The organism is Streptomyces sp. SID9727 (assembly GCF_010550605.1).
Taxonomy (GTDB): Bacteria; Actinomycetota; Actinomycetes; order Streptomycetales; family Streptomycetaceae; genus Streptomyces.
Genome location: NZ_JAAGNI010000073.1, coordinates 1 through 40,829, shown reverse-complemented (window position 1 = coordinate 40,829; position 40,829 = coordinate 1). Strand labels below are relative to the sequence as shown.

At 73.1% G+C, this 40,829-nt stretch carries 48 protein-coding genes and 1 pseudogene; 25 read left to right on the top strand and 24 right to left on the bottom strand.

All coding sequences use genetic code 11. The features are described from left to right. Together G3I41_RS04830 and G3I41_RS04825 are read right to left on the bottom strand one after the other, a co-directional pair. Positions 1-1,179, bottom strand: a 1,179-nt coding sequence (locus G3I41_RS04830) for an ABC transporter permease (protein WP_164399063.1), incomplete at its 3' end; no start/stop codon positions are given. Next, a complete protein-coding gene (locus G3I41_RS04825) occupies positions 1,176-1,970 on the bottom strand; it encodes an ABC transporter ATP-binding protein (protein WP_164399062.1) in 795 nt (264 codons plus the stop codon). The genes G3I41_RS04825 and G3I41_RS04830, both read right to left, overlap by 4 nt. A gap of 172 nt (positions 1,971-2,142) precedes the next feature. On the opposite strand from G3I41_RS04825, the gene G3I41_RS04820 reads away from it, so the two are divergent. Continuing rightward, positions 2,143-3,303 carry a sensor histidine kinase gene (locus G3I41_RS04820; protein WP_164399061.1) on the top strand — a complete coding sequence of 387 codons (1,161 nt, stop codon included), beginning with the start codon at positions 2,143-2,145 and terminating at the stop codon, positions 3,301-3,303. Then, a complete protein-coding gene (locus G3I41_RS04815) occupies positions 3,291-3,962 on the top strand; it encodes a response regulator transcription factor (protein ID WP_164399060.1) in 672 nt (223 codons plus the stop codon). The genes G3I41_RS04820 and G3I41_RS04815 overlap by 13 nt, the downstream gene beginning before the upstream one ends. Before the next feature lie 24 nt (positions 3,963-3,986). Here the strand turns inward: G3I41_RS04815 and G3I41_RS04810 are convergent, their stop codons facing one another. The 4 genes from G3I41_RS04810 to G3I41_RS04795 all read right to left on the bottom strand — a co-directional run bounded on the left by G3I41_RS04810 (position 3,987) and on the right by G3I41_RS04795 (position 6,505). Next, entirely contained in the window at positions 3,987-4,331 is a 345-nt protein-coding gene (locus G3I41_RS04810) for a hypothetical protein (RefSeq protein ID WP_343242060.1), read from the bottom strand. Positions 4,332-4,441: 110 nt separating this feature from the next. After that, the gene (locus tag G3I41_RS04805) at positions 4,442-4,666 is read right to left on the bottom strand and encodes a hypothetical protein (protein ID WP_164399058.1); all 225 of its coding nucleotides are present in this window, start codon (positions 4,664-4,666) and stop codon (positions 4,442-4,444) included. Between the two features lie 210 nt (positions 4,667-4,876). Beyond that, positions 4,877-5,533, bottom strand: a complete 657-nt coding sequence (locus G3I41_RS04800) for a maleylpyruvate isomerase N-terminal domain-containing protein (protein ID WP_164399057.1) — start codon at positions 5,531-5,533, stop codon at positions 4,877-4,879. A 141-nt stretch (positions 5,534-5,674) separates the two neighbouring features. Further along, positions 5,675-6,505 carry an AraC family transcriptional regulator gene (locus G3I41_RS04795; protein ID WP_164399056.1) on the bottom strand — a complete coding sequence of 277 codons (831 nt, stop codon included), beginning with the start codon at positions 6,503-6,505 and terminating at the stop codon, positions 5,675-5,677. Between the two features lie 74 nt (positions 6,506-6,579). Between G3I41_RS04795 and G3I41_RS04790 the strand changes: the two genes are divergently transcribed. Further along, the gene (locus tag G3I41_RS04790) at positions 6,580-7,422 is read left to right on the top strand and encodes an alpha/beta hydrolase (protein ID WP_164399055.1); all 843 of its coding nucleotides are present in this window, start codon (positions 6,580-6,582) and stop codon (positions 7,420-7,422) included. Positions 7,423-7,464: 42 nt separating this feature from the next. On the opposite strand, the gene G3I41_RS04785 is transcribed toward G3I41_RS04790, so the two are convergent. After that, on the bottom strand, positions 7,465-7,860 hold the full coding sequence (locus tag G3I41_RS04785) for an SRPBCC domain-containing protein (protein WP_164399054.1): 396 nt from the start codon (positions 7,858-7,860) through the stop codon (positions 7,465-7,467). 3 nt (positions 7,861-7,863) lie between these two features. Next, positions 7,864-8,463: a CGNR zinc finger domain-containing protein gene (locus G3I41_RS04780; protein WP_164399053.1), complete on the bottom strand. Its 600-nt coding sequence runs from the start codon at positions 8,461-8,463 to the stop codon at positions 7,864-7,866. A 112-nt stretch (positions 8,464-8,575) separates the two neighbouring features. On the opposite strand from G3I41_RS04780, the gene G3I41_RS04775 reads away from it, so the two are divergent. The 3 genes from G3I41_RS04775 (at position 8,576) to G3I41_RS04765 (ending at position 11,312) form a co-directional block, all read left to right on the top strand. Beyond that, complete coding sequence (locus G3I41_RS04775; RefSeq protein ID WP_164399052.1) at positions 8,576-9,814, top strand: FAD-dependent oxidoreductase; 1,239 nt, start codon at positions 8,576-8,578, stop codon at positions 9,812-9,814. Then, on the top strand, positions 9,811-10,779 hold the full coding sequence (locus tag G3I41_RS04770; protein WP_164399051.1) for an RNA polymerase sigma-70 factor: 969 nt from the start codon (positions 9,811-9,813) through the stop codon (positions 10,777-10,779). The genes G3I41_RS04775 and G3I41_RS04770 overlap by 4 nt, the downstream gene beginning before the upstream one ends. Before the next feature lie 179 nt (positions 10,780-10,958). After that, complete coding sequence (locus G3I41_RS04765; RefSeq protein ID WP_164399050.1) at positions 10,959-11,312, top strand: beta/gamma crystallin domain-containing protein; 354 nt, start codon at positions 10,959-10,961, stop codon at positions 11,310-11,312. Positions 11,313-11,363: 51 nt separating this feature from the next. Here G3I41_RS04765 and G3I41_RS04760 read toward each other — a convergent pair whose 3' ends face one another. After that, the gene (locus G3I41_RS04760; RefSeq protein WP_164399049.1) at positions 11,364-11,849 is read right to left on the bottom strand and encodes a VOC family protein; all 486 of its coding nucleotides are present in this window, start codon (positions 11,847-11,849) and stop codon (positions 11,364-11,366) included. 81 nt (positions 11,850-11,930) lie between these two features. Between G3I41_RS04760 and G3I41_RS04755 the strand changes: the two genes are divergently transcribed. The 6 genes from G3I41_RS04755 to G3I41_RS04730 all read left to right on the top strand — a co-directional run bounded on the left by G3I41_RS04755 (position 11,931) and on the right by G3I41_RS04730 (position 16,140). Beyond that, positions 11,931-12,407 carry a nuclear transport factor 2 family protein gene (locus G3I41_RS04755; RefSeq protein ID WP_164399048.1) on the top strand — a complete coding sequence of 159 codons (477 nt, stop codon included), beginning with the start codon at positions 11,931-11,933 and terminating at the stop codon, positions 12,405-12,407. 95 nt (positions 12,408-12,502) lie between these two features. Continuing rightward, complete coding sequence (locus G3I41_RS04750; protein ID WP_164399047.1) at positions 12,503-13,135, top strand: RNA polymerase sigma factor; 633 nt, start codon at positions 12,503-12,505, stop codon at positions 13,133-13,135. Further along, complete coding sequence (locus G3I41_RS04745; protein WP_164399046.1) at positions 13,132-14,196, top strand: CU044_5270 family protein; 1,065 nt, start codon at positions 13,132-13,134, stop codon at positions 14,194-14,196. The genes G3I41_RS04750 and G3I41_RS04745 overlap by 4 nt, the downstream gene beginning before the upstream one ends. 28 nt (positions 14,197-14,224) lie before the next feature. Further along, complete coding sequence (locus G3I41_RS04740) at positions 14,225-15,001, top strand: histidine phosphatase family protein (RefSeq protein ID WP_164399045.1); 777 nt, start codon at positions 14,225-14,227, stop codon at positions 14,999-15,001. Beyond that, entirely contained in the window at positions 14,998-15,489 is a 492-nt protein-coding gene (locus G3I41_RS04735) for an amino acid transporter (protein ID WP_164399044.1), read from the top strand. The genes G3I41_RS04740 and G3I41_RS04735 overlap by 4 nt, the downstream gene beginning before the upstream one ends. Before the next feature lie 183 nt (positions 15,490-15,672). Further along, on the top strand, positions 15,673-16,140 hold the full coding sequence (locus G3I41_RS04730) for a DUF2871 domain-containing protein (protein WP_164399043.1): 468 nt from the start codon (positions 15,673-15,675) through the stop codon (positions 16,138-16,140). Between the two features lie 68 nt (positions 16,141-16,208). Here G3I41_RS04730 and G3I41_RS04725 read toward each other — a convergent pair whose 3' ends face one another. After that, complete coding sequence (locus tag G3I41_RS04725; RefSeq protein WP_164399042.1) at positions 16,209-17,402, bottom strand: alpha/beta hydrolase; 1,194 nt, start codon at positions 17,400-17,402, stop codon at positions 16,209-16,211. A 173-nt stretch (positions 17,403-17,575) separates the two neighbouring features. Here G3I41_RS04725 and G3I41_RS04720 point away from each other — a divergent pair, with 173 nt between their 5' ends. Continuing rightward, positions 17,576-18,238, top strand: coding sequence for a winged helix-turn-helix domain-containing protein (locus G3I41_RS04720; RefSeq protein WP_164399041.1), 663 nt, complete (start codon positions 17,576-17,578; stop codon positions 18,236-18,238). After that, positions 18,235-19,554 (top strand): MFS transporter, encoded by a 1,320-nt coding sequence (locus G3I41_RS04715; RefSeq protein ID WP_343242059.1) that lies wholly within the window; start codon positions 18,235-18,237, stop codon positions 19,552-19,554. Before G3I41_RS04720 ends, G3I41_RS04715 begins: the two co-directional genes overlap by 4 nt. Here the strand turns inward: G3I41_RS04715 and G3I41_RS04710 are convergent. Further along, positions 19,518-20,411: an FAD-dependent oxidoreductase gene (locus G3I41_RS04710; protein ID WP_164399040.1), complete on the bottom strand. Its 894-nt coding sequence runs from the start codon at positions 20,409-20,411 to the stop codon at positions 19,518-19,520. The genes G3I41_RS04715 and G3I41_RS04710 overlap by 37 nt on opposite strands. 95 nt (positions 20,412-20,506) lie before the next feature. Here G3I41_RS04710 and G3I41_RS04705 point away from each other — a divergent pair, with 95 nt between their 5' ends. The 5 genes from G3I41_RS04705 (at position 20,507) to G3I41_RS04685 (ending at position 25,744) form a co-directional block, all read left to right on the top strand. Further along, a complete protein-coding gene (locus tag G3I41_RS04705) occupies positions 20,507-21,049 on the top strand; it encodes a PadR family transcriptional regulator (protein ID WP_164399039.1) in 543 nt (180 codons plus the stop codon). Further along, positions 21,046-21,816: an ABC transporter ATP-binding protein gene (locus tag G3I41_RS04700; RefSeq protein ID WP_164399038.1), complete on the top strand. Its 771-nt coding sequence runs from the start codon at positions 21,046-21,048 to the stop codon at positions 21,814-21,816. Before G3I41_RS04705 ends, G3I41_RS04700 begins: the two co-directional genes overlap by 4 nt. 2 nt (positions 21,817-21,818) lie before the next feature. After that, complete coding sequence (locus tag G3I41_RS04695; RefSeq protein WP_164399037.1) at positions 21,819-23,594, top strand: FtsX-like permease family protein; 1,776 nt, start codon at positions 21,819-21,821, stop codon at positions 23,592-23,594. A 131-nt stretch (positions 23,595-23,725) separates the two neighbouring features. Then, the gene (locus G3I41_RS04690) at positions 23,726-24,868 is read left to right on the top strand and encodes a serine hydrolase domain-containing protein (protein ID WP_164399036.1); all 1,143 of its coding nucleotides are present in this window, start codon (positions 23,726-23,728) and stop codon (positions 24,866-24,868) included. A gap of 36 nt (positions 24,869-24,904) precedes the next feature. Beyond that, complete coding sequence (locus G3I41_RS04685) at positions 24,905-25,744, top strand: class I SAM-dependent methyltransferase (RefSeq protein WP_164399035.1); 840 nt, start codon at positions 24,905-24,907, stop codon at positions 25,742-25,744. Between the two features lie 3 nt (positions 25,745-25,747). Here the strand turns inward: G3I41_RS04685 and G3I41_RS04680 are convergent, their stop codons facing one another. The 6 genes and pseudogenes from G3I41_RS04680 to G3I41_RS04655 all read right to left on the bottom strand — a co-directional run bounded on the left by G3I41_RS04680 (position 25,748) and on the right by G3I41_RS04655 (position 29,131). Next, positions 25,748-26,347 carry a hypothetical protein gene (locus G3I41_RS04680; RefSeq protein ID WP_164399034.1) on the bottom strand — a complete coding sequence of 200 codons (600 nt, stop codon included), beginning with the start codon at positions 26,345-26,347 and terminating at the stop codon, positions 25,748-25,750. A gap of 32 nt (positions 26,348-26,379) precedes the next feature. Next, positions 26,380-26,526: a hypothetical protein gene (locus tag G3I41_RS04675; protein ID WP_164399033.1), complete on the bottom strand. Its 147-nt coding sequence runs from the start codon at positions 26,524-26,526 to the stop codon at positions 26,380-26,382. Positions 26,527-26,540: 14 nt separating this feature from the next. Then, positions 26,541-27,251: a hypothetical protein gene (locus tag G3I41_RS04670; protein WP_343242058.1), complete on the bottom strand. Its 711-nt coding sequence runs from the start codon at positions 27,249-27,251 to the stop codon at positions 26,541-26,543. Next, positions 27,244-28,059 (bottom strand): alpha/beta fold hydrolase, encoded by an 816-nt coding sequence (locus G3I41_RS04665; protein WP_164399032.1) that lies wholly within the window; start codon positions 28,057-28,059, stop codon positions 27,244-27,246. Before G3I41_RS04665 ends, G3I41_RS04670 begins: the two co-directional genes overlap by 8 nt. Before the next feature lie 115 nt (positions 28,060-28,174). Next, positions 28,175-28,468 (bottom strand): annotated as a pseudogene (locus G3I41_RS04660) (prolyl oligopeptidase family serine peptidase); the annotation flags it as partial. Between the two features lie 162 nt (positions 28,469-28,630). Continuing rightward, the gene (locus tag G3I41_RS04655; RefSeq protein WP_164399030.1) at positions 28,631-29,131 is read right to left on the bottom strand and encodes a GNAT family N-acetyltransferase; all 501 of its coding nucleotides are present in this window, start codon (positions 29,129-29,131) and stop codon (positions 28,631-28,633) included. A 189-nt stretch (positions 29,132-29,320) separates the two neighbouring features. Between G3I41_RS04655 and G3I41_RS04650 the strand changes: the two genes are divergently transcribed. Then, positions 29,321-29,611 (top strand): hypothetical protein, encoded by a 291-nt coding sequence (locus G3I41_RS04650; RefSeq protein ID WP_164399029.1) that lies wholly within the window; start codon positions 29,321-29,323, stop codon positions 29,609-29,611. A 40-nt stretch (positions 29,612-29,651) separates the two neighbouring features. Here the strand turns inward: G3I41_RS04650 and G3I41_RS04645 are convergent, their stop codons facing one another. Then, positions 29,652-30,584, bottom strand: coding sequence for a LysR family transcriptional regulator (locus G3I41_RS04645; protein WP_164399028.1), 933 nt, complete (start codon positions 30,582-30,584; stop codon positions 29,652-29,654). Positions 30,585-30,706: 122 nt separating this feature from the next. On the opposite strand from G3I41_RS04645, the gene G3I41_RS04640 reads away from it, so the two are divergent. Further along, positions 30,707-31,942, top strand: a complete 1,236-nt coding sequence (locus tag G3I41_RS04640) for an MFS transporter (RefSeq protein ID WP_164399027.1) — start codon at positions 30,707-30,709, stop codon at positions 31,940-31,942. Between the two features lie 34 nt (positions 31,943-31,976). Further along, positions 31,977-32,381, top strand: a complete 405-nt coding sequence (locus G3I41_RS04635) for an SgcJ/EcaC family oxidoreductase (RefSeq protein ID WP_164399026.1) — start codon at positions 31,977-31,979, stop codon at positions 32,379-32,381. A gap of 15 nt (positions 32,382-32,396) precedes the next feature. Here the strand turns inward: G3I41_RS04635 and G3I41_RS04630 are convergent, their stop codons facing one another. The 4 genes from G3I41_RS04630 to G3I41_RS04615 form a co-directional block, all read right to left on the bottom strand. After that, positions 32,397-32,939 carry a GNAT family N-acetyltransferase gene (locus G3I41_RS04630; RefSeq protein WP_164399025.1) on the bottom strand — a complete coding sequence of 181 codons (543 nt, stop codon included), beginning with the start codon at positions 32,937-32,939 and terminating at the stop codon, positions 32,397-32,399. Between the two features lie 64 nt (positions 32,940-33,003). Beyond that, on the bottom strand, positions 33,004-33,801 hold the full coding sequence (locus G3I41_RS04625; RefSeq protein ID WP_164399066.1) for a VOC family protein: 798 nt from the start codon (positions 33,799-33,801) through the stop codon (positions 33,004-33,006). Between the two features lie 100 nt (positions 33,802-33,901). Next, positions 33,902-34,954, bottom strand: a complete 1,053-nt coding sequence (locus G3I41_RS04620) for a phosphotransferase (protein ID WP_164399024.1) — start codon at positions 34,952-34,954, stop codon at positions 33,902-33,904. A 23-nt stretch (positions 34,955-34,977) separates the two neighbouring features. After that, the gene (locus G3I41_RS04615) at positions 34,978-35,442 is read right to left on the bottom strand and encodes a GNAT family N-acetyltransferase (RefSeq protein ID WP_239081480.1); all 465 of its coding nucleotides are present in this window, start codon (positions 35,440-35,442) and stop codon (positions 34,978-34,980) included. A 117-nt stretch (positions 35,443-35,559) separates the two neighbouring features. Between G3I41_RS04615 and G3I41_RS04610 the strand changes: the two genes are divergently transcribed. Together G3I41_RS04610 and G3I41_RS04605 are read left to right on the top strand one after the other, a co-directional pair. Next, on the top strand, positions 35,560-36,096 hold the full coding sequence (locus G3I41_RS04610; RefSeq protein ID WP_164399023.1) for a pyridoxamine 5'-phosphate oxidase family protein: 537 nt from the start codon (positions 35,560-35,562) through the stop codon (positions 36,094-36,096). 167 nt (positions 36,097-36,263) lie between these two features. Then, complete coding sequence (locus tag G3I41_RS04605) at positions 36,264-36,758, top strand: DUF1772 domain-containing protein (protein WP_164399022.1); 495 nt, start codon at positions 36,264-36,266, stop codon at positions 36,756-36,758. 61 nt (positions 36,759-36,819) lie between these two features. Here the strand turns inward: G3I41_RS04605 and G3I41_RS04600 are convergent, their stop codons facing one another. Then, positions 36,820-37,446: a DUF1772 domain-containing protein gene (locus G3I41_RS04600; protein ID WP_164399021.1), complete on the bottom strand. Its 627-nt coding sequence runs from the start codon at positions 37,444-37,446 to the stop codon at positions 36,820-36,822. Between the two features lie 175 nt (positions 37,447-37,621). After that, positions 37,622-39,088 (bottom strand): multicopper oxidase family protein, encoded by a 1,467-nt coding sequence (locus G3I41_RS04595; RefSeq protein ID WP_164399020.1) that lies wholly within the window; start codon positions 39,086-39,088, stop codon positions 37,622-37,624. Positions 39,089-39,326: 238 nt separating this feature from the next. Between G3I41_RS04595 and G3I41_RS04590 the strand changes: the two genes are divergently transcribed. Beyond that, positions 39,327-40,748, top strand: a complete 1,422-nt coding sequence (locus G3I41_RS04590) for an aminotransferase class V-fold PLP-dependent enzyme (RefSeq protein ID WP_343242057.1) — start codon at positions 39,327-39,329, stop codon at positions 40,746-40,748. The last annotated feature ends 81 nt before the right edge of the window (positions 40,749-40,829 follow it).

The following is a 40,829-nucleotide window of genomic DNA, read 5'->3' as shown; positions in this document are numbered from 1 at the left end:
CACGGCCGCCGCGGTGGCGATGCCGGTCACCTCGCGGCCGACCGTCGCCCGCAGCTGCCCGGGGGTCGCGCCGACCGCGCGCAGCAGCGCGAGTTCGCGGGCCCGCTGGTGGACCGCCTGGGTGACCGTGCCGGCCACCACGAGCACGGCGATCATGAGGACGGTCGCGCACAGCATGGCCAGCAGGCTGAGCAGGCCGGCCCGGCTCGGCGCCGCGTCCAGGAACTCCGCCTGGCCGCGTCCGTCGCCGGTCAGGACCCGCAGCAGGGAGCTGTCCTGCGGGTCCCGGCTGCCCTCGGCGGCGTCATGGGCGGGATGGGCGCCGTCCAGGGCCTTGCGCAGGGCGGGGTAGAGCTCGTGCACGCTCACGCCGTCGTCGGCGACCACGCCGATGGCGTCGACGGTGCCGGGGTGGCCGGACAGCCGGGCGGCCTCGCCCTCGGTGAAGAAGACGGCGCCCTGGTGGGCGAGTCCGGTGTCGTCGGCCTCGCCCTGCGGGGCGACGATGCCGGAGACAACGTAGTCGGCGGGTGCGTCGAGCATCTGGAGCCGGAGCCGGTCGCCGGGGTGTACGCCCGCGCGTGCGGCGAGGTCGCCGTCGACCGCCACTTGGCGGGCCTTCGCGGGGGCTTTGCCGGTGCGCAGGGTGAACGGGGCGAGTGCCGCCGTCGGCCAGCCGTGGCCGTACACGGGCGCGGTGCCGGAGTCGCTGTCCGGTCCGGGCACGCCCCGGCCGTCGGGGGCGGCGAGGGCGACCGGGAAGCTGCTGTCGGGGACGGCGGCGCGTACGCCGGGCACCTCGGCGAGCCGGTCCACGACGCCGGCGGGGACGCGGACGCGTTCGGTGAGCGACTGGGTGACCGTGGTCATCGGGTCGCCCCAGGGCTTGGCCCGGTAGCGGGTGGTCTGGTCGGCGGCGACGACAGCGGTGGTCGCCGCGTACCGCTCGACGTGGGCGTGGCCCACGAACGCCGACAGGGTGGCCAGGGCGAAGCTGCCGAGGAGGAGCGCGGTGAGCACGAGGGCGGCGAAGACGGCGGCCCATGCCTTGCGGTGCAGCCGCATGGAGCGGCGGGCGAGGAAGCGGGCGGTGTGCAGGCCGCGTCCGACCGGCTCGCCGTGCCGCTTCCGGGGCCCGGTGCGGCCGGCGGGCGGCCGGGTGCCGACGGCCACGGTCATCGCTCCCCGAGCCCGGCGAGCCGCCGGGCCACGGTCTCCGGCGCGGGGCGGTCCTCGCGGGCGACGACGCGTCCGGCCTCGATGAAGACCGCCTCGTCGGTCCAGGCGGCGGCCTGGGGGTCGTGGGTCACCATCACCACGGTGTGGCCGGACGTGTCCACGGCCTCGCGCAGCAGCCGCAGCACCTCGCGGGCGGTGACGGGGTCGAGCGCCCCGGTCGGTTCGTCGGCGAAGACCACGGCGGGGTCGGTGACCAGGGCCCGGGCGATGGCGACGCGCTGCTGCTGGCCGCCCGAAAGACGGAGCGGGGAGTCGTCCGCGCGGTCGCCGAGACCGACGGACGCCAGCATCGTGAGGGCGCGCTCGCGCACGGCGGGGTCCTGGGGGTCCATGCCGCGCAGGAGCAGCGGCAGGGCGGTGTTCTCGCCGACGGTGAGCGACGGTACGAGGTTGAGGGACTGGAAGACGAAGCCGATCCGGTCCCTGCGCAGCCGGGTGAGCGCCGCCTCGGACAGCCCCGACAGGTCGGTGCCCCCGACCCGTACCGTGCCGGAGGTGGGCTGGTCGAGCCCGGCGGCGCACTGCAGGAAGGTGGTCTTGCCGGAGCCGGAGCGGCCCATGACGGCCAGGAAACGGCCCGGCGGCACTTCCATGCTCACGTGGTCCAGTGCGTGGAAGTCCCTCCCGCCGCGCCGGTAGCGGCGGGTGACGGATTCGAGGGTGAGCGCGCAGGCGCCCGCCGCCTCCGTTTGCGCGGGCCCGTGGGTCCGTTTCCTCATGCGCAGTGCCATTGGTTCGCCTTCCGGGTCGTGCTCCTGCCCCGCCTCTGTGGCGACGGTAGGGCCGCGACCAGGGTCGGCACGATGGAGCGCTCACCCGTGTACGGGTTCAGCCGGCACCACCCGGCTTCCGGGGGGTTGAGTCCACTGACCGGGGGCCCTGCCCGCCAACTACGGTGCCTTCATGGCGCACTTCTCCTCCCAGCTCCAGCGGTCCTGGCAGGCGTCCTGCCATCTGTTCTTCGGGCTGCCGGTGGCCATGGCCGCGTTCCTGGGCTGCTTCGCGGTCCCGGCCGGGGTGTTCTTCACGCTGGTGCTGGTCGGCGCTCCGGCCTGGCCGGAGATCGTGCGTGTGCTGCGCCGGTTCGCCGGTTACGAACGGGTGCGGGCCGGCGGGTGGCTGGGGAAGCCGGTTCCGGAGCTGTATCTGCCGCTGGACGGCTCGCCGAGCGACCGGGTGCGCCTGGCGCTCACCGATCCCGGCACGTGGCGGGACGCGCTCTGGCTGCCGTACGCGACCCTCAGCATCCTCGGCTTCAGCGCGGGCGTGCTGGTGCTGTGGCCGGTGGCGCTGCTCGTCGACGGTACGGCGGCCGTGTTCGGCCGCCGCCCCCGTGCGCTGCCGGTGTTGGAGGACCTGGCGGACGCACAGGCCCGGTGGACCGCCGCGCTGCTGAAGCCGTCGCCATCGGCGAGACTCGGCCAACGTGTCGCTGAGCTCTCCGAGTCCCGGGCCGGGGCCATGGAGTCGCACAGCGCCGAGCTGCGCCGTATCGAACGTGACCTGCACGACGGGGTGCAGGCCCAGCTCGTGGCGCTGTCCATGAGGGTCGGGCTGGCGCGCCAGCAGGTGAGGAGCGATCCGGACGCGGCGACGCGGTGGCTGGCCGAGGCCCAGGAGGAGATCGACGCCACGCTCGCTGCGTTGCGGGGCATCGTGCGTACGGTGCATCCCCCGGTTCTCACGGACCGCGGACTGGCCGGGGCGGTGCGCGCGCTCGCGGTCTCGGCGGACATTCCGGTGGAGATGAATCTGGCGGTTGTGGAGAACGGTCACCGGCTGCCGGCGGCCGTGGAGGCCGCGGTCTATTTCGTGATCGCGGAGTGTCTGACGAACATCCGGAAGCACAGTGGGGCGACCCATGCCTCAGTACGCTTCACCAGGGCCGACGGGTCCCTTCAGGTCGTCGTCACCGACAACGGGCGCGGCGGGGCCGAGGAGCGCGGCGGGAGTGGGCTGCTCGGCGTCCGCCGCCGGGTCGCGGCGCTCGACGGCACGACCGAGATCACCAGCCCTCCCGGAGGGCCGACGAGGACGAAGGTGGAGCTGCCATGCGGATCCTGATCGCGGAGGACAACGCGTTGCTCCGGGAGGGGATGACGTTGCTGTTGACGCACAACGGCCACGAGGTGGTGGGGACGTGTGTGTCGGGGCCGGAGATCATGCCGGTGCTGCGCCGCACCCGGCCGGACGCGGCGGTCCTGGACGTGCGGTTGCCGCCGAGTTTCCGGGACGAGGGTCTGCGCGCGGCGGTCGCGGCCCGGCAGGAGTTCCCGGGCCTGCCCGTTCTCGTACTGTCGCAGTACGTCGAACAGGCTTACGCGGCAGAGCTGCTGGCCCTCGGTGCGGGTGGGATCGGCTATCTGCTCAAGGACCGGGTGGGCCGGGTCGAGCAGTTCCTGGAGGCGTTGGAGCGCATCGCCGAGGGGGGCACGGCGCTGGACCCGGAGGTGGTCAACGAGATCCTCCAGCAGCGGGCGTCGGCGCGGTCGCTGGACGGGCTGACGGCGCGCGAGCACGAGGTGCTGGAGCTGATGGCCCAGGGGCTGGCGAACGCGGCCATCGCGGAGCGGCTGTTCGTCACGGAGCGGGCGGTCAGCAAACACATCCGGGGGATCTTCGACAAGCTGAACCTGCCCGCGGAGGGCACCAGTGTCCACCGCCGCGTGCTGGCGGTCCTCGCGTACCTGGGCACCGACGTCACGGGCGAGGCGTCGCGGTAGACCGCAGCCGTCTCTGTGACGGTGTCAGCCGAAGTCACCGAGGTCGGTGCATGTCTTGCGCAGCGCCTTCAGCCGGCCGTTCTGCTCCGACACGTATTCCGGGACCGATCCGGCTTCCAGGTTCTCGCCGGCGGCGGACCGCAGTTCCTTCGCGGTCTTCTCGGCGGCGTCGCGCAGTTCGTCGTCGGATGCCCGGCCGGCGATCCTGTCGATCCTGTCGGCCCGGTCCCGTACGTCCTCGCGGGCCTCGTCCGCGTTCGACGGGTTCGGGTCGAAGAGCGCGATGTCGAGGATGTCGAGGCACAGGTCGCCCCGGTCCAGCGCGTCCTGCGCAAAATCGCAGGCGGTCAGTCCGAGTGCGGCCGGCACGGCGATGATTCCGCCGGCCAGGAGTGCGGTCCACCTCCGGTGCGGTCGCGATAAGCGGGTCCGCGTGCCCGGTGACGAGTTCATGGAGCTTTCTCTCCCTGCGTACGTGGTCAGCCCGCGGACCGGCGCCAGCGGACGACCGCCCAGATCACCGCGATCGTGTCGAGGGCGAAGCCGGCGCTCATCACGGCGGTGTGGGTCCCGTCGTCCACGGCGTGCGAGACCACGGAGGTGAGCATGGCGCCCGCGAGGAAGACCAGCAGTGGTGGCACGTACCACGCTCCCCTGGCCTTGCGGGAGGCGCGGTCCTCGTCGTAGTCGGTCGAACGTGCCATGAGAACTCCTGTTTCGCTCCGTGCGCGTCGCGCGGTCCCCCGCGCCGTCGCCTCCATGCTGCCCGGCCGGGGGGTGCGGGTCAGTACACCGCGCACCCGAACCGGGGTGAAGCCTGCACCACCATCCGGGCTTCCGGGGCTCTCGTACCGCCGTTTTCGCCGGCCGGGCCGCCGCGGAGCAGCCGCGCGGCGCCGGCGGCGGCTGAGGGGTCAGGCGAGAACGAGCGGCAGTCGCGCCGCCAGGCCACCCAGTTCCGCCGTCTGCGCGGGGGTCGGTGCGCGGCGCCCCGTGCCGATCAGCAGCGCGTCGGCGTCCGCCAGCGACGCGGGGAACGTGGCACCCGCGACGGACTCCAGGGCGGTGCGGGACACGGCCAGGGTCTCGGCGGGCGGCCCCGGGGCGGCGGGCAGGTGGGCCACCAGGTCGAGGTGGTGCAGGGTGCCTTCGAGGACGTACGCCGAGAGGTAGTCGGCGACCGTGAGGACCATGTCTTGCGTACGGACCCGGGCGGCCGGGTCCGCGAGACCGGCGGCGCGGACGGCCGCTGTGCCGATGTCGTCGATGTGGTGTTTGAGCAGGCGCGGTTCGCCGTACGCCGCCGCCAGCCGGGGGATGAGCGCGTCGAGCGGGTCGTCGCCCGTCGGGGGCTGGGGCAGGAGGTCCCAGTAGCCGGGCGCGTCGGTCGTTGCGGGTCCGTCGGCGGGGGTGACAAGGGTGATCAGGACGTCCTGCGCGTCGATGACCAGGTGGCACACCAGGTCCCGGACGAGCCATCCCGTGCAGCCGGAGGGTTTCCCGAATTCCTCGTCGGGAAGACCGGCCACGGCGTCGAGCAGCGCATTCCAGGAGCGCGAAAAGGGGTGCATGGGCCCACGCTAGGGCGTGTCCGCCCCCTTCCGCAGGGGTGCGGCCGCGGCCACGTCTCGGTCCAGGGCGGTTTCCAGCATCCCGAACGCGTAGGAGGCGTGAAGGGGCAACTCCCGCAAGGCCGTGCCCCCGACGCCCCGTCAGCGCCCCGGCCAGGCGATGTCGTCCACGGCGAGGAAGGGTTCGCCGGCCAGTGCCGCCGGTGTGGCCCCGGTGAACGCCATGACGTCGCGGTGCAGGTGGGACTGGTCGGCGTAACCGGTGTCGGCGGCCACCCGGGCCGGCCCCTCTCCCGCGACCAGGCGGTGGGCGGCGTGGTCGAAGCGGAGGAGGGTCGCCGCGCGCTTGGGCGGCAGCCCGAGCTGGGAGCGGAAGCGGGACCACAGCCGCTTGCGGCTCCAGCCGACTTCGGCGGCGAGCTCCTCGATCCGGGGCAGGCCGTGCCCGTCGGTGAGCCGCCGCCAGGCCCGCGCCACCTCCGGGTCCACCGGGGAGCCGGCCGCGTACCGGCGCGTGATGAGGGCCTCCGCGAGCGCGAAGCGGGCCTGCCAGGACGGGGCTTCGCCGAGCTGTTCGCGGATCCGGGAGGCATCGCGGCCCCACAGGGCGTCCAGCGGAACGACGGCACCGTCGAGCTCGGAGGGCGGGACACCGAGGACCGCGCGGGCGATGACCGGGGACAGCCGCACCTGCACGCACTCCACGTCCCGCCCGCGCACCCGTACCGCTCCCCCGGAACCGAGCCCGGGACCGGCGACGAGGCATCCGCGCTGCTGCTCACCGGTGGCGCGGTCGAGGACGGGTGTGCCGGCGCCGAATTCGAGGAGCAGCGTGACCGCCGGGTGCGGGACCATGCGCAAGGCGTCCAGGTCGTGCACGCCGAACCCGGCCATGGTGACTCCGGCCACTCGGCTGGGCCGCTGCGGACGGGCGACGTCCCACGCAGTCGTGCCGTGCATGAACGTGTGCACCCCTCCATGCTACGAGGGGCCGGCCGGAACATTCGTTCAATACGCGGGCGGGGGCCGGTCGCGACAGTGGAGTCATGACTGCTTCGAGGACCACCGAGTCGTCGCTCCTCACCCTGGACGACGGCGACACCATCCATGTGTGCCAGGACGGGCCGCGCGAGGCCCCCGTACTTCTGCTGATCCACGGTTCGGCGTCCTCGGCGCGCTCGTGGGACGCGCTCGTACCGCTGCTGACGGGAGCCGGGAGCGGGGCCGGGGCCGGGGCGCACCGCGTCGTGCGCGTCGATCTGCTCGGGCACGGCGGCTCGGACAAGCCGGGCGAAGGCCGTTACGCCGTGCCCGACCAGGCCCGGCGGGTCGGCGAGGTGCTGGACCGGCTCGGTGCGGGGCGGGCCGTGGTGGTGGGGCATTCCAGCGGCGGGGTGACCGCGACGGCCCTCGCCGAGGAGCGTCCCGGGCTGGTGTCGGCGCTGGTGCTCGTCAACACCGGCCCGAACCTGGGCGCGTTCATCGCCACCGGCTCCGGCGCGGCCGGTCCCGCCCAGTGGCCGCCGAGCGACGAGCAGATCCGGCAGCTCGCGAGCACGGGCTTCAGCCGCCCCGGCTACCGGGTGCCGGACGCGCTGCTGGACGAGGTCCGCGCCATGACACCGCACTCCTTCGCGGCCACCATGCAGGCCACCCGCGCGTACATGGAGGAGCGGGCGCTGCCGGAGCGGCTGGCGGTGCTCGGCAAGCCGCTGCTGGTGCTCTTCGGCGAGGACGACCGGCGCTGGCGCTCCTCGTCCGCCGCCGACTACCGCGCCGTGCCGGGCGCCCGGGTGGAGTTGCTGCCGGGGCTGGGCCACTCGCCGATCCTGGAGGACCCGCCCCGGGTCGCCGGGCCCCTGCTGGACTTCGCGGCCCCGCTTCGCTGACGGGAGGACGTCGTGCGGATGCTCCTCGGGGGCCGGGACCTCCTACGGCCGGTCCAAGGCGGCTTCCACCTCGTCCATCACGTGCTGCCAGTGGGTCCGCCCGCGCTCGCGGTCCTCCGCGCTCGCCAGGTGCTCCTGGTGGAAGCGGAGCGTCGTGCGGGCGCCGTCGGCGGCCGGGGCCATGGCCACCTGGAGGGTGGTGGTGCCGCGGGTGACGCGGATGCGGTCCGCCGGGCGGTAGCCGCGTACTTCGCCGGTCACTCCCGCCGCGGTCCGGTACGGCGCGCCGCGCTCCGGGGTCAGCGCCGCGTCCGGGCCGAGCCAGAGGGCGAGTCCTTCGGGGCCGCTGATGAAGTCCCAGACGACGGACGGGGGGTGGGGCAGGGTGCGGGACACGCCGATCTGCCAGCCCGCGTCCCTGGTGAGTCCGGTGGGCATCGGTCATCCTTCCTCGGAGTGGCGGGCGCGCAGCGCCCTGACCTTGTGACGGTTGCCGCAGTGCTCCATCGAGCACCAGCGGCGGCGGCCGGGACGCGAGGTGTCCACGTAGACGAGATGGCAGTCCTCGGCGGCGCAGGTGCGGACGCGGTGCGCGTGGGCGCCCGTCAGGAGCTCGACGGCGTCGCGCGCGACGGTGGCGGCCAGTGCCGTCCCGCTGGGGGTGCCGGCCCAGCGGCGGCCGCCGTCCGGGGCGATGGCGGGCGCCAGGGCGGGGCGTGCGGCGGCCTCGTTGATGACCGCCAGGTCGCCGGGCGGGTGCGGTTCGCCGCGCGTGTGGGCGATGACCACCCGGAACAGGGCGTCGCGCAGCATCCGTAGCGCCGCGACCTCCACCGCGGAGACGGCGAGCTCGGGGGTCGGGGTCAGCCGGGAGCGTTCCGCCCAGGCGGTCACGTCGGCGGGCCCGTGCAGGACCTCGTACCGCTGGTAGGGCCCGGGGCCGCCGGTCGTCAGCAGCTCCAGGCACAGGGTGCCCGGGTCGAACCGGTAGGTGACACCGGTGGTGGACCGCAGGGTCAGTCCCGGGGGCGCAGCGTCCATGTAACCACTATAAGTGGTTACTAGTGACGCGCGCCACAGTCCCGCCATGTCACATCCGAGGGCCCCGCCCCCATCCCCTGGTCGTCAGCAGCCGATGGAGAAGGGACCGATCATGAATACGCAGCAGGAAACTCGTACGGGCGGCAAGCACCACGTGGTGGTTCTGGGGGCCGGGTACGCGGGCATGGCCGCCGCCGTGCAGCTGGCGGCCCGGACCGGGAAGCGCCGGGACACCGTGCGGGTGACCGTGGTGAACGCGGGGGAACGGTTCACCGAGCGGATGCGGCTGCACATGACCGCCGCCGACCGTCCCCTCGACACGATGAGCGTCCCGGAGATGCTGGAGGGCACGGGCGCGCGGTTCACGCAGGGCTGGGTGACGGCGGTGGACGCCGGGGCCAGGACCGTACGGATCGACGACGAGCGCGTCCTGTCCTACGACACGCTGGTGTACGCGCTGGGCGGGGTCGCCGACACCTCGCCGGTGCCCGGCGCCGACGACTACGCGTACACGCTGAGCAGCGCCCAGGACGCGCAGCTGCTCGCCGACCGGCTGAAGGCCCTCGGTGGCGAAGCTCCCGAGGGCGGCGAACGCGGCAACGGCACCGTGGTCGTCGTCGGCACCGGCCTCACCGGCGTCGAGTCGGCGGCGGAGATCGCCGAGCGGTACCCCCGCCTCGACGTGGTGCTGCTGGGCGGCGAGGAGCCCGGCGCGGCCATGAACGACAAGGCCCGGGCGCATGTACGGGCCGCCCTCGGCCGCCTCGGCGTGCGGGTCCGCAGCGGCGTCCGCGTGGCGAAGGTGCTTGCCGGTTCGGTGGAGTTGGAGGGCGGCGAGAGCATCGCGGCCGACGCGGTCCTCTGGACGGGCGGCACCCGGGTGGCACCGCTCGCGGCCGCCGCCGGCCTGGAGGTGGACGAGCGCGGACGGGTCGTCACCGACCGGGCGCTGCGCTCGGTTTCGCACCCCGACGTGTACGCGGTCGGCGACGCGGCCGCGATCAGCCAGGGCTACGGGGTCATGCACGGGACCTGTCAGGGCGGCATGCCGACCGGGGTGCACGCGGCGCTGTCGATCGACCGGGTCCTCAGGGGCAAGGAGCCGAAGCCCTTCCGGTTCGGCTACTACCACACGCCGGTGAGCCTGGGACGGGGCGACGCGGTGGTGCAGTTCACCCGGCCCGACGACAGCCCGCGCCGAATCTGCCTGGTGGGCGCGATGGCCGTCCGGTACAAGGAGACCGTGACAGCCTCACCCTGGCCGACGTACGGCCGTATGAAGAAGATCCCCGCGTCGGGCGCGTTCTGGCCTCGCGGAGGCCGCTTCACCCGCATCCGAGGGGAAAAATGACCAGCGCAGCCGACCGTTTCGCCCATCCCGACCGTCTCGCCCATCCCGGTCAGCAGGTCTTCCTGGAGTACCGGCGCCTGCTGTTCTCCGTGGCGTACCGCGTCCTCGGCACCGCCGCCGATGCCGAGGACTGCGTCCAGGACGCCTGGCTCAAGTGGTCCGCCGCGGACCGTTCGCAGGTGGCCGACCCCAAGGCGTACCTGACCCGCATCGTGACCAACCTGGCGCTGGAGCGGCTGCGGTCCGCCCGGTACAAGCGGGAGACGTACGTCGGGCCGTGGCTGCCCGAGCCCATCCTGACCGGCGGGGGCGCTCCCGAGACCGTCCCGGACGCCGAATCGGCCGCGCTGGGCGCCGAGTCGGTGTCGATGGCCATGCTGGTGGTGCTCGAAACGCTCAGCCCGCTGGAGCGCGCGGTGTTCGTGCTGAAGGAGGTGTTCGCCTTCAGCCACGCCGAGATCGCCGAGGCGGTGGAGCGCTCCGAGGCGGCGGTACGGCAGGCCGCGCACCGCGCCCGTGAGCACGTGCGGGCCCGGCGCCCGCGCTTCGAGGCGGACCGGGCGAGGCAGCGCGAGGCGGCGGAACGTTTCCACGCCGCCGCGACGGGCGGTGACGTCAACGCGCTCCTCGAACTCCTCTCCCCCGACGTCACCCTGTGGACCGACGGCGGCGGCAAGGTCCGCCAGGCCCTGCGCCCGGTGACCGGCGCGGCCACGGTGGCCGGCTGGTTCTCGGCGATCGGCACGGTCGCCTACCAGGGCGTCGAGCCCGCCGACATGAAGGCCGGACTCGCGGAGATCAACGGCGGCCCGGGGCTGGTGTTCAGCGGCCCGGACCGCGTCATCGCCACTATGACCTTCGACTTCGACGCGCAGGGGCGCATCACCGCGATCCACAACGTGGCCAACCCGGACAAGCTGCGGGCGGTCTCCGAGGGTGTCGCGTACGACATCGGGGCACGGTAGCCCTCGCCCGATCGGGTCGAAAAGCGGCGGCGCCGCTCCGCCTTCCACGCCTGCCGGTGGAGCGGCTACAAGATCGTCTACGAGTCGCCACCGGCTCGGCGGAGCGCGCCCGGCACGTCGCGGCGCCACGCCACCGTCAAGCCCGGGCCCCGCGCCCGGGCTCGCACGAAGGAGATCCCGTGATCGCACAGGGCAAGCGGATCCTCGGCTCCCTGGCCATGGCATTCGCCGCCGCGGCCTCGCTGACCGTCGCCGTACCCGCAGGGTCCGCCTACGCCATCGACCACGTGGAGTGCGTCGGCGGCGCGGACTTCCTGAAGATCTACTCCCACCTCGACGGCCGTCAGAGCGTCGACTGCTACGCCAACGCGGGCCGGACCGATTTCGGCGGCTGGTGGGCCGACCGGATCGTCACCGGCAACAACGACCTCATCTACTACGACGTCAACGGGGACTCGGTCCGGATCAACCGCTGGACGGACATCACGTTCCCGAACAACCCGCCCCGGATCAGGAGCATCCAGATCCTGTGAGCGCGCGGAAGTGAACCACCGGCCACCGTCGTGCGCGAACGGCGGTGGCCGTCAGACCACGTCGAACTCGTTGCCCTCCGGGTCCAGCAGGGCGGTGGCGTAGAAGTCCATGTCCGGCATCTCCCTGACCTGCGCGACCGTGGCACCGGCCTCGACCAGTCGCGCCACCGTGGCGTCGACCCGCTGCTTGCGGACTTCGAGCGGGACGCCGCGCCCCCCGCCGACCTTGAGGTCGAAGTGCCACCGGTTCTTGACCGCCTTCACCTCCGGGACCCGCTGGAACCACACCCGCGGCCCGTGCCCGGCGGGATCGACGATCGACTCCGGCAGGTCCCCGGAGCCAGGAGGCAGTTCCTCCGCCGGCACCCCCATGTCCTCCCAGTAGGCGCGCCAGGTGGCATGCCCCTCCGGCGGCGGCTCGGGGACGTAACCCAGGGCCCCGGCCCAGAAGGCCACCATCCGCTGCGGGTCGGCGCAGTCGATCACCAGCTGCATCGTCATCTCGGCCGTCATCCCGAACTCCCTCTCACTCTCCATCGCCGGAGCATCCCAGACGGGTCTGACAACGCAGCGGGAGCGCCTTGACCTCAAGTCCGCTTGAGGGATGAGTCTTGCACCATGACTACCGAAGAGGTGCAGCGGCAGCTGCGGTACCTGACCGACCGTGCCGAGATCACCGACCTCCTGGACCGCTTTCTCCGTTCCCTGGACCACGGAGTCCTCGACGACGAGTGGGCCCGCGCGTTCCACACCGAGGACGTCACCGCCGAGATGCCCATCGGCACCGTCCACGGCCGCGACGCCGTGCTGGACCGCGTGCGGCAGGGCATGGCGCTGTTCGACCGGACCGTGCATTTCGGTACGAACAGTGTCATCGACATCGACGGCGACAGGGCCACGGCTCGTGGTGCCCAGCTGAGCACCCACGTCCTCGCGGACGGCTCGGAGGGCGTCTTCGTCTCCGCCGGGCACACCGACACCGAGCTGGTCAGGACGGCCGACGGCTGGCGGATCTGCGCCACCGCGCTGCGGATCGTGTGGACCCGCGGAAATCCGCCGCGCCCGCCCGCGGAGTTCGTACCGGCCGCCGTCTGACGCGCCCACCCGGTGTGGCGGGGGTCACGGGAACCCGCCGCGCCGGCCGGAGAGGTAGGGGTGTGAGATGTGATGATCAGGAAGACCGGGAGCGCATGCGCACACGCATCAGGGCGGGCGACCGCCAGGCGTTCGCCGCGCTCTACGAGGAGTTCGCGCGGCCGGTCTACAACCATGCCTACCGGCTGACGGGCGACTGGTCGACGGCCGAGGAGGTCATGTCCGAGACCTTCCTCGCCGCCTGGCGCACCCGGCACGCCGTCGAGCCGGAGGGCGAATCGCTGCTGCCGTGGCTGCTCGGCATCGCCACGAACAAGGCCCGCAACGCCAACCGGGGCACCGGCCGGCGCCTCGCCTTCCTGGCCCGCCGCCCCGCCCCCGAGCCCGTCGCGGACATCGCGGACGCCGCGGCCGGGCAGGTGGACGACGCCCGGCGGCTCGCCGCGGTCCGGCAGGCGCTGGACGGGCTGCGCCGCCAGGACCGCGAGGTGCTGGCCCTGTGCGTCTGGTCCGGCCTCGATTACGCGGAGGCCGCCGAGGCGCTCGGCGTCCCCGTGGGCACGGTGCGGTCGCGGCTGTCCCGCGCCCGCGAACGGCTGCGGCGGCTCACGGACGAGCGGCTGGCCCGGGAACGGAACGACCACGGCACGGAACCCCGCCCCCGTCGCGGAGAGGTACAGGGCAGGGCCGCGTTCGTGGCCCTGCCCCTCCAGGAGGAAGCCCGATGAACGACCGCACCTCCGGCCCCACCGGGGCCGAACGCGAGGAACTGGCCCGGCTGCTGCCGGCCCCGGCCGAACGGGACCTGCCCCCGGGGCGCCATCTCCACCACAAGGAAACCCTGATGCAGCTGATCGACCAGGACGGCGACCGCGTGACCGCAGGCCCCCGGCCCCGCCGCCTTCTGCGCCCCGCCGTCCTGCTGCCCGCCGCCGGGCTGGCCCTGGGCGGGATCCTGTTCACGGCCCTCGCCGTGACGGGCCGGGACGAGGCCCCCCGCACCGCCGCCACGGCCACGGCCCCGCGCGGCGCGACCGTGCTGCTGGACCGGATCGCCACGGTCGCCTCCAAGAGCGACGCGATCGGGGTCGCCGGTGACCAGTACGTGTACGTCAGGACGTTGCAGGCCGAGAACACGGGCGCGTTCGGCGGTCCGGTGAAGCTGGGCAGGCCCGGTGAGCGCGAGGTCTGGATGACGCAGAAGCCCGGACCGGTGATCGATGAGGGCCTGATCCACCAGGACGGCGCGTACTACCCGATCACGGTCGGCGTCCCGGACGGCGAGAAGCCCGTCGGCTACCCGGAGGGCCTCAACCGGCCGACGTACACCTGGCTCGCCTCCCTGCCCACCGACCCCGATGCCCTGCTCCGGCGGCTCGCCGCCGAGATCACCACGGACCAGGACGCGCGGAACACCCCGGCCGACGAGCGGGACCCGGACCAGGACGCCTTCGAGGCCATCGGCGAGCTGCTGCGGGAGACCCTGATGCCGCCGCGGACCGCGGCCGCCCTGTACAAGGCCGCGGCGAGAATTCCCGGTGTGAGCGTGGACACCGACGCGGTGGACGCGGCCGGCCGGCACGGCATCGGCGTGGCCCGTGACAACGAGCGCGCCGGCTGGCGCACCGCCTGGATCTTCGACGCCAAGACCCTGGCATACCTGGGTGAGCGGACCTACCTCATCCGGGACACCTCCATGGGCCGGAAGGGCACCGTCACGAACACCTCGGCGGTCCTGGAACGCGCGGTGGTCGACGCCCTCCGCGAGAAGCCGTCGACCAGGGCCTGATCCGGCCGGAGGGCCCTAACCTGACGGTATGACGGACGCGGTACGGGGAAGCGGTGAGGCGGCGCTCCGGCGTCCCGAAGGGGGACCGGGCGGGGCGCCCCTCGCCGTACCGAACGCGCTCGGCGCGCTGTGGGCGGTCCGGCACGGGCAGAGCACCGCCAATGTCGCCTTCGCCGAGGCCGAGCGCGCCGGGGCGGGTGCGGCGCCCCTGGAAGGCCGCGACCGCGACGTACCGCTGTCCGCCCTCGGCCGGGCACAGGCGCGGGCGCTCGGGCAGTGGCTGGTGGAGCGCGCCGGGGACCTGGACCTCGTCGTCTGCTCGCCTTACGTACGGGCCGGGCAGACCTGGCAGGTGATGGCCGGGTACGCGGCAGGTGAGGGCGCCGCTCCGCTTCCGCTTCTGGTGGACGAACGGTTGCGGGACCGGGAGATGGGCGTTTTCGAGCTGTACCCGCCGGCCGCGCTGCTGGCGCGGGCCCCGGAGGAGGCGGCGCGCCGGGACCGGCTGGGCGAGTGGTTCTATCGCCCGCCGGGCGGGGAATCCCTCGCCGATGTCGCCCTGCGGGTGCGCGGCTTCCTCGCCGATCTGGAACGGGCCGCGCGCGGACGGCGGGTGCTGCTCGTCGCCCATGACGCGGTGGTCGTCGCCGTCCGCTTCGCCCTGGCGGGTGTCGGAGCTGCCGCCCCCGAGGACGTGCCGCCGGTGCCCAACGCCTCGCTCTCCCACTGGCAGGGCGACGGCCGCTGCCTGAGCCTGCGGCTGTGGGGCGGGACGGCACACCTCGAAAGGGACGGGACCGCATGACGGGCGACGATGTGCTGGAGATCCTGGATCTGCTGCGAAAGGCAGGTGCGGAGGTCTGGGTCGGCGGGGGCTGGGGCATCGACGCGCTGGTGGGGCGGCAGACGCGGGAGCACCAGGATCTGGACCTGATGCACCGCCTGGAGCGGGAGCCGGCCGTCGTCGCCGCTCTTGCCGCCGCCGGGTTCGCCGAAACGCTCGACTGGCGGCCCGTTCGGTTCGTCGTGTCGGATGCGGCGGGGCGTCAGATCGACCTGCATCCGCTCGTGTTCGACGCTGACGGGGGCGCCCTCCAGGAGTCGTTGGAGCCGGGGAAGCCGTTCGTCTATCCGGCGGACTGCTTCGTCACGGGCAGCGTCGGGGGCCGCACCGTGCCCTGCCTGTCCGCCGCGCAGCAGGTCTTCTTCCACCAGGGTTACGAGCCCAGGGGCCGGGATCTCCACGACATGGCACAGATCCGCGAGGCGTTCCGGATCGGCACGCACTTCTGATCCCCTGATCCTGGAGTCAGGCGGGACCGGCAGCCCAAGCGCGCACGAGAAGCGCTCGAAGGCGGCTTGAGGCCCGCTCGCGAAGTCCCCCGGCGAGCTGCGGGGAAACGCCGTGCGCGCGGGACAGGGTGCTTGAATGGCCGCGATCAATACGGTATTCGACCCAGGGGGGCGAACTCCGCCATGCGGAAGTCGTATTACGCAGCACACGTCTACATGATCGTCGGAGTGATCTCGGGGCTCTTCTACCGGGAGTTCACGAAAATCAAGGACTTCCACGGCGATACGCAACTGGCGCTCATGCACACGCACCTGCTGGCGTTGGGCATGCTCGTCTTCCTGATCGTCCTCGCCCTGGACAAGGTCTTCGGGCTGTCCGGCTCGAAGCTGTTCACCGCGTTCTTCTGGTTCTACAACATCGGCATCGCCATCTCGACGGCGATGATGGGCGTCCACGGCATCCTGACCGTCCTCGGGCGCGACGAGGACCACATCGCGGAGGCCGTGCCGCTGACCGCCGGGCTCGGTCACATCCTGCTGACGGTGGGGCTGATCCTGCTCTTCATCCTGCTCGGCAAGCGCGTCAACGAGCACGTCAAGCCGGCTGCCACGCCGAACGAGCCGACCGCGGAGACGGCGGGCGCCGTCTGATCTTGCGACCTGGGGCCCTCGATTATTACGCCGTAATAATCGAGGGCCCCAGGTCGTGCAGCCGCGCGCTACCGCGCAGGCGGCTGGAACGTCACCTCGGGATTGCCCGGCGTCGGGCCGGCGAGCAGACGCTGCGGTACACCCTTGAGGTTGAGGTCGAAGAAAGCGGCGACGTAGTCACGGGTGATGTCGCCGGAGCGATCCGCGGGCAGTGGGGCCGAGGGGTCGTTGATGCCCAGCTCCGCCCCGAGCATCGGCAGATCGGTGAACGTGAAGTGGCCGGCTCCGGCCACGGTGAGCCACCTCTTCCAGCCGTCCAGGCGCGCCCAGTCGCGGTCCCACGTGGTGTCGAAGGTGCCGCCGGACGCGTGGTCGACGTCGGTGCCGAGCATCATGAACGGCCGGCCCCGCAGCCCTGCGGCGGGAACCGGGTCGTAGAACGTGCCGTCCATGTTCACGCCCGCGCGCACCCGCCGGTCGGCGGCCATGGTGGACGCCGCGGAGTCACCGCCGATGGAGTGCCCGGCCATGCCGACGCGCCGCCGGTCGATCATCGAGGCGTACCGCCAGGCGGGGTGACGGCCGGTCAGCCGGTCCAGCAGGAACGACACGTCCTTCGCCCGACCCTGTGCGACCTCCGCGAGCCCCGCGTCACCGACCCGCTCCACGTAGTCGCAGGCGGCGCACGGCAGGACGCGCCCGCCCGGGAAGACGGTGGCAACGGACTCGTGGGCGTGGTCCACGACGGCGACGACATACCCACGGGACGCCAGGTCCGTCGCGAGGTGCGTCAGCGTGAAACGGCTCTGCCCGAACCCGGGCGACAGCACGACGAGCGGGAACCGCCCGGGCGCGGGCGCGGCGCCGGTGCGCGCGTGCGTCTCGGTGGCCGCGACGACCTCGGGTGCGACGGCCCCGCCCAGCCCCCGCGAATCCAGAAGCATTTCCGCCTCCTTCGCGCTCATGTACGGCGCGCGCACCCCGGTCCCGGCCCGCGCCGGATAGAACACGGACACCAGCAGCTCGCGCGCGCCCGCCTCCGGCACGTACGGGTCGGCGCGCCCGGTGTCCCGCGGGTGCACGGTGTCCTCGCCGACGGCGTACGGCCCGGTCGGCGCGGGCAGCCGCAGTTGCCGGGCGGGTGCGGTGAGCGCGGGGCCGTTCCCGGCGGGCGACGGGGTGGCCGCGACGGCCGGAACGGCGGTGGCCCCCAGGGCGAGGACGAGGAGCGAGGCGGCCAGGGCGCGGTGACGAGTTCTCATGCCCCGAACGCTAGGCGGGGGCCCGATGCCCCAACGTCCGCCCACGGTCCGCGATTTGGTACGCCCACGGTCCCATGGGCGGGGCGCGTGTCGTACTACGGGCCGAGGCATCGCAAAGAGTCGTTCGCAAACATTCCTTCGCGAAGAACCCTTTGCGGTCTATCGTGTGCCGCATGGCTGATGTGGTGAGGGGGCCGGACGACCTGGCCGTCGACAAGGACTCCGTCGTTCTGGATGCCAAGGGACTACGCGCCCTGGCTCACCCGGTGCGCGTACAACTGATCGGACTGCTACGGAAGTACGGTCCTTCGACGGCGACCCGGCTCGCGGAGCGGCTGGGGGTGAACTCGGGAACGGCCAGCTACCACCTGCGGCAGCTGGGCGCGGCCGGCTTCGTGGAGGAGGACTCCAGCCTCGGCAACGCGCGAGAGCGCTGGTGGCGGTCGGTGCACCGCACGATCTGGTTCAACGACCCGGAGCTGGCCGAACGGGAGCCCGAGGCCGTCCTGGCCTATCTCCAGTCCGTCGCCGCCATCCACACCCTCCGCCTGCAGCAGACGCTGAACGAGCTCCTGACGATGCCCCCGGCGTGGCGGAACTCCTTCGACATGAGCGACTGGGCGCTGCGGCTCACGCCCGAGGAAGCCAGCTCCCTGGAGCGCGAGTTGAAGGAGGTCGCCTCGCGCTACCGGCGGGACGATCCGGGCTCCGCGGCAAGCGCCCCCGAAGGTACCGAGCGGGTCACCGTGATCACGTACGTCCTGCCCGAACTGGACGCGCCCGGCGCGTCGCCGTATCCCGTGCCCCCGGAAGCGGAGGACGGACCCGCGTCGTGACCGGGGGCTCACCGGAGAGCGGCGGCATATCGGCCACGAGGTCCTTACGGCCGCTCGCCGGGGTGCTGACGGCCATGGCGATGTCGCTGACCGGCACCCGGATCTCCGTCGTGGCGCTGCCCTGGTTCGTCCTCGTCACGACCGGCAGCGCCGGCCGCACCGGGCTCGTCGCCTTCTGCGAGATGGCCCCCTACGTGGTGGTCAAGGCGTTCACCGGACCGCTGGTGGACCGGACCGGGCCGCGGGCCGTTTCCTGGACCACCGACCTGGCCAGCGCGACCGCCGCCGCCGCGATTCCCGTCCTGCACGCCCTGGACGTGCTCTCCTTCCCGCTGCTACTGGGGCTGGTCGCGCTGATCGGGGCGGCCCGGGGCCCCGGTGACCTGGCCAAGGAAGTGATGGTCCCGGAAGCGGCCGAGCGCGGCCGGGTGCCGCTGGAGCGCGCCACGGGCCTGTCCGGTGTGATCGAGCGGCTCGCCTCCACGGTCGGCATGGCGCTCGGCGGCTCCCTGGTGGCGCTGCTCGGCCCGCTGACCGCGCTCGCCGTCAACGCGGGCTGCTTCGCCCTGGGATCGGTGGTCATCAGGATCGCGCTGCCCCGGGGCGCTGGGCGCACCGCCGACGATGCGCCCAGCGCTGGGAAGGAGCCTGAGCCGGGCTACTGGCGGCGCTTCGGTGAGGGCTTCACCTTCCTGCGCGGCGATCCGCTCCTGCTCACCGCCATCGTCATGATCGGCATCACCAACCTCCTGGACGCGGCGTTCACCTCGGTCCTCGCCCCGGTCTGGGCCAGGGAGTCCGGCGACGGGCCGGCCGCGATCGGCGTCATGGGCGGCGTGATGGGGGCCGGAGGGGTCGCCGGGAGCCTGATCGCCGCCGCCGTCGCGCACAGACTGTCGCGGCGCCTGGTGGTGCTCGCCGGGTTCCTGCTGGCCGGAGCGCCGAGGTTCCTGGTGCTCGCTTCCGGCGCCCCGCTGTGGGGCGTGCTCACCGTCTTCGCCGTCAGCGGGTTCGGGGCCGGCTTCGTCAACCCCGTGATGGGTGCCGTCCTCGTGGAGCGGGTGCCGCGCCGGATGCTGGGCCGGGTCAACGCGCTCGGTGACTCGCTGGCCTGGGCCGGCATCCCCCTCGGCGGGCTGCTGGTCGGGGCCGCGGTGACCGCTACCGGACTCGTGCCGATGCTGCTCACGTGCGGGGCCCTGTACTTCCTCACCACGAACCTGACCGGGCTCCGGCCCGAGTGGCGCGAGATGGACCGTGCGCGGGCGGCCCCCGACGGCTACCCGGCCGCGCCGAGCAGGTCCCGCCCCGCGTAGTACGCGTGCAGCGCGGCCTCGCTGCCGGAGCCGAACGCGGTCATGATGCGCTGGTAGCGCGCCGAGCGGAGGTCGCCGGCGACGAGGACGCGGGGGTGCTGGTCGGCGGGGGCGCAGTAGCCGTCCGCGCCCCGGACCAGGTCGCCCGGCGGGGCGGCGGGGGCACTGCCGAGGCTGAGGAAGACGGCGTCCGCGGCAAGGGTGCGGCGCAGGTCCTCCGGAGCGGTCACCTCCGCCGCCTCCGAGAGCGTCAGGTGGTCGACGGGGACGAGCGTGACCCGGGGGTCGTCGCGGATCTCGTCCGTCTTGTACGCGTCTGCCGCGGGGTACGCCACGAGCAGGCGGGCGTCCGTGTCCGGGTGGGCGCGCAGGAAGGTCCCGATCGGACGGTCACCGCCGAGCACGAGGAGGGTCCGGCCGTCCTCCGCTCCGGCCTGCCACAGCGGCGGGAGGGTGAGCCGGTCCGGTGCGGTGATCCAGGGGACGTCGCACGGCTGGAGCGGGCCGACGCCGGTGGCGACGACGGCGTACGGGGCGGTGAGGCGGGTCCCCGTGTCAAGCGTGACGGTCACTCGGTCGTCGGCGGCACGCAACTCGGCCACGCGACGACCGAGTTCAGCCCGGCACAGCTCCGTGCCCAGGACCTCCGCCGTGATGGCGTCGGCGAGCGCGGGGCCGCCGGTGTGGCCGCCGAGGACGTTGCCGAGGGCAGGGATGCGATAGAGGTTCCGGCACAGCCGGTCCGGCTCGACCAGCACCGTGCGCAGCCCCACCCCGGCGGCGGTCCGCACGGCGGCGCAGCCGGCGGGACCGCCGCCGATGACGAGCAGGTCGGTGTCGTGCAGCGTGTCGGCCATGGGGCCATTGCAGCACCCAGGGCCCGGAAGGCCGACCCCGGTTGACGAACCTTTGGCTAACCGCTATCCATTGGAGCCGTCGAGGAGGGGGACCCGTGCAGGACGTGGTGCTCGCGTTGCTGGTCAAGGAGCCGTCGCACGGGTACGACCTGCGCAGGCGGCTCGCGGTGGCGCTGGGCCCGCTCGGGGACGGGCTGAACGCGGGCCAGGTGTACGTGACGCTCACGCGGCTCGAGAAGGCAGGGCTCGTCGTCCAGGTCCGCGAGGAGGCGGCCGTGCGCGGGCCGAGGCGGAAGGTGTTCGCGCCCACCCCGGCCGGGCACGAGCGGGTGGCCGAGTGGATGGGCGAGAGCGCCGGGGCCCGGGGCGACGTGACGGAGTTCCATCTGAAGCTGGTGGCCGCCCGCGAATCGGGCGCTGCCGATCCGCTCGCCCTCGTACGCGCGCGGCGGCGGGAGCTGATGAGCGGTCTCGCCGAGGTGCAGCGCGCCGCCCTCGGGCATGCGGCGGGTTCCGAGGCAGGGCTGTTGCTGGAGGGGGTCATGCTCCGGTTGCAGGCTGATCTGCGCTGGTTGGAGGTGTGCGAGCGGGGCTGGTCCGGGCGCACGGCACAGGGTAAAGGCAGGGGAGAAGGATGACCGGACACGGTCGGCGTACGCACGAGGACGAGGCGGCCGGGCCGGTGCTGCGCGCGGTCGGTGTGACGCGGGTGTACGGCGAGGGCGAGAACGCGGTGTGGGCCGTCGACGGGGTCCACCTCGACGTCCCCGCCGGACAGACGCTCGCCGTGACCGGGCCCAGTGGCTGCGGCAAGTCCACGCTGCTCCAGCTCCTGGGCGGCCTCGACCGGCCCACCGAGGGCGAGGTGTGGCTCGGCGGAGAGCGCGTCGACGGCCTCAGCGAGCGGGCGCTCGCCCGGCTTCGGCGCCGCCGTCTGGGGTTCGTGTTCCAGGCGTATCACCTGGTGGACGAGCTGACCGCTGCGGAGAACGTCGAGCTGCCGGCGCTGCTGGCCGGGGCCTCGCCGCGGACCGCCCGCCGCCGCGCCGCCGCTCTCCTCGACCGAGTCGGGCTCGCCGGCCGGGCCCGCCATCTGCCCGCCCAGCTGTCCGGCGGGCAGCGGCAGCGGGTCGCCGTCGCCCGGGCCCTGGTCAACGAACCGATGGTCGTCCTCGCCGACGAACCCACCGGCAACCTGGACACCGCCGCCACGCAGGAAGTCCTGCGGCTCTTCGGCGAGTTGCGCGCGGCCGGCCAGACCCTGATCGTCGTCACCCACGACGAGCGCGTCGCCGCCACCGCCGACCGGGTGGTCTCGCTGAGCGACGGGAAGCTACGGGACGACACCCTCCTGGACGGCGCCCGGGCCCCAGGGCTCTCCGCCCTGCTGAACTGGGAGGGCTGACGGTGGGGCACCTCCTGCTGACCTGGCGGCTGGTGTGGCGCGACGTGCGCCGCCGCCCCGTCGAGGCCGTCGTCCTGCTGGTCACCGTCGCCCTCGCGAGTACGTGTCTGGTCCTCGGCCTCGCGACCGGCGGCGCTGTCGACCGCGGGTACGCGAAGACCCGCGCGGCGACCGCGGGACCCGACGTCATGGTCCTCACGGACTCCGACGACCCGCGACGCCTGGCCGCCCGCCTCGCGAAGACCCCCGGCACGGCCGCGGTGGCCGACCCCGTCTTCGCGTTCGACACGTACGTCGAGGCCCACGGCCAGAGCGCGCACTCCTCGGTCGAGGGACGCGTTCCGGGCCGGGGCCCCGTGGTCGACCGGCCGTTGGTGACCTCCGGCACCTGGGTACGGGCCGGCGGCGCGGTCCTGGAGCGCGGGTTCGCGCAGGCGCTCGGTGTGCGCGTTGGTGACCGCGTCACCGTCGGCGGTCGCGACTACCCGGTCGTCGGTACGGCGGTCAGCGCGGCCACCTCCGTGTACCCGTGGAGCGATGACGCACAGGGACCCGTCTCCGACTTCGGCGGGCGGATGTGGCTCACGACGGCGGACGCCGCCACGGCCGCCGGCAAGGACCCCGGCGTCCATCTGATCCACCTGAAACTGGACGACCCGGGCGCGGCGCGACACTGGCGGAAGACCGTGTTCACCGGCCGGCACCAGGCCGACGGCTGGGTAGGGGCCCACGACTGGCAGGACGTCCTGCTGACCGACCGGGCCATGATCAAGAACGTCCAGCCCGCCCTGGTCGTCGGCGGCTGGCTGCTCGCTGTCGCCTCGGTCGTCACCCTCGTCGCCCTCGCGACCGCCCGCTCCACACGGGACAGCCGACGGGCCACACTGCTCAAGGCCGTGGGCGCCGGGCCTGCCACCGTCACCGCCGTCCTGCTCGCGCAGTACCTGCTGCTGACCCTCCTGGCCACCGGGGCCGGCCTGGCCGCGGGGACCTTCGCCGCGCCCCGCCTGGTCAATCCGGGCGCCGGGCTGCTCAACGCGGCCGGTACCCCGGACTTCGCCACCGTCCTCGCCTCGGCCCTGTTCGCCGTCGTCGTCGCGGTGACGGGCGCGCTCCGCCCCGCCCTGGGCGCGGCCCGCTCCAGTACCGCCGACGCGCTGGCCGACTCCGCACGGCCGCCCGTGCGGCGCCCGCGCCTGCACGCCCTGACGGCGTACCTGCCCACCTCGCTGCTGCTCGGCGTCCGGCTGCTCTCGCGCCGGCCGGGCCGCGCGGTGCTGGGTGCCGCGGGCGTGGCCGCCACCACGCTCATGGTCACGGCCCTGCTGGCCTGGCACACCGAACTGGGTGCACGCCCCGACTCCGCCCGGTTCGGGCCCATCGAGGTCCGGGCGGACCTGACCGGCCGGGTGCTGCTAGGCGTGACGGTCGCGCTGGTGGCGATGGCGGTCCTCAACACCGTGCTCCTCGGCCTGGGCGCCGCCGTGCAGGCCCGCCACACCCTCGCCGTCGCCCGCACGCTGGGCGCCACGCCCGGCCAGGCCGTCGGCGCGCTCTGCGTCGCACAGCTCCTGCCGGCCGTGCCCGGAGCGGCGGTGGGCCTGCCGGCCGGGCTCGGCCTGTACTGGCTCTTCGGCACGCCGGTCACACCCCCCGGCTCCTGGCTCCTCGCCACCGCTCTCGCCATCCTGCTGACGGTCGGCGCGCTGACGGCCCTCCCCGCGTGGGCCCACACCCGCGGCTCAGTCGGCCGGTCCCTGGATGCGGAGAGCGCCTGACGGGCGCTCAAAGGGGTTTCCCCCAGCCGTTATACGGGCGATCACCTCATCGCTCCCGCCCATCCCGTCGGACATCGTGAGGTCAGCGTAAAACGACCTCGCGGTGACGGGCCGCGCGGCGGAGGAGACCCATGATCAAGCACAAGCGAACGCTGTCCGGCGCGCTCGCCCTGGCCGTGGTGTTCGGCGTGGCGGCGGGCATGCAGTCCGGCGGTGCGGCCGCCGCCTCGGAGCGCCCGGCCGAACCGCTCCCCGGCATCCTGCACCGGTTGACCGCCGTCGACGGCGCCCCCGGGGCGCTGGTCGAAGCGCGCGGCTGGAACGGCGCCACGGTGCTGACCAGCGGCGTCGCGGACGTCGTCAGCGGGGAGCCGGTCCGCGGGGACAGCCGCTTCCGGATCGGCAGCATGACCAAGCCCTTCGTGGCCACGGTGGTGCTCCAACTGGTCGGCGAGCACCGCATCGCCCTCGACGCACCGGTGGAGCGGTACCTTCCGGACGTCGTCCGCAACCACCCCGGTGACTGGCGGGGCGTCACCGTACGCCGCCTGCTCCAGCACACCAGCGGCCTGCCCGACTACCTCGACTTCCTCAGCCCGCAGGACATCCTGACGGACCCGCTCGCCCACCACGAAGCCCGCGACCTGGTGGACCTGGCGCTCGACCGGCCCCGTACGTTCCGGCCCGGGCACGGCTGGGACTACTCCAACACGAACTACCTGCTGGCCGGGTTGGTCATCGAGAAGGTGACGGGCCGTCCGTACGGGGAGGAGATCCGCCGCCGCATCATCCAGCCGCTCGGCCTGACGGCGACCACCGTGCCCGGCGACGACCCGGCGATACCCGGCCCGCATCCGCGCGGGTACGTACACCCGGGCAAGGACGCGCCGCTGATGGACGCCACCGCGGTCAACCCGTCGGTCGCGGGCGCCTCCGGCGAGATGATCTCCAGCGCCTCCGACCTCAACCGGTTCCTGGAGGCGCTCGTGGGCGGCCGGCTGCTGGAACCGGCGCAGCTCAGGGAGATGATGAAGGCCCGCCCGGTGGGCGACGGCCGGGCGTACGGGCTGGGCCTGGAGCGCCGGTGGCTGCCCTGCGGCGGCTCCTACTGGGGCCACGGCGGCGACATCTTCGGCTTCCAGACCGCCGGCGGAGCCACCGCGGACGGCCGGCAGACCTCGGTCATGGTGAACCTCGACCCGGGCGGCACGGACGCCCAGGACGACGACATCCGCAACGCCGTCGAGGCGGGGCTGTGCGGGGCGCGGAACTGACGGCGCCCCGCGAGCGGACCCCGTAGCCTGCCCCACATGCCCGAAGCCACCGCACCCGCGCCCCGCGACGACACCCCCGAGGACTCCCGGCGGGAGCTGCTGCGGCGGACGTTCGACGAGGACGCGGAGCTGTACGACCGGGCCCGGCCCGGGTATCCGGCGGCGCTCTACGACGACCTCGCGGAGCTCGCCGGGGCGCGGCCCGGCAGCCGCGTTCTGGAGGTGGGCTGCGGGACCGGGCAGGCCACGGTCCCGCTGGCCCGGCGGGGCTGCCGGATCACCGCCGTCGAGGTGGGGCCGGGCATGGCCGCGGTCGCCCGGCGCAATCTGGCCGGGGCGGCGGACGCGGAGGTGGTGACGGCCGCGTTCGAGGACTGGCCGCTGCCCGCGGAGCCGTACGACACGGTGCTCGTCGTCACCGCGTTCCACTGGATCGACCCGGCGGTACGCGTGCCCAAGGCGGCCGACGCGCTGCGGTCGGGCGGGGCGCTCGCCGTGGTGCGCACCCAGCATGTGCGAGGCGGCACCGAGGAGTTCTTCGTGGAGGTCCAGCGCTGCTACGAGCGCTTCGACCCGGAGACGAAGCCCGGGACACGGCCTCCCACCGCTGACGAGGTCGGCAACGGGGACCACGCGGAGGAGGTGGCGCGCAGCGGCCGCTTCGGCCCGACGGTCTTCCGCCGCTACGAGCACGACGTCACGTACACCACGGCACAGTACGTGGACGTGCTGCGCACGTACTCCGGGCACCGGGCGCTCCCGGAGGCCGCCCGGCGCGGGCTGCTGGACTCCATCGCCGAGCTGATCGACGGCCGGTACGGGGGGCGGGTGACGAAGCGCTACCTGATCGAGCTGGGCGTCTCACGCAGGCGGTGACCGCTAGCCGTTCACGCCCGCGATGCCCCAGCCCCGGCGGGCGGCCTCGGCCAGGACTTCACCCCAGTTGGCCAGGAGGCGTACGAAGGCGTCGAAGTCGCTGAACCGGAACGCTTCGGAGCGCTCCTCGAAGGGCGCGCGGATCTCATCGAGCCGGGGCCGTACGCGCTCCCAGGTCGCGAGCAGTTCCCGTACGCCCGCCGGGGACTTCGCGACCAGCAGACCGGAGCCCCCGGAGAAGAAGTCGTAGCTCTCGTCCGGCTTCTCGTCGTCGAAGTCCGGCCCGTCCCAGATCAGCCCGCCGAGCAGCGCGTCCAACTCCGCCCGCAGGCCCGCGTCGACATGGTCGCGTGCCTTCTCCCAGGCCTCCCCCGCCCAGAAGTGCGGCTTGTACGAGCCGAGGGTGCCGGGGAACTCGTACACGCCGAAGTACCCGCTGTGCGGCCCGCGCGGCCACTCCCACCCGTACGTCACCGACATGGTGTCCCACAACCCGGTCGCCTCGTCGTACCAGGCGTCCCGCAGCCGCTCCAGCCGCTCCGGGGGCGGGACCTCGGCCAGCCAGGACCAGTCGGCGATGAGTGTGGTGATGTCGACGCCCATGGCACGACCCTACGCACCCTCCGGAGAGGCGGTCACATGCTGCCGCCGCCACCGGTGTCCTGGGCGTACCGCCGGCTGTCGGAGAAGTACTCGACCGGACGCGCCGGATCGAGATCGACGAGCAGGTCGCCGTCCTCGTCGGTGTGCACGATCACCCGCGTCCCGGGAACCGGGATCATGTGCGCCCACGTGTTCACCCGCACGGTGCCGGTGCGCTCGGCTCCGGTGCTGTTGTCCGGGTAGTGGACCGGGACGTCGCCACCGCCGCTCCGTGCGGCCGGAGGATCACTTCGCTGCCGATCGGAGTGAATCCGCAGGCCAGGAAGGCGCGGAGCGAGCGGGCGTTGCCCGGGGACACGGCGGCGAAAAGCGGTTCGCCCGCCGGTACGAGCGTGAGGGCGTCCGCGAGCAGGCCGCGTCCGTGGCCCTGGCTGCCGTGGTGGGGAGCATGCAGTTCGATGCTCAGTTCGCGCCGTCCGGCAAGCCCGTCCGCCAGCGTGATCAGCCCTCGCTCGTCGCCGTAGACCTTGATGCCGCTCCTCAGCTCGCGGGCGTGCAGGACGCGCGGGTGTTCGTGTGCCTCGTCCCCGAGTTCGGCCAGTCGTGGCGTTCCGCCGGTGCCCCGGGCCGTCAGGGTGGCGTCGGTGACGCCGATCGTTCCGTCCGGGCCCGCGAGGTGGCGGAGGAAGTCGGGGGCCAGGGAGGCACCGAAGCCGTCGGGGCCCAGGGCGAGCACGCCCGCGGGGTCCAGGGCGGTGGCGATCACCGCGTGCCCCGTGAAGGCGACCGACGCCTCCAGACCGCCGGGCAGCGGCGGCAGCACCGTCACGCCGCCGTCGCAGGGCGGGAAACGACCACGGGCGGCGTCGGTGAAGTGGGCCAGGAGCGGGTGCGGCTCAGTCACGGTCGGCCACCCGGGAGGCCAGGAAGTCCAGCAGGGCGGAGTTGAAGGCTTCGGGCTGTTCGGCGCCCGGCAGGTGGCCGGCCTTGTCGATGACGGCCATCGTCGCGTGCGGGACGAGGTCGCGGATCGCCTCGGCGTCCGCGACGGGGGTGTAGACGTCGTCCGCGCCGACGACGATCAGCACCGGCACGCGGACCGCCTCCAGCGTGTCCCGGTAGTCGGGGCGTTCGGCCCGTCCGCGCAGGGCCGCGGCCGCGCCGTGGGGGTCCGTGGCGCGCATCATGCCCAGGACGCGGTCGGCGACGGCGGGCATCGCGGTGACGTTGTACGCGGCGAGCATCTTGTCGATCACCTCGCTCGCGTACCCGTCCATCCCCTCGGCGAGGAGCCGGTCGGCCAGGCGGTTGCGGAACGCTTTGCCCTCGTCGGTCTCGGCGGGAGCGGAGGTGTCGGACAGGACCAGGGCCCGTACCCGCTGCGGGTGGAGACGCTGGAACTCCATGGTGATCTGACCGCCCATCGAGACGCCGCCGACCACGGCCCGCTCGATACCCAGGTGGTCGAGGAGCGCGGCGAGGTCATCGGCGAAGTCGGAGAGCAGAACCTTTCCCCGGGTGACGCCACTGTGCCCGTAACCACGCAGATCAGGGGTGACGACCCGGTATCCGGCCCCGGTCAGCGCCTCGGCCTGGGATGCCCACAGGGTGCGGTTGAACGGATGGCCGTGAATCAGGAGGACCGGCAGCCCGGTGGAGGGCCCGAGGTCGTCGTAGTGGATCGTGGCACCGCGCAGCGCTATGGCGTTCATGCGGGCACCCTAGCCGGGTGACCGAGGGGACGCGGAGGCGTCTTACGGAGCTGCAATCCGTGCCGCCATGTCTCCGGCGCGTTCGAATAATCAGTCAGCGTTCGCGCTGCGTCCGCGGGTCGCCGAAGATCTTCCGGAAGTACACGTGCAAGTCTGTGTCGGTCTGGAACGCCTCGAGGTTCCACATCCCGGCGTGGGTGACGATCGCCTTGAAGCGGTCCGTGAGGGTCGCGGCCCGGTTGGCCAGGTAGCCGCCGAAGGACCAGCCCACGAGGCCGGTCCGGGTCGCGTCGAGGTCGTCGCGTGCCAGTGCCGCGTCCGTCAGCGCGATGAGATCACGGTAGGGCTGACCGCCGTACTGGCCCCGGCCGCGCTCCTGCATGCGTTGCCCGTAGCCGGTGGACAGCGCCGCGAAACGCGCCTGGTTCCGGGGACGTTGATGGTCTGCACGGACGCGATCAAGCGCGTTCCATCGGGCGCCGGAACCAAGTCGGTCAGGCGGGGTGTGTGGCGAACAGCTCGTGGAACGAGGTGGCATCGTCCAGGGCGCGGATCATGGCGATCATGTCTCCTACGGCAGGGAACGGGTGAGCCACACCAGCTCGCCCCCGCCGTCGGCCGAGACGTGGTCGCGCTGGAATCCAAGCTTCTCGAGGACGCGAAACGATGGCGCGTTCCAGGGACGCACCGTCGCCCAGAGCCGTTTCCGCCCGGTCGCGATCGCCGCGTCGACCACCGCGGACGCCGCCTCGGTGCCATAGCCCTGTCCGTGCGCGCTCCGGAACAGCTCATAGGCGATCTCCGGCGTGTCAACGGAAGCCCGACCGACGGTGAGCCCGCAGTACCCGATGAAATCGCCCACATCGCGGCGGACGACAGGCAGCAGAGCAATTCCTGTCAGCGCCGACGCAGCCCGCTCATCCTCGATCATCCGCCGGTTGTCCTCGATCGACGGCATGCCACCGCCCCGTTCGGCGACGAGCAGGCGATGGGCGTCGATGTCGGACTCGGTCCACCGACGCAACGCAAGCCGAGCGGTGTCGAGTTGCGGCGGCATCGGCGCATACGGCATGGCGACACCCTACGCTCGGGCACGGACAAGACCGGGCGGTGGCCCCTTTCGAACACAGGGGCCACCGCTCTCGGGCCCGGAGCAGTGCTCAGCTGCTGAGGTCAGCGGTGAAGGCGGCCCACGCCGTCTCCACGGCGCCGAAGTCGCCCGGCGTGCCGTCCCCGCGCCGGCCTCGCCATGGAACGCGGCATGATCAGCCGCGCCATGCCGCACCTGGTCGCTGCCCGCCTCGTCACCGTCATCCGGCGTGGCCGCTTCCGACTCCACCCGATGATCGCCGCGTTCAACGACCCCCGCGAACAACAGCGCGCCATCACGGCCACACCGGACGACATGCGACTGGACCTCGGTGACTTCGAGGACGCATACGAACGCCGCTTCCAGCTCCACCTGGACGAGAGGGCCGGCAAAGCCGAAGCCCGGGCCAAGGGAAACGTCACGCCCATGACCAGGAAAGGCCGCCTCAAGGCCGTCCACTGATATCAGCCTCGTGCCGTTCGCGCGACGCATCACCCCGCGTTCACTGCCCAACCGCCCACCCCGGCACCCAGCTCCCCGCCGCCCCCCACTCCCCCGCCGTCGCCAGGTACGTCCGCAGCGTCGCCAGCGCCGGGTGCGGGTTGTCGCGGCGCCAGAGGAGGGAGTGGGGGTAGACCGGGGCCGGGCCCGTGACCGGGATGCGGCGGAGGTCGTGGGTCCTGGGCCAGATGAGGCGGGAGTGCTCGCCCATGAACGTGGCCAGGGCCGGGGTGTCCGCGATGGTGTCGAGCAGGACGTCCGAGCCGAAGTTCGGGCCCGTCGCCTCGATCGTGAGGGCGAACTCCGCGACCAGGTCGTCGTAGTACGCGCCCCACTCCGTGCCGGGGGCGATGCCCGGCATCCAGATGCGGTGGCCGACCAGGTCGGCGAGGGTCACCGAGGGGGCGTCGGCCAGGGTGTGGGCGGGGCCGGTGAGGAGCTGGAGGGGTTCGTCCAGGACGCGGGCGGACGCGATGTCGTCGGGGAGGGGGCGGCCGGGGGCGCCCACCGCGCGGAACGTCGCGTCGAGTTCACCGGTGCGGAGGGCGGCCACGGCCGTGTCCATGCTGACCAGCATCATCACGTCGAGGGCGATCCCGGGGTGCGCGCGGTGGAAGGCGCGCATCAGGCTCGACTGCGCGGTGCGGGACGCGATCACGTCGACGCGCAGCGGCCGGCTGCCGGGGCGTACGGAGGCGCTCGCGCGCTCGGCCGCGCGCAGCAGTTCGCGCGCGTGGGGCAGGAACGCCCGGCCGTCGATGGTCAGCTCGGCGCCGCGCGGGGCGCGCGTGAAGAGGCGTACGCCGAGGGCCTGCTCCAGGGCGGCGATGCGCTTGGAGACGGCCTGCTGGGTGACCGCGAGGTCGGCCGCGGCCCTCTGGAAGCCGCCCGCTTCCGTGGCGGCGACGAATGTGCGCACTGCTTGGAGGTCCATGGCCGGACAGCCTAGTGAACAACCTCTGGTTGTGCGGTGACCGGTCGATGGTTGTTTGACCTGTGCTTCTGCTGCGCGATTAGCTCCCGTTCGGCAATTACGGGTTGTGTGGATGAGGCGGCGTGGGCAGAAGAGCGTTGGGGCGGCCGTTCGGCTGGCTGTGGGCCGCGTACGCGGTGAGCGCGTACGGGTCGGGGCTGGGGTTCGGGGCCCTGCCGCTGCTCGCCGTGCTGGTGCTGGACGCCGGGCCCGCCCAGGTGTCCGCGCTGTCGGCGGTCGGGCCCGCCGTGGGAGCGCTGATCTCGGTGCCGCTCGCGCCGTGGGTGGAGTTCCGGCGCAAGCGGCCCGTCATGATCGGGATGGACCTGGTCCGGTTCGCGGCCATGGCGTCGATCCCGGCCGCGTACGCCTTCGGGCTGCTCGGGTTCGTCCAGCTGCTGGTGGTGTCGGCGGTGATCGCCGCGGCGAGGATCGCGTTCGGCGCGGCGAGCGGCGCGTATCTGAAGGCACTCGTCCGCCAGGAGGACCTGCTCGTCGCCAACGCGCGGTTCGAGTCCACGAACTGGAGCTCCATCGCCGTCGGACCGCCCCTCGGCGGCGCGGCGATCGGGGTCTTCGGGCCGGTCGCCACCGTGGGGGCCGACGCGCTCAGCTATCTGCTCTCCGCGCTCGGCATCACCGCGATCCGGGGGAAGGAGGAGGCGCCTCGCCCCGAGGAGGGGAGCCCGCTCGCGGCCGGCGCGCTGCTCGCCGGGTGGCGGCACATCTTCGGCCACCCCGTGCTGCGCGCGCTCTACCTCAACCAGGTCCTCGTCGGCGGCCTCATCATGGCCACCGAACCGCTCCTGGCCCTGCTCCTGCTGCGCCGGCTCGGGTTTCCGCCCTGGCAGTACGGTCTCGCCTTCGCCGCTCCGTGTCTCGGCGGGCTCATCGGCTCGCGGCTGGCCCGCCGGGTCGTCGCCCGCCACGGCCGCGACCGGGTCTTCCGGACCGTGGGCACCCTGCGCGCGGTGTGGCTGATCGGGCTGGTGTTCGTACGGCCGGGTGTCGTCGGGCTCGTCACGGTGATGGCCGTCGAGCTGGCCATCATCGTCAACATGAGCCTGTACGGGCCGGTGCTCTCCACGTACCGGCTGGAACACACGCCCAAGCACCTCGTCGCCCGTACGCTCACCGCCTGGTCGATCGGGCAGCAGGCGACCATCGCCGTGCTCACCGCGCTCGCCGGGCTGCTCGCCGACGCCACCGGGCCGCGCACGGCCCTCGGGGTCGCCGGGGTGCTCATCCTGGGGACGCCGTTCCTGCTCCCCCGGCGCGGGCGGGCGCCCCGGGTGGCTGTCGATCTCAACCGGACTTGATCTCAACTGCACTCGAGGTTGCAGGATTCCCGGCATGGATATCGAAACCCGCACCCACGCCGCCGACCTCGAAGCCATCCGCGCGGTCGTCGCCACCGTCGAGCGCTCCCAGCAGCGCAAGGACCCCGACGAGTTCCTGGCCCTCTTCCGGCCCGACGCGGTCTGGACGACGGCCCACGGCAAGGTCCTCATCGGCATCGACGCGATCTCCGCGTTCACCCGGACCGTGCTGCCTGCCGCCGGCTGGGCCGGGCGGGTCACCTACGACGTGGCGCACGTCCTCTTCATCCGCCCGGACGTCGCGGCGGTCAAGGTCCGGCAGCGCTACCTGGCGCCGGAGGAGGAGAGCGAGGGCGCTCCGCTGTACGTGATGAGCCGGGGCGACGACGGGCGGTGGCTGCTGACCGCCGGTCAGAACACGCAGGTCGTGGCGGGCTGACCGCACCGGCGCCGGTCAGCCCGCCGCCGTCTCCTTTTCGAGCAGTGTGAACGACTTCGGCGCGCCGCCCGGCTGCGGTTTGCCCTCCTTGCGACCGACGACCCGGTAGCCGGCGCCGAGGTAGTACGCGGTCAGGGGCTCGTTGCCCGCCAGGCAGTCCAGGCGTACGAGCGTCCGGCCCGCCTCGGCCACGCGGTGCTCGGCGGCCCGCAGGAGCCGGCGCCCGGTGCCGGACGGGACGGCGGTGCGGTCCACCATCAGCCGGTGCACGTAACCGGCCACCGCCGACTGCGGACCCCAGGCGTCCTCGTCCTCCCACCACAGTTCCCAGGCGCCGACCACACGTCCGGCGGCCTCGGCGAGCCATACCTCCCCCGTCGCCATGATCCGGCGGAAGTGGTCCTCGCCGAGTTCGCCGGGCTGCCACTGGCCGGTGACGCCCCGGGCGAGCATCCAACGGGCCGCATCGTCGCGCAGCCGTACGAGGGAGGCGAGGTCGGTGCCAACGGCGGGGCGGAAGCGCAGATCGTCGCGGAGGTGCGGGTTCGGGTCGGCCACTGGGCGATCTTCGCATGCGTGTACGGGGGCAGGACGCGGGAAGTGGCGTCCTGCCCCCGTACCGTCAGGCCTGGCCCTCGTGCGGCCCCGGTGCGATGACCGAGAACGCGCCGCCCTGGGGGTCGGCCAGGACCGCCATGCGGCCGGCGACCATGTCGAAGGCGGGGGCCAGGACCGTCGCGCCGGCGCGGACGGCGGCCGCCTGGATGTCGTCCACGCTGTCCACCGCGAAGTACGGCTGCCAGTGCGGCGAGACGCCGGGCGGCACCTTGCTCATGTCCATCATGCCGCCCACCGCCCGCCCGTCGACCTGGAACTCGACGTACCCGTCGGCACCCTCCATCTCGGAGGGGGTCGCCGTCACCGGCAGGGCGGCGGAGTAGAACGCGGACGCCGCGTCCGGGTCGGGGGTGGTCAGCTCGCTCCAGACCAGCGCACCGTGCTCGTTGACGATGCCCGCACCGGCGAAGCTGCCGGGCTGCCACAGGCCGAAGACGGCGCCCGCCGGGTCGGCGAGCACGGTCATGCGGCCGAGGTCCATGACGTCCATCGGGGGGACGACGACCGTGCCGCCGGCGTCGGTGACGGACGTGACGGTGGAGTCGATGGCGTCGGTCGACAGGTACGTCGTCCACGCTGTCGGCGGCATCGGGTCCGGCACCGTGCCGTCCGGGTTCATGGCCTTCATGATCCCGGCGACCGGCTTGCCCTTGAGCGTGCAGACGGCGTAGCCGCCGTGTTCCGCCGGGCCCACCTCGCCCTGCCAGCCGAAGAGATCGGAGTAGAAGTCGATGGCCGCCTGCTGGTCGGGGACCATCAGGTCGATCCAGCAGGGGGTGCCGGGCCGGTAGGGGTCGTTCATTTCGGGCACGGGTGCCTCCGGGAGGCTGCTCGGGGACGGACGGGCCGTCCTTACCCGGACCCCGCGCGAGCGGAATCGACCCGTACGGGTGACAGCCCGTTCAGTACCAGGGCCGCTCGTCCGGTGCGGGCAGCGGGCGCAGGGTCGGCCAGTTCTCCAGCAGGCGGGCGGCCAGGGCGGAAGTGAGGCCGCCGAGCGCGTGCAGGCGGTCGTGGCCGCGGGTGAGGTCCGCGACCACGCCCAGGCGGTGGACGAGGCGTTCGCGGGCGGAGACGTACCCCCACTCGAAGTCCTCGGCGGGCACCCGGGCGAGGTGGTCGGCCGTCCCCCGCCGGGCCCGTTCGACCAGCGCGTCGCCCTGGATGAGCCAGCCCGCGCACGCGTCGGCGAGGTCGCCCGGCACGTCCCTGCCCGTGAGGTCGCGCCAGGTGCTCCGGTAGACGGCCTCGACCTCCGTGAGCGGCGCGGCGGTGACCGACAGGGCGCACCAGCAGGTGGGGAAGCCGATGCGGAAGTACGCGAGCTCGACGAGGCCGTTGCCGAGGGCGGCGCCCTCGAAGTCGACGAAGCGGACGCCGTCCGGGGTGCGGAGGTCGTTGCCGGGGCAGGGGTCGCCGTGGAGCAGGGCGTGGTGCCCGGTGGGGTCGAGCCGGTCCAGGAGCCCGGCGAGCTCGTCCGGGACGGCGGCCGGTACGGGCACGTCGAGCGCGCGGGCGAGGGCGAGGAAGGACTCCGCGTCGGCGGCCGTGGGGCCCGACCAGGCCGGGAGCGCGCCCGCGTCGGCGGGCCCGGTCAGGGCGTGGAGCCGGGCGAGCGCGTCGGCGTACCCGGGCATCCAGTCGTCGGTGCGGCCGAGGTCGTCCACGTATTCGAGGAGCATGACCCGCTCGGCCGGGTCCGCGGCGAGCAGCGCGGGCGCCACGGAGCCGCGTCCCGCGAGGCGCAGTCCGGCGGCCTCCCGGGCGAAGCGCGCGTCCGCGTCGGCGCGGGTGTCCCCGTCGTCGGTGATCTGCTTGAGGATCACGGGCCGCCCGTCCGCCGCCCTCACCCGCCACACCCGGGACCGGGGGCTGCTGTCCAAGGGCTCGGCCTGCGCGGGGACGCCGCCCATGGCGGAGAGCAGGGGGGCGGTCAGCGGAAGGGGGTTCGACATGGGGACGAGCGTAACTGCGGGCTTCACCGGAGCCCACGCCCTTTTTGCAGGTAGAACAGCTCCGGGTCGCCCTCGTCCAGGCCGTGGAGGAGGCCCGCCGGGGTCCAGCCGGCGCGTTGGAGCAGGCGTTGCATGGGCTGGTTGGAGATGTTGGTCGAGGTGAACAGCTTCGGGGTGGTGCACATGGCAGCCGCTGCTTCCAGCAGCCGGTGCCCCACGCCCCGACGCCGGGCCTCGGGGGCCACCATCAGGAGGGTGACGAAGCCCTGCTCGAAGAACGTGTACTCCAGCACGCAGTACCCGAGGGGCGTCCCGGACGCCGCGTCCCGCGCCACGTACGCCACGCCCCGCCGGCACCACGTCTCGATGCTCGTACGCCGTCCGGGGTCGATCCCCGCCAGCGCGTCGGCCTCCGCCGCGAGGGCGGGGCGCACGAGGACGGCGTCGTCCTTCTCCGTATCCATGTCCATGTCCATGTCCATGTCCATGGGGCCATGCTGGACTGTTCCGGGGAGCGACGGGCCGCGAGCGGCCGCGCGTGCGGGCGGGGGCTTGGCCGCCGCGCAGACTGGAGGTCCCAGGACCAGGTCGAGGACGGCGGAATCATGACGAACGAACCCGTGGCGGAGCTTCATCCCGACTACAGCAGTGCCGGTGCGACGGCGACCCCGTGGGCCGAGGTGGTGGCCGTACTCCAGCGGGCCGAGGTCTTCTGGCTCTCGACGGTCCGGCCCGACGGGCGGCCGCATGTGACGCCGCTGCCGGCGGTGTGGCTCGACGGGGCGCTGCACTTCTCGACGGGGCTCGAAGAGCAGAAGGGCCGCAACCTCACCCGGAATCCGAACTGCGTCCTGACGACGGGCAACAACGCGTACGCGCGGGGGCTCGACGTCATCGTCGAGGGGCCCGCGCTGCGGGTCGCCGAGCGCGGGACGCTGGAGCGGCTCGCGGAGCTGTGGATGGCGAAGATCGGGTGGCCGTACGACGTGGTCGAGGGCGGCTTCCGGCACCGGCCGGAGGGACCCCAGCCGGAGACCTCCGGGGAGCCGGGCGCGGTCGTCCCGGTGTTCGCGGTCCGGCCGACGAAGGTCCTCGCGTTCGGCCGGGGCGAGGCGTTCAGCCAGACCCGCTTCCGGCCCTGACGTCTGGATCGTCCACCCGCGCAGGCTGCCACAATTGCGCCCCGCCGCCGCGGGCGCCCCCGTACTCTGGACTCCGGCACTTGACCTTCCTGTTGCATTCCCTTTGCGCAGAGGAGAGTTGACTTGAACAAGCACCGCCGCACCGGCAGAAGCTGAAGGGTCAGGCAATGGAGATCGCACAAACGCTCGCGCTCATCGCGGCCACCGTGACGACGGGGCTGGTCAGCGGGCTGTTCTACGGCTTCGCCATCTCCGTGATGCCGGCGCTGCGCGGTGCGGGGGACCGTACGTTCATCGATGTGATGCAGCGGGTCAACGTGGCCATCCTCAACGGATGGTTCGTGCTCGGTTACATCGGGGCCCTCGTGTTCACGGGGCTCGCGGTCGGGCTCCAGTTCGGCGGCGGGAACCGGGACGCCGTGGTGCCGACCGTCGCGGCGCTCGTCTGCTACATCGCGTCGATGGGGGTCACCAGCCGACTGAACATCCCGCTGAACAACGCGCTGGAGGCGGCGGGCCCGGTGGACGGGATCGCGCGGCCCGAGGCGGTGCGGGCGGCGTTCGAGGGGGCCTGGGCGCGCGGGAACGTGCTGCGGACACTGCTGTGCACGGCCGCCACCGGGCTGCTGTGCTGGGCCCTCGTCCTGAACGGCGGCAGCTGAACACGCGGGAGGGCGGGTACGGGGCCCGTGCCCGTACCCGCCCTCCCGGAGAAGCGCCGGCTCAGCGGCCGGCGGACAGCAGCGCCTCGGCGCGGCCGTGCAGCTTGGCGGCGTACGCCGCGCAGCCCAGGGCCGCCGTGTTGAGGAGCGTACGGAAGATGTTGACGGACTCCCAGGTCCCCTTGAACTTGTCGACCAGGGAGAAGTCGTGGATCTTGGCCGGGTTGCCGAGGTCGGCGAGCTGGTTGTTGAGCGGGATCTCGACGCCCATCGTCAGCATCAGGACGACGAGGTAGAGGACGGCGGCGAGGCCGGCCCACAGCGCGATGGTCCTGCGCCCCCGGCGGAACTCCAGGAACGCGGCGAGGCCCGCCGCGACGATGGCACCCATGAAGATGAGCGCGAACAGGCCGTTGCCGTCGATCTCCGCGTTGAACTGCTGCATCGCGGCGACGTAGGTGCGGTCGTCGGTCTTGGCGAGACCGGGCATGACCGAGACGTCGAAGGCGAAGAACAGGCCGGCCATGAGCCCGAGCGTGATCACCGAGATCATGTGCAGGCAGCCCGCGGCCTTGTTCGGGCGGTCCTCCCGCGGCGGCACGGGCGCGGCGGGCTGACCCCACGGCTGCTGGTACGGCGCCTGACCGCCGGTGGGGCCCTGCTGCTGCTGATACGGATTGGGTGTCATCGGTACGTCCTCGCTCTTGTCCGGTGCGTAAGTGGGGTGCCGAGGCGCGCTGTTGACGAGGATAGAGGTGCTCCTGCTCCCGCCGCGGGCGCGGAGGCCGCCCTGGACAGGATCACGAGCGTTCCTCCAGCGAACGTCGAGTGGTACTCGAACGGGCGTGCCCGGGTGCGACGGGTCAGCGGATGCGCATCTGCGCCATCATGCCCATCGCCGAGTGGTCGAGCAGGTGGCAGTGGTACACGTAGGTGCCCCGGTAGGAGTCGAACGTCGCCTGAAGCCGGACGGTCTCGCCGGGCATCAGGCACACGGTGTCCTTCAGGCCCGCCTCGGCGCCGGTCGGCGACTTCCCGTTGCGTTCCAGGACGCGGAACTGCACCAGGTGCATGTGGAAGTTGTGCGGCACGTCGGTGTTGGTGTTGGTGACGGTCCAGACCTCGCTGGCGCCGTACGGGATCTCGGTGTCGACGCGCGCCGGATCGTAGACGCGGCCGTTGATGGTGCCCTGCGGTTCGCCGCCGACGAGGGCGACGTTCAGGTCGAAGGAGCGCCGCCCGGTCACCGGCGGCAGCGGCGGGAGTGTACGCAGGACGGACGGCACCCGGCTGGGGTCGGCGGCCTTGCGCACCACGTCGAAGCGCATGACCTTGCCCGTCCGGTCCGGGTCGCCGGGGCCGAGGGTGTTCTCCAGGACGAGCCGGGTGCCGACCGGGTAGCGGGAGAAGTCGATGACGATGTCCGCGCGCTCGGCCGGTGACAGGAGCAGCGCGTCGGTGGTGAAGGGGCGCGGCAGCAGGCCCCCGTCGGAGCCGATCTGTGTGAAGGACGAGCCGTCGGCCAGGCGCAGCGCGAAGAACCGCAGGTTGGACGAGTTCAGCAGCCGGAAGCGGTACTTGCGGGCGGCGACCCGGAGGTACGGGTACGGCTTGCCGTTCGCGAGGATCGTGGAGCGGCCCTCCGCGTCGTCCATGATGTACAGCAGCTGCCCGTCGTCGTCGAAGTGGGCGTCGCGCAGCGCCACGGTGACGTCGTAGCGCCCGGCCGGCAGCGGCAGCGATTCCTCCACGTCGTCGGTGAGCAGATAGCTGCCCGACAGGCCCCGGTAGCAGTTCTCGGACTCCGAGTGGTGGGCGTGGTCGTGGTACCAGAGCGAGGCGTGCGGCTGCTGGTTGGGGTACGTGTAGGTGCGGCTCGTGCCCGAGGCGAAGGTGTTCATCGGGCCGCCGTCGCTGTCGACGGGGACCGAGGAGCCGTGCAGGTGCACCGAGGCGTCGACGCCCAGCTGGTTGTGCTGGCGCATCACCACGGGGCGCCCGGAGCGGGCCCGCACGATGCCGCCGGGGAAGTGCCCGTCGTAGGTGAGGACGTCGGTGCTCAGGCCCGGCAGGATCTCGGCGCGGGTGCGGCGCATCGTGATGTCGTAGACGTCGGCGCCGCCGCGCGTCGCGGCGGGGGTCAGCACCGGCAGCAGGGGCAGCGGCACCTGGAACGGCTGGACGGCGGGGCCCACGGGGACGGCCGTGCCGGCCGGGGCGGCTTCGCGCGGGGCGGCGCCCGCCGTCATCAACGGGGTGAGAGCCGCGCCGGTGAACAGCCCGGCGCCGGTGACGCTCAGGGCGGTCATCAGAGTGCGTCTGGTCACCATCACGGAACTCCTGCTGCTCGATTCGGCGGACGCGCCGAGTGCAGCAAGGGCGGCTCGCACGCGTCTCGGGAGCTGCTAGGGCGGGCACGGGACTGCCCGTTGTGTCACCCGGCGACCGCTATGGCGCTTGAGAACGGAGCCAGAGCCGACCCAGAACCGCCAAAGAACCGCTTGCGGTCGGCTTGCGCTCCGCTCCGTATACCTGAGCCGTCCGCTGCCCCCCACCGGAAGGCCGACCGTGGATCTTCGTTACTGGCTGCCGCGTGCCGTAGACGTGGCCGAACACTGGGGAGAGCGCTTCGGCCCGTACCGGGAGCACCCGTCGCACCTGGTCGGGGACGAGGAGTTCGGTGCCGCGTTCGCCGCGTTCTCGAAGCGGCTGGACGACAACTATCCGTTCTTCCATCCGCGCTACGCGGGGCAGATGGTCAAGCCGCCCCACCCCGCGGCGGTCGTCGGTTACGTGACGGCGATGCTGTTCAACCCGAACAACCACGCCGCCGAGGGCGGCCCGGCCACCACCGAGATGGAACGCGAGTGCGTGGACCTGCTCGCCGGGATGTTCGGCTTCCGGGGCTCGCATCTGGGCCACCTGACGACGAGCGGGACCATGGCCAACCTGGAGGCGCTGTACGTGGCGCGCCAGACGCATCCCGGACGCGGAATCGCGTACAGCGCCGAGTGCCACTACACGCACGCCCGCATGTGCGGGGTGCTCGGCGTCGAGGGCCACCGGGTGCCCGCCGACGGACTGGGCCGCATCGATCTGGACGCCCTGGAGAAGCTGCTCGCGGCCGGCCGGGTCGGCACGGTGGTGGTGACCACGGGGACGACGGGCCTGGGGGCGGTCGACCCGGTGCACGAGGTGGTGCCGCTGGCCCGGCGTTACGGCGTACGGGTGCACGTGGACGCCGCCTACGGCGGGTTCTACGCGCTCCTCGGGCGCTCGGACCGGCCCGAAGGCATCGACGTGCGCCCGTGGCGGGCGATCGCGGACTGCGACTCGGTCGTCGTGGACCCGCACAAGCACGGCCTCCAGCCCTACGGGTGCGGGGCGGTGCTCTTCAACGACGAAGCCGCCCGGAACCACCTCGCGCACGACTCGCCGTACACCTACTTCACCGAGGCCGCACTGCACCTGGGCGAGATCAGCCTGGAGTGCTCGCGGGCCGGGGCGGCGGCCGCCGCGCTCTGGCTGACGCTGCGGCTGCTGCCGCTGACCCGGGACGGCTTCGGCGAGGTCCTGGCCGGCAGCCGCCGGGCGGCCGTGGGATGGGCGGAGCGCATCGAGGCGTCCGAGGAGCTGAAGACGTACCAGGCACCGCAGCTGGACATCGTCAGCTACTTCCCCGCGACGCGGCCGCTGTCGCTGTCCGCCGTCGACGCCGCGTCCGGCCGGCTGCTCACGGACGGCATGCACGCCGAGCGGGACCCCGTGTTCCTCAGTGTGCTGCGGACCGACGCGGCGGACTTCGCACGGCGCAGACCCGACGTCGTGGCCGACGCGCCGACGGCCCGGGTGATGCGCAGCGTCCTGATCAAACCCGAAGCCGAACTGCACCTGGACCAGCTGCACGCCCGGGTGGAGCAACTGGCCTCGACCGGGCGCGCCCGACCCCCGCGCCCGGCACACCCATCGAACGGGAGGAGAACTTCATGACCCGCCTGTCCACGTTCCCGCCGCCGCCCTGGCCGGCAGCGCCCCGGCCGGCCCTGCGGCGCGCCCGGCGGGCCGAAGCCG

Excerpts from the sequence above, each read along its gene's own strand:
- G3I41_RS04805 (WP_164399058.1), bottom strand. The coding sequence starts at position 4,666 with ATGGCACGTTCGACCGACTACGACGAGGACCGCGCCTCCCGCAAGGCC.
- G3I41_RS04730 (WP_164399043.1), top strand. The coding sequence starts at position 15,673 with ATGCGGAAGTCGTATTACGCAGCACACGTCTACATGATCGTCGGAGTG.
- G3I41_RS04610 (WP_164399023.1), top strand. The coding sequence starts at position 35,560 with ATGACGAACGAACCCGTGGCGGAGCTTCATCCCGACTACAGCAGTGCC.
- G3I41_RS04755 (WP_164399048.1), top strand. The coding sequence starts at position 11,931 with ATGACTACCGAAGAGGTGCAGCGGCAGCTGCGGTACCTGACCGACCGT.
- G3I41_RS04650 (WP_164399029.1), top strand. The coding sequence starts at position 29,321 with ATGATCAGCCGCGCCATGCCGCACCTGGTCGCTGCCCGCCTCGTCACC.
- G3I41_RS04655 (WP_164399030.1), bottom strand. The coding sequence starts at position 29,131 with ATGCCGTATGCGCCGATGCCGCCGCAACTCGACACCGCTCGGCTTGCG.
- G3I41_RS04690 (WP_164399036.1), top strand. The coding sequence starts at position 23,726 with ATGATCAAGCACAAGCGAACGCTGTCCGGCGCGCTCGCCCTGGCCGTG.
- G3I41_RS04635 (WP_164399026.1), top strand. The coding sequence starts at position 31,977 with ATGGATATCGAAACCCGCACCCACGCCGCCGACCTCGAAGCCATCCGC.
- G3I41_RS04760 (WP_164399049.1), bottom strand. The coding sequence starts at position 11,849 with ATGGAGAGTGAGAGGGAGTTCGGGATGACGGCCGAGATGACGATGCAG.
- G3I41_RS04785 (WP_164399054.1), bottom strand. The coding sequence starts at position 7,860 with ATGCCCACCGGACTCACCAGGGACGCGGGCTGGCAGATCGGCGTGTCC.
- G3I41_RS04770 (WP_164399051.1), top strand. The coding sequence starts at position 9,811 with ATGACCAGCGCAGCCGACCGTTTCGCCCATCCCGACCGTCTCGCCCAT.
- G3I41_RS04825 (WP_164399062.1), bottom strand. The coding sequence starts at position 1,970 with ATGGCACTGCGCATGAGGAAACGGACCCACGGGCCCGCGCAAACGGAG.
- G3I41_RS04645 (WP_164399028.1), bottom strand. The coding sequence starts at position 30,584 with ATGGACCTCCAAGCAGTGCGCACATTCGTCGCCGCCACGGAAGCGGGC.
- G3I41_RS04820 (WP_164399061.1), top strand. The coding sequence starts at position 2,143 with ATGGCGCACTTCTCCTCCCAGCTCCAGCGGTCCTGGCAGGCGTCCTGC.
- G3I41_RS04685 (WP_164399035.1), top strand. The coding sequence starts at position 24,905 with ATGCCCGAAGCCACCGCACCCGCGCCCCGCGACGACACCCCCGAGGAC.
- G3I41_RS04620 (WP_164399024.1), bottom strand. The coding sequence starts at position 34,954 with ATGTCGAACCCCCTTCCGCTGACCGCCCCCCTGCTCTCCGCCATGGGC.
- G3I41_RS04775 (WP_164399052.1), top strand. The coding sequence starts at position 8,576 with ATGAATACGCAGCAGGAAACTCGTACGGGCGGCAAGCACCACGTGGTG.
- G3I41_RS04790 (WP_164399055.1), top strand. The coding sequence starts at position 6,580 with ATGACTGCTTCGAGGACCACCGAGTCGTCGCTCCTCACCCTGGACGAC.
- G3I41_RS04710 (WP_164399040.1), bottom strand. The coding sequence starts at position 20,411 with ATGGCCGACACGCTGCACGACACCGACCTGCTCGTCATCGGCGGCGGT.
- G3I41_RS04680 (WP_164399034.1), bottom strand. The coding sequence starts at position 26,347 with ATGGGCGTCGACATCACCACACTCATCGCCGACTGGTCCTGGCTGGCC.
- G3I41_RS04740 (WP_164399045.1), top strand. The coding sequence starts at position 14,225 with ATGACGGACGCGGTACGGGGAAGCGGTGAGGCGGCGCTCCGGCGTCCC.
- G3I41_RS04665 (WP_164399032.1), bottom strand. The coding sequence starts at position 28,059 with ATGAACGCCATAGCGCTGCGCGGTGCCACGATCCACTACGACGACCTC.
- G3I41_RS04700 (WP_164399038.1), top strand. The coding sequence starts at position 21,046 with ATGACCGGACACGGTCGGCGTACGCACGAGGACGAGGCGGCCGGGCCG.
- G3I41_RS04625 (WP_164399066.1), bottom strand. The coding sequence starts at position 33,801 with ATGAACGACCCCTACCGGCCCGGCACCCCCTGCTGGATCGACCTGATG.
- G3I41_RS04600 (WP_164399021.1), bottom strand. The coding sequence starts at position 37,446 with ATGACACCCAATCCGTATCAGCAGCAGCAGGGCCCCACCGGCGGTCAG.
- G3I41_RS04725 (WP_164399042.1), bottom strand. The coding sequence starts at position 17,402 with ATGAGAACTCGTCACCGCGCCCTGGCCGCCTCGCTCCTCGTCCTCGCC.
- G3I41_RS04780 (WP_164399053.1), bottom strand. The coding sequence starts at position 8,463 with ATGGACGCTGCGCCCCCGGGACTGACCCTGCGGTCCACCACCGGTGTC.
- G3I41_RS04675 (WP_164399033.1), bottom strand. The coding sequence starts at position 26,526 with ATGATCCCGGTTCCCGGGACGCGGGTGATCGTGCACACCGACGAGGAC.
- G3I41_RS04815 (WP_164399060.1), top strand. The coding sequence starts at position 3,291 with ATGCGGATCCTGATCGCGGAGGACAACGCGTTGCTCCGGGAGGGGATG.
- G3I41_RS04615 (WP_239081480.1), bottom strand. The coding sequence starts at position 35,442 with ATGGACATGGACATGGACATGGACATGGATACGGAGAAGGACGACGCC.
- G3I41_RS04800 (WP_164399057.1), bottom strand. The coding sequence starts at position 5,533 with ATGCACCCCTTTTCGCGCTCCTGGAATGCGCTGCTCGACGCCGTGGCC.
- G3I41_RS04605 (WP_164399022.1), top strand. The coding sequence starts at position 36,264 with ATGGAGATCGCACAAACGCTCGCGCTCATCGCGGCCACCGTGACGACG.
- G3I41_RS04595 (WP_164399020.1), bottom strand. The coding sequence starts at position 39,088 with ATGGTGACCAGACGCACTCTGATGACCGCCCTGAGCGTCACCGGCGCC.
- G3I41_RS04750 (WP_164399047.1), top strand. The coding sequence starts at position 12,503 with ATGCGCACACGCATCAGGGCGGGCGACCGCCAGGCGTTCGCCGCGCTC.
- G3I41_RS04720 (WP_164399041.1), top strand. The coding sequence starts at position 17,576 with ATGGCTGATGTGGTGAGGGGGCCGGACGACCTGGCCGTCGACAAGGAC.
- G3I41_RS04745 (WP_164399046.1), top strand. The coding sequence starts at position 13,132 with ATGAACGACCGCACCTCCGGCCCCACCGGGGCCGAACGCGAGGAACTG.
- G3I41_RS04735 (WP_164399044.1), top strand. The coding sequence starts at position 14,998 with ATGACGGGCGACGATGTGCTGGAGATCCTGGATCTGCTGCGAAAGGCA.